This window comes from Rhodobacter ferrooxidans, from assembly GCF_000176015.1.
GTDB lineage: Bacteria > Pseudomonadota > Alphaproteobacteria > Rhodobacterales > Rhodobacteraceae > Pseudorhodobacter_B > Pseudorhodobacter_B ferrooxidans.
In genome coordinates this window covers 1-54,819 of record NZ_ACYY01000015.1, presented here as the reverse complement: position 1 = coordinate 54,819, position 54,819 = coordinate 1, and the positions used below count along the sequence as shown (strand labels likewise).

Below are 54,819 nucleotides of genomic sequence, written 5' to 3'. Positions count from 1 at the left end.
GGCTGGAGGGTGCGCCGGGCGAAACCCCGGGCCTTGGCTTGCTGGAGGTGGAGACGCTGATGACGCCCGACAAGCGGCTGACCCGCACGCAAGCGGTGCATGCGGCCACGGGCACGGCGATGGAGGGTTATGAGATCCATATCGGTCGCACCGAAGGCCCGGCCCGTGCGCGGCCCTTTGCCCATGTCGCAGGTGCCCCTGAGGGGGCTTGCAGCCTTGATGGCCGGATCATCGGCAGCTATCTGCACGGCATGTTCGCGCAGGACGGCTTTCGCAGCGCCTTTCTGCGGCAGTTGGGGGCGCAGCCGTCTGGCCTGGCCTACAGTGCCGGGGTCGAGGCGACGCTGGACGCGCTGGCCGCCCATCTGGAGGCGCATCTGGACGTGCCGGGCCTGCTGGCCCTGGCGCGCTGAAACAAGGAAAACCGCGATGACCCGCATCCCCGTGACCATCCTCACCGGCTTTCTGGGCGCCGGGAAAACCACGCTGCTGAACAGGCTGATGGCGCAGCCCGGTTTTGGCGACACCGCGGTGATCGTCAACGAATTCGGCAGCGTTGATATCGACGGCGGGCTGGTGCAGGGCGGCGACGAGCGGGCCTTTGCGACCTCTACCGGCTGTCTGTGCTGCACGGTTTCGGGTGATGTGCGCCTGACCCTGCTGCGGCTGAAAGACGAGTCGGATCAGGGTGTTGGACCGCGCTTCTCACGCGTGGTGATCGAGACCACCGGGCTGGCAGACCCGGCGCCGGTGATGCAGGCCTTCATGGCCAACGACATCATGCTCGGGGCCTTCACGCTGAACGGCGTGGTGACGGTGGTCGATGCGGCCTCGGTTGCCGAGACGCTGGACCGCTTTCCCGAGGCGCTGCGGCAAGTCGGGGTGGCGGACCTGCTGGTGATCTCGAAAACCGATCTGGCAGAGCCTGCCGATCTGGCCGAGCGGCTGGCAGCACTGGCGCCGAATGCGCGGGTGATGCTGGCGGATGCCGTTGCGGTGGAGGATGTGTTCTCGCTGGCGGCCTTCGACCCTGCGGGCAAGCCGCCTGCGGTGCAGGATTGGCTGCGGTTCGTGCCGCATCACCATCACCATCCTCACAACGTCAATCGCCACGGCGATTCGATCTCGGCCTTCGGCTTCACCACCGACAAGCCGCTGGAGTCGCGGGTGATCGAAATGGCCATTGGTGCGATGCAGCACAGCTTCGGGCCGGACCTGTTGCGGCTGAAGGCCATCGTGCGGCTGACCGGGCAGGCTTCGCCCAGCGTCTATCACGTGGTGCAGCACCTGATGAGCCCGCCACGGTCGCTGGAGGCATGGCCCGAAGGGGTTTCCGACACCCGCGTGGTGGTGATCGCATCTGGGCCGGGGCGGGATCAACTGCCGGTCATGCTGATGGCGTTCCTGCCGGAGCTTCGGCAGATAGACGCCTGAAAACAATATCCTGAAGGCCGAAGCTAACCTTTCGCATCAAGCGCCAGCAGCGCCTTTGCCAGCCCTTCATCGCAGATCAGCCGGTTGACAAAGCCCGCCCGTAGCACCGCCCGTGTGGCGCGGGCTTTCTCGGCCCCCGCTGCCAGCAGGGTGACATCGGCGCGTTGCAGGTCGTCCAGCCCGATCGAGGGTGCCCGCAGGTTCAGGTCGGTATCGGCAAGCGAGCCATCGTCGCGGAAGAACTTGCCGGTGCTGTCGGCCACCGCCCCCGCCGCGCGCAGGGCCTGCACCTCGGCGGGGCTGAGGATGCCGCTGGTTTGCAGCAAGGCCTCGGGCGAACATTCACCGACGCTGATGATGGCGTATTGCGCGGCACGGGCCACCGCCAAAGCCTCGCGCACCAGCCGCTGACGCAGCACCACGGCACAATCGGCCTCGCTGTCGGTCAGGAAAGGTGCTGGCAGGAACATCGCGGTGCCGCCGGTCAGCGCGGCAAGGCGGGCGCAAACGTCGAACGGGCCGGTATCCGAGGTGCGGGTCATCGACCCCATCAGCGACACGAAACACAGGTTCGGGTTGTGCAGCCCGGTCAGCGCCTGCGCCATCGCGGCGACCGAACGTCCCCAGCCAAGGCCGATGGTCAGCGCCGCATCACCCCGGCCGATCCGCGCCAGGTAGGCCGCGGCCACGATGCCCACGGCGCGGCGGGCGTAACCGGCGTCAAGACCGCCACCCGGCATCGGTGCCACCTGCGCCTCGGTCAGCGCAAAGCGGTTGGTCAGGGTATCGGCCAGCGCCAGGGTGCCGGTGGTCTCATGCTCCAGACTGACCCGGATCAGGCCGCGTTCGCGCGCCTCGGCCAGCAGCCGCAGCACCTTGAACCGCGAGATGCCCAAGCGGCGGCTGACCTCTTCCTGGCTCATCTGGCCGACATGATACAGCCAGGCGGCCTGCACCAGATCGTCGGTTTCATCGCTGGGTTGCGGCATCGGGCGGGGGTTTTCCTGCAGGGGTCTTGGACGCGACTAAACGCTTGACGCGGCCTTGCGTCAACGGCCATAACAAATGTGCAGGCGTTGCACAGATATTGCGGCGCGGCATTGCAGGCGCAGCAATGTGCACCTTGGGGAGGGGCAATGGCCTATGTGATCGGCATCGACGGCGGCACCGAAAGCCTGCGGGCGCATGTGTTCGACCTTTCGGGGCGGTCGCGTGGCGTTGGCAAGGGGGCTTACCAGACCACTTTCCCGGAACCGGGCCGGGCCGAGCAGAACCCCGCCGACTGGTGGCATGCCGCAGGCGTTGCGGTGCGCGAGGCGATGGCGGCGGCGGGGGTCGGGCCGGATCAGATCAGTGCGATTGCTGCCGATACCACCTCTTGCACCGTGGTGGCGCTGGACGATGCGGGGCAACCGCTGCGCCCGGCGCTGCTGTGGATGGACGTGCGGGCGCATCACGAGGCGGCCGAGGTGGCGGGTTGCGGCGATCCGGCCTTGCGGCTGAACGGCAATGGCGCGGGGCCGGTGTCGCCGGAATGGATGCTGCCCAAGGCCTTGTGGCTGGCGCGGCACCAGTCGGATACATTCGCTGCGGCCCGCAAGATCGGGGAATATCAGGATTATCTGAACCTGCGCCTGACCGGGCGCTGGGTGGCCTCGCTGAACAATGTCACCATGCGCTGGCATTATCAGACCGATCACGGCGGCTGGCCGGACAGCATGCTGGCAAAGCTGGGGCTGACCGCGTTGCGGCAGAAATGGCCGACCGAGATCGTCGAGCCCGGCAAGGTCATCGGGCCTTTGACCGACCGCGCCGCCGCCCATCTGGGCCTGCTGCCCGGCACGCCGGTGGTGCAGGGCGGGGCGGATGCCTTCATCGGCATGATCGGGCTGGGGGTGACGCAGCCCGGGGAATTGGCGATGATCACCGGCTCGTCGCATCTGCATCTGGGGGTGGCGAGCCACGCGGTGCATGCCAAGGGGGTCTGGGGCACCTATATGGATTGCGTCTATCCGGGGCGGCCGATCATCGAGGGCGGGCAGACCTCCACCGGTTCGGTGATCGCCTGGTTCAAGCGCAACTTTGCGGACGCGACGCCGTTCGAGACCCTGAACGCGCAGGCCGAGGCGCTGCCGCCGGGGGCGGAAGGGCTGCTGGCGCTGGATCATTTTCAGGGCAACCGCACGCCTTATACCGACGCGCTTTCGCGGGGCGCCATCACCGGGCTGACGCTGAAACACACCCCGGCGCATGTCTATCGCGCGCTGGTGGAAAGCATCTGTTTCGGCACGCGGTTGATCGTCGAAAGCTTTGGTTCGGCTTTTCAGGCCAAACGCATCGTCGTGGCCGGGGGCGCCACGCGCTCGCCGTTCTGGTTGCAGGTGCATGCCGACACCCTGGGCCTGCCCTTGCAGCTGACCGAGGAGCACGAGGCCTGCGCCCTGGGCTCCGCCATCCTTGCCGCGACGGGGGCGGGGCATTTCCCCAGCATTGATGCGGGTTGCGCCGCCATGGTGCGCGTCACCAGCACCATCCAGCCCGACATGGCCCGCCATGCCGCCTACGCGCCGATCTACGCGCGCTACCTTGCCGCTTATGGCGCCCTTCAACCCTTGCGGGAAGCCGAATGACCCAGACCAACACTGCGCCGCTGGCCCGTTACCGCACCATGCGCCGCATCCGCAGCTTTGAAGAACGGGTGGGCGAGTTGTTCCTGCGCGGCGCCTCGGCAGGCTCGATGCTGCATCTCTCCATCGGCGAGGAGGCGGTGGTGGGTGTGACTGCGGCGATGACCGAAGGCGACAGTTTCACCACGCATCACCGCGGCCATGGCGTGTTCATCGGCCGCGGCGCCGATCCCGCGCGGATGATGGCCGAGATTGCCGGGAAGGAAGCCGGATATTGCCGCGGCAAGGGCGGCTCGATGCACATCGCTGACCGCGCCTTGGGGCATCTGGGGGCCAATGCCATCGTCGGCGGCGGCATCCCGCATATCGTGGGCGCCGGGCTGACCTACCGCAATCTCCGATCCGGGCAGGTGTCGGTGGCGTTCTTTGGCGACGGGGCGATGCAGCAGGGCATCCTCTATGAATCGATGAACATGGCCGCCCTCTGGCATCTGCCGGTGCTGTTTTGCTGCATCAACAATCAGTATGGCATGGGCACGCGGGTGGACCGCTCGGCCGGCAAGCTGGCGTTCTCGGAGCGGGCCGAGGCCTTCGGGCTGACCGGCGCGCGGGTCGATGGCACCAATGTGGAAGCCGTGCATCAGGTGGCCACTGCGCTGGTGGCGGGGGCGCGGGCCGGGCAACCGGGCTATATCGAGATCGACGCCTATCGGTTCTACGGCCATGCCCGCATGGACAAAAGCCCCTACCGCGACCCGGAAGAAGAAGCCGAAGGCCGGTTGCGCGACCCGGTGGTGACGGCGCGGGCGCGGCTGGCTGTCGCGGGGCTGGCCGACGAGGCCGACCTTGCCCGCATCGACGCCGAGGCCGCCACCGAAATGGATGCCGCCCTTGAATATGCGGTGGAAGCCGTGGCCCCGCCGCTGGCGTCGATGTTCGAGGATGTCTATGCCCCCGGCACCGCCCAGCCCCGGCCGCAGCGCGACCGGCTGGCGGCGATCCTGTCGGAAGGATCCCGCGCATGAGTGCCTTCGAGACCACCTACCGCGAGGCGATCCGTCAGGCCTTGCTGGACGCCATGCAGGCCGACCCCGACATCATCCTGATCGGTGAGGAGGTCGGGCTTTACGGCGGTGCCTACGGCGTGACCAAGGGGCTGATCGAGCTTTACGGCGCCGAACGGGTGATCGACGCGCCGATCTCGGAACCCGGCATTGTCGGCGTGGCGGTGGGGGCGGCGATGACCGGCCTGCGACCCGTGGCAGAGCTGATGTATGTCGATTTCGTCGGCCTGGTGATGGATCAGTTGGCCAATCAGGCCGCCAAAAGCCGCTACATGTTCGGCGGCCAGATCGGTGTGCCGATGGTCTTGCGCACCCAGGGCGGCACGGGTCGGTCGGCGGCGGCGCAGCACAGCCAAAGCCTGGAGGCCTGGATGCTGCATGTGCCCGGCCTGCGGCTGGTGATGCCCGCCACGGTGAACGACGCCTACCACCTGTTGCGTGAAGCCTTGCGCCAGCCCGACCCCGTGGTGGTGATCGAGCACAAGGGGCTTTACACCATGAAGGGGGTTCTTGATGTCGATACCCCCGATGGCGAATGGGGCCAGCCGGTGATCCGCCGCGCGGGGACCGATGTCACCATCCTCAGCTACTCGCGGATGCTGCACGAAAGCCTTGCCGCCGCCGAGGTGCTGGCGGGGCAGGGGGTGCAGGCGGATGTCATCGACCTGCGCTGCCTGAACCCCTTGGATGATACCATGATCTTCGAGTCCGTCCGCCGCACCGGTCGGGCGATGGTGGTGACAGAGGCGGCGCTGACCGGCTCGGTGGCGTCCGAAATCGCCGCGCGGATCGGTGAGGCCTGTTTTGACTGGCTGGAGGAACCGGTGCTGCGGATCGGCGGCGAGGATATCCCGATTCCGGTCTCGCCCGCCTTGGAACGCGGGGCCATCCCCTCGGCGGCGCTGATCGCCGAGGCCGGGTTGTGGCTGGTGAAACGCGAGGCTCCGGCATGGGCGCCGTGACCATCCTGACCCTGCCACGCCTGGGCGAAACCATGGAGGAGGCCCGCGTCACCGACTGGCTGAAGGCGCCGGGTCAGGCGTTCAAGCGCGGCGAGGTGCTGCTGGAGGTCGAGACCGACAAGACCGTGGTCGAGGTGCCCGCGCTGCAGGACGGCGTGTTGGTCGAGCAACTGGTGAAACCGGGCGAGATGGTGGCGCTGGACCAGCCGATTGCCGAGGTGCAGCTGCAGGGCAAGGCGGCGGCGGTGGTGACTGCGGCGCCGGTGGCGGTGGTGGTGGCGAAACCGGCGGCGGTAGCGGCGATGCCCAAGGGCGACCGGGTGGCCGCCAGTCCCAAGGCACGGGCGGCGGCGCGGCGGGCCGGGGTTGATCTGGCAGGTGTCGTGGGCAGCGGGCGGCGGGGAAGCATCCGCGCCGCAGATGTGACGGGTTCTGTGCCCGACGGTGTCGAGCGCGCCGGGCCTTTGGCGCTGCGGCGGTTTGCCGGGGCTTCGGTCCATCCGACCATCGTGCTGCTGCACGGGCTTTACGACGACGGCATGGGCTGGCGCGATCTGCCGCAGCGGCTGTCGCGCGCCGGGCATCCGGTGCTGGTGCCCGATCTGCCGGGGCATGGGGCGAGTGCTGCGGCCAGGGATCTGGAGCAGGCGACGGAAGCGTTGCTTGCGGGGTTGGCGCAGGCGCTGCCGGAAGGGCCGATGATTTTGGTTGGTCATTCGCTGGGGGCGGTGCTGGCGACCAAGCTGGCGCAGAAGCTGGGGCCAAGGGTGATTAGGCTGGTGCTGCTGTCGCCCGCGGGTCTTGGCGCGCGGATAAATGGCGATTTCCTTGACCTGATGGCGGCGGCGGAAACCCCTGCGGCTTTGGCGCGCGCTCTGGCCCTGCTGGGGGCGGGGCCGGTGTCGGACACCGCCTGGCAGGCCGAACTGGCGCGGCTGAAAGCTTCGCGCGCGGCCACGGCACCGCTGGCAAGGGCGCTGGCGGCGGGGGGGTGCAGCAGACCGATATCGCTCCGGCGCTGGCGCAGATCGCCGCCCCCATCGTGGCAGTGTTCGGGCTGGCCGACCGCATCCTCGACTGGCGCGATTGTGCCGCCCTGCCGGGGCGGGCGTCGATCCACCTGCTGCGCGACGCGGGCCACCTGCCGCAGGCGGCACAGCCGGGACTGGTGGCGCAACTGATCCTGAACGGGGGGGCTGGATGAAGTGAAAACCGGGGCGGCACCCGTATCGCGGCCCTTGCAAATGCAACGATCTCGCGTCAGCCTTCTGCTGTGCAGCCTGCGGCTTGTCCCCGATGCGGGCGGCGATGGCCCGTTAATGCATTGCATGAAGTATGGGCTCTACGGCGCTGTAATAAAAGACAATAATAACTGACAAATGAAAAGAAGTCTGGCAAAGACCATCCGAACCTGTAGTGTTGATGACAGAAATTCGACCCCAGAACCGGGGCACTTAGGGAGAGAGACCATGAAAACCAAACTGAAACTGACCGCCGCCCTGCTGGCCACCGGCTCGATGCTGGCCATGGCCGGGCCCAGCCTGGCCGCCGATGTCACCATCGCCACCGTGGTGAAGATCGCCGGTATCCAGTGGTTCAACCGGATGGAGGAAGGCGTCAAGAAATACGCCGCCGACACCGGCACCAAGGCCTTCCAGGTCGGCCCGGCGCAGGCCGATCCGCAGCAGCAGGCCGCGCTGATCGAGGACATGATCGCCCAGGGCGTCAATGCCCTCGCCGTTGTGCCGATGTCGCCCGAGGCGCTGGAGCCGGTGCTGAAACGCGCGATGGATGCGGGCATCACCGTGGTGACGCACGAGGCCGCAGCGCAGCAGAACACCACCTATGACCTCGAAGCCTTCGTCAACGAAGATTTCGGCGCCAACCTGATGGAGCAGATGGCGACCTGCATGGGTGGCGAGGGCGAATATGCGGTGTTCGTGGGCAGCCTGACCAGCCAGACCCACAACCAGTGGGTTGATGGCGCGATTGCCTATCAGAAGGCCAATTATCCGAAAATGACCTTGGTCGGTGACAAGAACGAAACCTTCGATGACCAGCAGAAAGCCTATGAAAAGGCTCAGGAAGTTCTGCGCGCCTTCCCGAATGTGAAGGGGTTGCAGGGCTCTGCCTCGACCGACGTGGCTGGCATCGGCCTTGCGGTCGAGGAACGCGGCATCGGCGACAAGACCTGCGTTTTCGGCACCTCGCTGCCGTCGATTGCCGGGCAGTATCTGGAAACCGGTGCGGTTGACGGCATCGGCTTCTGGGATCCGTCGGTGGCGGGCTATGCGATGAACAAGCTGGCGCAGATGGTGATGAACGGCGAGGCGGTGACCGATGGCATGGACCTCGGCCTGCCGGGCTATGAGAAGGTCAAGCTGGACGGCAAGGTGATCTATGGCCAGGCCTGGGTGAACGTGAACAAGGCCAACATGGCCGAATACCCGTTCTGAGATGCGACGCCGGGGGGCGGTCTTGCCCCCCGGTTTCTTTCCATGCCTCTGACCGAAGTGTGCCATGCCCGCAGCCGCTGACGCCCCCCTGATCGCCATGCGTGGCGTCACGAAAACCTATTCCGGCATCACCGCTTTGGAGGATGTCGGATTCAGCATCGCCGCCGGCGAGGCGGTCAGCCTTGCGGGTGAAAACGGTTCAGGCAAATCGACGTTGATCAAGATTCTGGCAGGGGTGGAACAGCGCGATTCGGGCGAGATCAGCTTTGGCGGCCAACCGCAGAACGGTCTGACGCCGCGCACGGCAGCCGCCGCAGGGGTCAAGGTGATCTTTCAGGATTTCTCTTTGTTTCCAAACCTTACGGTGGCGGAGAACATCGGCTTCAGCGCCGAATTGGGTGCCGGGCACCGGCTGGTGAACCGCGGCCGGGTGCGGGCCTTGGCCGAGGCGACCTTGCAGCGGCTGGGGGTGCAGATCGACCTTGACGCCCGCGTCGAAAGCCTGCCGGTGGCGCACAAGCAACTGGTGGCGATCTGCCGGGCCCTTGCCACCGAGGCCAGGCTGATCATCATGGACGAGCCGACCACGGCGCTGACCGGGCGTGAGGTGGCGACCCTTCTGGGCATCATCCGCCGCCTGAAGGCCGATGGCGTGGCGGTGCTGTTTGTCAGCCACAAGCTGGCCGAGGTGCTGGAGGTTTGCGAGCATGTGGTGGTGCTGCGCAATGGCCGCAAGGTGGCCGAGGGGCCCGCGGCCGAGTTCGATCAGGCCAAGCTGACCCGCCACATGACCGGCCGCGATGTGGCCGACGCGCCGCCCGAGGCCTTGCCGCCGGATGCGCCGCTGCTGATGGCGGTGCGCGGGCTTGCCAAGGCCGGGGCCTTTGCCGCGGTGGATTTCGACCTGCATGGCGGCGAGGTGCTGGGCATTTCGGGCCTGCTTGGAAGTGGTAGAACTTCGCTGGCCAAGGCGTTGTTCGGGCTGGTTATTCCAGATACTGGATCAGTGCGGGTCGATGGCCGCGACGTGGCTTTGGGCGACCCCTTGGCTGCCGCCCATGCCGGGATCGGCTATGTGCCCGAGGACCGGCTGACCGAAGGCCTGTTCCTGACCCAATCCATCCTGCGCAATGTCGGCATTGGTCGATTGGAGGCGCATGGCCGGGCGGCAGGCGTTCTGGACCTGGCTGGTCTGTGGGCCGATGCCACCGACTGGCTGAAGCGGCTGGCGGTCAAGGCGCCGCGGGTGACTGCCGAGGTGCGCAGCCTGTCCGGCGGCAACCAGCAGCGGGTGGTGCTGGCGCGCTGGCTTTCGCGCAGCCCGCGGGTGCTGGTGCTGAACGGCCCCAGCGTCGGCGTCGATGTGGGCTCAAAAGCGGAAATTCACGGCATCATCCGCGAGCTTTCGGCGCAGGGGCTGGGGGTGATCGTGATCTCGGACGACCTGCCGGAGCTTTTGACCACCTGCCACCGGATTCTGGTGATGAAAGACGGGCGGATCACCGACGAACTGGCGGGCGGCACCGCCGAAGCCGATCTGGCGCGCAGGCTGGCATCATGAAGCGCCTCGATTTCTCGCGCAACGAAACGCTGGTGGCGTTGGTGATCCTGGGCTTCTGCGCGCTGGCCACCATCTCTGACCCCAGTTTCCTGTCGATGCCGACGCTGACCGATCTTTTGCGCGGCGGCATCGTGCTGGGGATATTCGCCGTTGCCGCCATGGTGGTGCTGGTGTCGGGCGGCATCGACGTCAGCTTTACCGCCATCGCCGCCTTTGCGATGTATTCCACCACGCTGATCCTTGTGAGCCTGGCGCCCGGCCTGCCCTGGCCGCTGGCCTTTGCCCTGTCGGTGGGCATCGGGGCGGCTTTGGGGGCGATCAACGGCATCTTCATCGCATTTTTCGGCCTGCCGACGCTGATCGTCACCCTTGGCACACTGTCGATCTTCCGCGGCTTCCTGCTGACCTTCGTTGGCAGCAAGCTGATCTCGAACCTGCCGCAGTCGATGCGCGATTTCTCGAAACAGATGCTGTTTCGCGGCACCAATGCCGATGGCAGTTTCTTCTCCTTGCCGCTGGCGTTCCTGGCGCTGGTGGGGGTGGTGGTGCTGACATGGTTCATCCTGAACCGCACCCTGCTGGGCCGGTCGATCTTTGCCATCGGCGGCTCGGTCGAGTCGGCGCGGCGGATAGGGGTGAACGTGCGGGCGGTGCAGTTCTTCATCTATGTCTATGTCGGAGCACTTGCGGGGCTGGCGGGGATCATCCACGCCTCGATGGCGCGGGTGGCCAATCCGTTCGATCTGGTCGGGCTGGAGCTTTCGGTGATCGCCGCCGTGGTGCTGGGTGGGGCGCGGCTGACCGGCGGGGTCGGCACGCTGACCGGCACGCTGTTGGGGGTGACGCTGATCGTGCTGGTGCGCAACAGTCTGATCGTGATCGGGATTCCCTCGACCTGGCAATCGGTGGCGATCGGCGTGCTGATCCTGGTCGGCACCGGCTTGCCAGCCTGGCAGGCCAAGCGAGCGGCGGCGCGGGCTGGATGAGGGGTGAAGCATGAGCATTGCGGCAAGATTTGCAGGCACCGAGGCGCGGCTGGCGGTGATCGCGGTGGTGGTCTTCGTCGCCATGGCGCTGCTGTCGCCGGACCGGTTCCTGTCGGTGCAGAACCTGACCTCGATGGCGTTCCAGTTCCCCGAGTTCGCGATTCTGGCGCTGGCGACCACGGTGGCGATGCTGACCGGCGGGATTGATTTGTCGGTGGTGGGGATTGCCAACCTTTCCGCCATCATTGCCGCCACCATCCTGATCCAGATCGCCGGGCCTGCGGCTGTGGGGCCGGATGCGGTGCTGTGGCTGGCGGCCTCGATGGCGGCGGCTTTGGTGGTGGGGGCGGTGGCGGGGCTGTTCAACGGCATATTGATTGCGGTGCTGGGGCTGCCTGCGATTCTGGCCACGCTGGGGTCGGGGCTGATCTTCACCGGCATTGCGGTGGCGCTGACCGGTGGGTCGGCGATGATGGGCTTTCCGGCGGCGACGGCCTGGCTGGGGAATGGCTTGCTGTTCGGCGTGCCGGTGCCGTTGGTGCTGTTTGCCGTGCTGGCGCTGGGGATCGGGTTCCTGTTGACCCGCACCGGGTTCGGGCTGAAAATCCAGATGTTTGGCACCAACCCACTCGCGGCACGGTTCGCTGCGGTGAACGTGACCAGCGTCTTGATCCGGGTCTATGTGCTGTCGGGGATGCTGGCGGCGATTGCCGGCATGGTGATCATGAGCCGCGCCAACTCGGCCAAGGCGGATTATGGTTCCAGCTACATCCTGCTGGCGGTGCTGATCGCGGTTTTGGGCGGGGTGAACCCCTATGGCGGCTATGGCAAGATCATCGGCGTGGTGCTGGCGGTGCTGTCGATGCAGTTCCTGTCCAGCGGGTTGAACATGTTGCAGGTTTCCAACTTTGCCCGCGAATTGATCTGGGGCAGCCTGCTGATCTTCGTTATGATCGTCAACAGCAAGACCGGCTTCGGGATGCGGCGCGGCAAGCCCGCACCCGCGAGGCCAAGACCAGAGCAAAGCAGCGGGAGCGGCAGATGAAGAAGATCCTGAACAACCCGGTCGATTATGTGGACGAGATGCTGGAGGGGCTGATCGCGGCGCATCCGCATTTCTACCGGCTGCACGGCGATAGCGGCCGGGTGGTGGTGCGGGCGATGCCGGGGCATCGTGGCAAGGTCGGTCTGGTCACCGGCGGCGGTTCGGGGCATCTTCCGGTGTTCACCGGCTATGTCGGCGCCGGGCTGCTGGATGCCTGCGCCATTGGCGACGTCTTCGCCTCGCCCTCGGCCGAGCAGATGGCCGATGCCATCCGCTTTGCCGATCAGGGCGCCGGGGTGCTGCGGCTTTACGGCAATTATGGCGGCGACATCATGAATTTCGACATGGCCGGCGAGCTGGTCGAGTTCGAGGATATCACCTGCACCACGGTGGTGCTGGCCGATGATGTGGCCTCGGCCCCGTTGGCGGAACGGGAAAAGCGCCGGGGCGTGGCGGGGATGGTCTATGCCTTCAAGATCGCCGGGGCCGCGGCGGAATCGGGCCGCGATCTGGCGGCGGTGACCAAGGTGGCGCAGAAGGCGGCGGATGCTTGTCGCTCGATCGGTGCAGCGCTGTCGCCCTGCACGGTGCCGCAGGTCGGCAAGCCCACTTTCCACATCGCGGAAGACGAGATGGAGATGGGCATGGGCATCCACGGCGAGCCGGGCGTCTGGGTGGACAAGCTGCGCCCCGCCGATGCGATTGCCGGCGAGATGATGGACCGGCTGCTGGCCGACATGCCTTTGGCAAAGGGTGATCGGGTGTCGGTGATGGTGAACAGCCTTGGCGCCACGCCGCCCGAGGAGTTGTATATCCTGTATCGCATCGTCAAGGCGCGGCTGGAGGCTGCGGGGGCGACCATCGTGATGCCGCTGGTCGGGCGCTATGCCACCTCGATGGAGATGGCGGGGGTGTCGTTCACCCTGCTGAAGCTGGACCCGGAGTTGGAGGGCCTGCTGAAAGCCCCCTGCGAATGTGCGTTCTGGAGGGTGTGATGAGCATCGACCGTGCCGCTGTGGTGGCGGGCATCACCCGGCTGGCCGCCGCGATGGAGCGGGATTTCGATCTGTTGAACACCGCCGATGGGGCCTTGGGCGATGGTGACCTTGGGGTGACGATGACCCGCGGCATGCGGATGGTGGCCGAAGGGGCCGAAGCCTTGCCCGACGATCTGGGCAAGGCGCTGCTGGCCTGCGCGCAGGCGTTCACCAAGTCGTCGGGGTCGTCTTACGGCACCTTGATGGCGACCGGGCTGATGGCGATGGCCAAGGCGCTGAAGGGGCGGGAAAGCTGCGAGGCGGCGGAGTTTTCCGGGCTGGTGGCTTTGGCGCGCGATGCGATGCAGGCGCGCGGCAAGGCGGAACTGGGCGGCAAGACCGTGCTGGACAGTCTGAACGCGGTGGCCTTGGCAACGGCGGGGGTCAGCGACCCCGCAGCGGTGGCAACGGCGGCGGTGCAGGGCGCGCGGGCGGCGATGGAGGCGTTCCGCGACAAGCCTGCCACCGTGGGCCGGGCGCGGATCTTTGCCGAGAAAAGCCGCGGGCTGGACGATCCCGGCATGCTGGCGATGACCGAAGTGGTGGTGGCGCTGGCGGGGTAAGACCCGGCGCGTCCACTTGCCCGGCAACGGCGTGCTCAAGATCAGCCGTCGCCGCAGCGGGGGGCGATCAACCCGTTGCCGGCGCGGACTTCGCGGTTTTCCGACGGGCTTTCAGACCATCAGCGCCGAAACCTGCTGGCCAAGCGGGCTTTGCAGCACCCCCAGCACCGCCCCGGTCAGCGCCACCGCCCGCGCGCTCAGCCGCATGTCCTCGCCGCGCAGCAGGCTGTAGGTCAGCAGCGCTGCCCCCACCGGCAAGGCCACGATGATCAGCGTCGAGTTGACGGCATGGGTCGCCAGACGCATCTGGGTCGAGGGGCGGGCAACGGCCACTGGTTCGGGCAGCATTGGATACAGCGCCTCACGCACCCGCTGCAATTCGGCACTCTGCCGGCGGGGCAGGTCGGGCAGGTCATTGGCCACCACCATCGGCAAGGCCAACACGGCGGCCGTCCGTAATGCGGCCTTGCCACCAAGGTGGCGGCGGCTGGGCACCGCTTGCAGCAGCGCATCCAGCGCGTCGGGCGTCACCACGCCGGGCTTGTCGTGCCACAGCACCATTTCGGCCGGATAGCGGGTCACGATCCGCTCGACCAGCAGGCGGCACAGCCCGTCAAGTCGCTGCGCCAGCGCCGGGGCATCGGCCTCGGGCCGCGCCGGGCCGACCGACAGGGTCAGGCAGCACAGATAGCCGCACCCCGGGTTGTCGGCATGCGCCAGCACGATGCGCATGGCGTCAAGTTCAAAGACCGCCGTATCCTCGCAATCCCAGACCAGGCTGCGCGCCTGCGCCGGGCAGCGTTCCAGCGCGCTGTCCAACTCGCCGACGATTCGGGCGAAGTTCGGGATGGGGTGCTCTGCATACAAGAGCTGGGCAATCGTACTCTTCGGCATCGCACACATGGCATATCCTCCGACAAGAGCGCCCTTGAGCAATGCCCCCTGATTGTGCCGGGACTGCGAACAATTTGTGCAAAATTAACGGTAAATTATTCCGGTTGTGTCCGGTTTCCGCCGCAATGACAAAGGCCGCCCGAAGGCGGCCTTTGTTTCCGATCTGGTGTTTCCGAACCGGGCCGATGGCTCAGCAGGAATAATACATCTGGTATTCCACCGGGTGCGGCGTGTGTTCGAAGGCGTAAACCTCTTCCCACTTCAGCGCCACATAGCCGTCAAGCTGGTCCTTGGTGAACACGTCGCCGGCCAGCAGGTAATCCATGTCCTTCTCCAGCTCTTCCAGCGCCTCGCGCAGGGAACCGCAGACGGTCGGGATTTCGGCCAGTTCTTCCGGCGGCAGATCATAGAGATCCTTGTCCGAAGCCGGGCCCGGGTCGATCCTGTTCTTGATGCCGTCCAGACCGGCCATCATGAGTGCTGCAAACGCCAGATAGGGGTTGGCGGCCGGATCGGGGAAGCGGGCCTCGACGCGCTTGGCTTTCGGGCTTTCGGTCCACGGAATCCGCACGCAGCCAGAGCGGTTGCGCGCCGAATAGGCCCGCAACACCGGTGCTTCGAAGCCCGGGATCAGCCGCTTGTAGCTGTTGGTCGAGGGGTTGGTCAGCGCGTTCAGCGACTTTGCGTGCTTCAGGATGCCGCCGATGAAATACAGCGCCTCCTGGCTGAGGTCGGCGTATTTGTCGCCGGCAAACAACGGCTTGCCGTCTTTCCAGATCGACATGTTCACATGCATGCCCGAACCGTTGTCACCCTTCATGGGCTTGGGCATGAAGGTGACGGTCTTGCCATAGGCATGCGCCACGTTGTGGATCACATACTTGTATTTCTGGATGTTGTCGGCCTGCTCGGTCAGCCCGCCGAAGATCATGCCCAGTTCGTGCTGGCAGGTCGCCACTTCGTGGTGGTGCTTGTCAACCTTGATGCCCATGCGCTTCATGGTGGACAGCATCTCGCTGCGGATGTCCTGGGCTTCGTCCACCGGGTTGACCGGGAAATAGCCGCCCTTGTGACCGGCGCGGTGGCCGTAGTTGCCGCCCTCGGTGGCGGAATCGGTGTTCCAGGCGGCGGCTTCGGCGTCGATCTGGTAGGACACCTTGGCCGGCGTCACCGAATAGCGCACGTCATCGAACAGGAAGAACTCGGCTTCCGGGCCAAAGTAGGCCGCGTCACCGATGCCGGTCGATTTCAGATAGGCCTCGGCCTTCTGCGCGGTCTGGCGCGGGCAGCGCGAATAGGCCTCGCCGGTGTCGGGCTCGACCACGTTGCAATGCACGCACATGGTCTTTTCGGCATAGAACGGGTCGATATAGACCGAGCCTGCATCGGGCATCAGCTTCATGTCGGACTGGTCGATGGATTTCCAGCCGGCGATCGACGAGCCGTCGAACATGAAGCCTTCCTCGAAGAAGTCTTCATCCACCAGATCGGCCACCAGCGTCACATGCTGCATCTTGCCGCGCGGATCGGTGAACCGGATATCGACGTATTCGACATCCTCTTCCTTCATCAGTTTCAGAGCATGTGAAACCTTGCTCATCGGGACATTCCTTTTGCTTGAGGATTGCGGTTGCGGGCAGCTTGCCAGAGTGGGGCGGCCCGGATGTTTCAGATGGCGTCGTCGCCGGATTCGCCGGTGCGGATGCGGATGGCCTGTTCGACCGAGCTGACAAAGATCTTGCCGTCGCCGATCTTGTCGGTGCGCGCGGCAGAAACAATGGCTGCAATTGCCGCATCAACCATGTCGTCGGCCAGCACCACCTCGATCTTCACCTTGGGCAGGAAATCGACCACATATTCGGCGCCGCGGTAAAGTTCCGTGTGGCCCTTCTGGCGGCCAAAACCCTTGACCTCGGTCACCGACAGGCCCTGAATTCCGACTTCCTGCAGCGCCTCCTTGACCTCATCAAGCTTGAACGGCTTGATGATCGCCTCGATCTTTTTCATGGCAGCACCCCCGGAAATCGTGTTCCTTGGTGTCTGATCACTTCTGCCCGGCGGCGTCCATCGGTGCGCCGACAACTTGCCGCAGACGGGGCGGGAATCCGTGCGGTGTGATGAATTTTTGTGCAATACGCCGTTTCGGCGGGCGATTTGTGAAAAGGTGCTGCGGAAATGACCGAGTTGCTGACGGCAGCACAGATGCGGGCGCTGGAACGGGCGGCGATCGACTCTGGCCGGGTGACCGGGCTGGAGCTGATGGAGCGGGCAGGGCGTGGCGTGGTCGAGGCGATCTTCCACGAATGGCCAGAGTTGCGCGCCACCTCGCAGCGGGCGGTGGTGCTGTGCGGGCCGGGCAACAACGGCGGCGACGGTTTCGTGGTGGCGCGGTTGCTGAAAGACTGGGGCTGGCAGGTGGAGGTCTTGCTTTTCGGCGACCCGTCAAAGCTGCCACCGGATGCGCGGGCGAACCACGAGCGGTGGTGCGGCATGGGGCAGGTGACGGCGTTTCATGCCCGTGACTCATGGCAGGAGGTTCTGGACCGCTTCCCGCAAGCGCGGGACCAGATCCTGATCGACGCGCTGTTCGGCACGGGTCTTGCGCGACGGCTTGAAGATCCCGTTCGCAACCTGCTGCGCCATCTGGACGATACGCTGGACCTGTGCGTCGGCAGGTATGTCGCCGTGGATGTGCCGTCAGGGGTTTGTGCAGATTCGGGCAAGGGCCTGTCGGACTGGCTGCGCAAGGCCGATCTGACAGTGACATTCCACCGCGCCAAGGTCGGTCATTTCCTCGACTGGGCGCCCTATTACGCCGGTCGGTTGGTTGTCGTGGATATCGGATTGACCGGCGCAAAGGCTGGGCGTGGCAAGACGGTGCACCTTGTGCAAGACGGGCACCCGCTGCTGAACAAGAAGCATGGCTTTCACAAATACCACTACGGCCATGCGCTGCTGCTGGCGGGCGGGCCGGGGCGAGGTGGTGCCGCCCGGCTGGCCGCCCGCGGCGCGCTGCGCATCGGCGCCGGGCTGGTGACGCTGGGCTGTTTGCCCGAGGCGATGGCCGAGAATGCGGCAAGGCTGGATGCTGTGATGCTGCGGACGGTGGCCGATGCGGCGGCGTTGGAGGGCGTGCTGGAAGACAAGCGGATCAACGCGCTGTGTCTTGGCCCCGGTCTGGGGGTCAGCGATGAAACCCGGGCGCTGGCAGCGCAGGGGTTGAAGAGCGGCCGGGCGCTGGTGCTGGATGCCGACGCCCTGACGCTCATCGCGCGCGATGCGTCGCTCTTCGCTGGATTGCACGCGGGCTGCGTCCTGACCCCGCATGGCGGCGAATTTGCCCGGCTGTTCCCGGACATTGCCGCCCGGCTGGACGCCGTTGCCGAGACCGGCCCGGCCTATTCCAAGGTCGATGCCACCCGTGAGGCCGCGGCGCGGGCGGGTTGCGTGGTGCTGTTCAAAGGCCCCGACACGGTGATTGCCGCACCGGACGGGCGTTGTTCCATTCACTCTGCCGCCTATGACCGCGCCGCCCCCTGGCTGGCCACCGCAGGGGCGGGCGACGTGCTGGCGGGCTTCATCACCGGCCTTCTGGCCCGCGGCTTTGCACCGTTCGACGCCGCCTGCACCGCGGCCTTCCTGCATGTCGAATGTGCCCGCAGCTTCGGCCCCGGGCTGATCGCCGAAGACCTGCCGGACGAACTGCCGAAGGTGCTGCGCGGCCTTGGTCTGCTTGAGCCGGCAAAAACCGCCACGGCCTCGTTGTAGCGCGGGCGCTATTCCTGTATGCCGCCCGGCAACATCGAAATTGCCGGGGGCGGGAATGACCACCACACAGAACGGGCTGACCTATGCCGATGCGGGCGTCGATATCGACGCGGGCAATGCGCTGGTGGAGCGGATCAAACCGGCGGCCAAGCGCACGCAGCGGCCCGGCACCATGTCGGGTCTGGGCGGCTTTGGTGCGCTGTTCGATCTGAAGGCGGCGGGGTTCACCGACCCGGTGCTGGTGGCCGCCACCGACGGCGTCGGCACCAAGCTGCGCATCGCCATCGACACCGGCAATGTCGATAGCATCGGCATCGACCTGGTGGCTATGTGCGTCAACGATCTGGTCTGCCAGGGTGCCGAGCCGCTGTTTTTCCTGGATTATTTCGCCACCGGCAAGCTGGAGCTTGATCAGGCCACCCGCATCATCAACGGCATTGCCGCGGGCTGCGAGGCCTCGGGCTGCGCGCTGATCGGCGGCGAGACCGCGGAGATGCCGGGGATGTATCACCGCGGCGATTTCGATCTGGCGGGCTTTGCCGTGGGCGCGATGGAGCGCGGCGCCGATCTGCCTGCGGGCGTGGTGGCGGGCGATGTGCTGCTGGGCCTCGCGTCAAACGGCGTTCATTCCAACGGCTATTCCTTCGTGCGCAAGGTGGTGGAATTGTCGGGGCTGGGCTGGGACGCGGCCTCGCCGTTTGGCGACGGCACGCTGGGGGCGGCGCTGCTGGCCCCGACCCGGCTTTATGTGAAATCCGCACTGGCGGCGGTGCAAGCGGGCGGCGTGCATGCGCTGGCCCATATCACCGGCGGCGGGCTGACCGAAAACCCGCCGCGAGTGATTCCCGAAGGGCTGGCCTGCGAGATCGACCTGTCGGCCTGGACCCTGCCGCCGGTGTTCCGCTGGCTGGCCGAGACCGCCAGGATGACCGAAGCCGAGTTGCTGAAAACCTTCAACTGCGGCATCGGCATGATCGCCGTGGTGGCCGCCGACCGGGCCGAGGCGCTGACCGCGCTGCTGGCCGCGCAAGGCGAGACTGTGACCCGCATCGGTCAGGTGGTGCCGGGCGCAGGGGTGATCTACCGCGGAAAGCTGCTGTGAAACGCGTGGCCCTCCTGATCTCGGGGGGCGGGTCGAACATGCTGGCGCTGTGCCGCGACATGGTGGGCGACCACCCGGCGCGGCCGGTGCTGGTGGCCTCCAACGACCCCACGGCCGCCGGTCTGGCGCGGGCGGCGGCGTTGGGTATCGCCACCGCGGCGGTCGATCACCGCAGCTTCAACGGCGACCGCGCGGCGTTCGAGGCGGCGCTGCTGCAACCGATTCTGGCGGCGGAGCCCGACATCCTGTGCCTCGCCGGTTTCATGCGGGTGCTGACCCCGGCTTTCGTCGCGCGGTTCGAAGGAAGGATGCTGAACATCCACCCCTCGCTGCTGCCGAAATACCCCGGCCTGCATACCCATCAGCGGGCGCTGGACGCGGGCGATACGCAAGCGGGTTGTACCGTTCACGAGGTGACGCCCGTGCTCGACGCTGGCCCGATCCTCGGTCAGGCGCGCGTGCCGATCCTTCCCGGCGATACCGCAGACAGCCTTTCCGCCCGGGTGCTGGTGCAGGAACATCGGCTTTACCCCGCCGTGCTGCGCCGCTTTGCCGCAGGCGACCGCAGCCCGCTGTTCCTGACCTGATTTCACCTTTGCCCAAATATCCCCGCCGGAGGCTCTGACGGAGGGGCCGGGAGCCTCCGGCGGGGATATTTGAGAACAGATGAATGACAAGCGACGTTGGTTCTGCTGCAGGAATCCGGCGCGGGGCTTTCAATTCGCACCATGACTGCCTATAGCGGATGTGCGGGATGCCCCCGCGGCACATTGCAGCGCAGGACCGGCATGCAGACCATCACCACGACGACCGACCTTGCCGACTTCTGTGAAGCTGCAAAGCGCGAACCTTACGTCACCATCGACACCGAGTTTCTGCGCGAGCGGACCTATTGGTCCAAGCTTTGCCTGATCCAGATGGCCTTGCCGGGCAAGACCGGGCGGGCGGTGCTGGTCGATCCGATCGAAGGCCCCGAGATGTCGCTGGAGCCGCTTTATGATCTGTTCCGGCATCAGGCCACCGTCAAGGTGTTCCACGCCGCCCGGCAGGATCTGGAGATCTTTTTCGTCGAGGGCAACTCTTTCCCCGAGCCTTTGTTTGACACGCAAGTCGCGGCGATGGTCTGCGGCTATGGCGAACAGGTCGGCTACGAGACGCTGGTGAAGAAGATCGCCAAGGAAAACCTCGACAAGACCTCGCGCTTCACCGACTGGTCGCGCCGGCCGCTGTCCGAGGCGCAAAGCGATTATGCGCTGGCCGATGTGACGCATCTGCGGGTGGTTTACGAATCGCTGGCGGCGCAGATCGCCAAAAGCGGGCGGCAGAAATGGGTCGAGGAAGAGCTTTCGATCCTGACCGACCCCGCCACCTACACCACCCATCCCGAAGAGGCGTGGCAACGGGTGAAGACCCGCACCACATCCGGGCGGTTTCTGGCGGTGGTCAAGGAACTGGCGCGGTTTCGCGAGGACTATGCGCAGCGCAACAACGTGCCGCGCAGCCGGGTGCTGAAGGACGATGCACTGCTGGAACTGGCCTCGACCCGGCCGACCAACGCCGAGGAGCTGGGCCGCTCGCGCCTGTTGATGCGCGAGGGACGGCGCGGCGATATTGCCGACGGGATTCTGGCGGCGGTGAAGGCGGGGCTGGAGACGCGGCCCGAGGATTGCCCGAAACCCGACCTCAGCCGCGATCAATTGCAGGTCAATCCGGCACTGGCCGATCTGTTGCGGGTGCTTCTGAAGGCCAAGTCCGAAAGCCTTGGGGTGGCGGCGCGGCTGATCGCCAGTGCTGCCGATCTGGACGCCATCGCCGCGGGGGTGCGCGACCTGCCGACGCTGCATGGCTGGCGGCTGGAGGCTTTTGGCAATGATGCGCTGCGGCTGTGCCGGGGCGAGATTGCGCTGTCGGCCAAGGGCAACGAGGTGCGGGTGGTCACGCTGTGACGCCACCGCTGCGGCTGGTGGTCATGGGGGTTTCCGGCTGTGGCAAATCCAGCGTCGGGGCGGCGCTGGGGCAGCGGCTGGGGCTGGACTATCTGGATGGCGACGACCTGCATCCGGCGGCAAATATCGACAAGATGCGCCGAGGTGTTGCGCTGGACGATGCCGACCGTTGGCCCTGGTTGCAGGCGGTGGGGCAGGCGCTGGCCGCAGGGCCGCGGATTGTCGGCTGTTCGGCGCTGAAACGCCGTTACCGCGATCTGATCCGGTCCGAGGTGGGCGCACCGGTGATCTTCGTGCATCTGGCGGGCAGCAAGGCGCTGATTGCGGCGCGGATGGCGGCGCGGATGGCGGCACAGCCTGGACATTTCATGCCGTCAAGCCTGCTGGACAGCCAGTTCGCGGCGCTGGAGCCGCCGGGGGCCGACGAGGCGGCGGTGCAGATCAGCATTGATCAGCCGCTGGACCGGCTGGTGGCCGACATTGCAGCGCAGCTTAGCGGCGGCTGGCGCGGGCGTTCGACGCCCCCTGCACCGTGATCGTGCGGATCTTGGCCAGCTTGAAATCGGACAACTGATAAGCCGCCGTCACTTCGCGCGAGCGTTGGGTCGAGACGTCGGCCCGCGCAATCGGCGGCAACATGCGGAAGTCGAAAATCTGATTGCCATCTTCGCCCAGCGGCAGCGCCACCAGTTCGGCCTCCCACCAGCCTTGCGTCGGCGGCAGACCGGTGGCGCGCACGATCGCCCCGCCCTTCATCGGCTCGACCGTCATGCTCAGCACTTGCGCCACCAAGGGCCGCGCGTCCTGTTCCGGCCCCGGCAGCACCAGTGCCGTGGTCTCGGCCGGGGCCGATTTGCGGAACCAGTTGAACGGGTTCAGCTTGGTGCTGCAGGCCGAAACCAGCAGAAGCGCCATCAGGGCAGCCAAAAGCGGACGTCTCATGCGCAATTCCCTTGTTCTCTGCTGCTTGGGTAGCCGATGCCGCGGGCTTTGAAAAGCCGCCACCGCGCCCGGGCTGGACGTTTTGCCGCCAAACCCCTAGGTCAAAGGCATCAGATGGAGATTGCCATGGCCAGCGCCGCCTTCGAGGACATTGCCGAGACCTTCGAGTTTCTCGACGACTGGGAGGATCGCTATCGGCATGTGATCGAACTGGGCAAGGCAATGCCGCCATTGGACCCGGCGTTCAAGGTGCCGGCGACCAAGGTCGATGGCTGCGCCAGTCAGGTCTGGCTGCGGCCGGTGGTCAGCGGTCAGGGGCCGGCGGCGGTGTTCGATTTTCAGGGCGATTCGGATGCGATGATCGTGCGCGGGCTGATTGCCATTCTGCATGCGCTGTATGCCGGGTTGACGCTGGCGCAGGTGGGGCAGGTGGATGCCGGGTTCGAGCTGGGTCGGCTGGGGTTGAACGAGCATCTGTCGGCGCAACGCTCGAACGGGGTGCGGGCGATGGTCGAGCGGATACGGTCGGTGGCGGCGGTCTGAGGTGTTGGCGCCGGAGCCTCCGGCGGGGATATTTGCGCAAAGGTGAATGGTCAGAGCGGGGCGGTCGCTTGGGTCAGCCAGCGTTGTGCTGCGGCGGACAGGCGGGGGGCGAGTTTCGCGGCTGTCTCGGCGTGGTAGGCGTTCAGCCAGGTGCGTTCTCCCGGCGACAGCAGGTCGGGCAGGATCAGGCGGCGGTCGAGGGGGACGAAGGTCAGGGTCTCGAAGCTGAACTGGGCGCGGTCGTCGCCGCCGGGCAGGGGGGGCGCGTCCTGCACCACGATCAGGTTTTCCAGCCGGATGCCGAAGGCGCCCTCGCGGTAGTAGCCGGGTTCGTTGGACAGGATCATGCCGGGTTCGAACGGCACTTCCGACAGGCGGCTAAGGCGTTGCGGGCCTTCGTGCACCGACAGGAAGGCGCCGACGCCGTGGCCGGTGCCGTGGTCGAAATCCATGCCTTTCAGCCACAGGTTGTAGCGGGCGAAACCGTCCAGATCGCGCCCCGCCAGACCGCGCGGAAAGCGCAGGCGGCTGATGGCGATCATGCCTTGCAGCACGGCGGTGTAGGCCTCGCGCGCCTCCGGCCCCGGATCACCGATGGCGATGGTGCGGGTGATGTCGGTGGTGCCATCGACATATTGCGCGCCGGAATCCACCAGCAGCAGTTCGTTGTCGCCAATCGGGCGGTTGGAGCCATCGGTGACGCGGTAATGCATGATGGCACCATTGGGGCCAGAGCCGCAGATTGTGTCAAAGCTGATGTCGTGCAGCGCGTTGGTGGCGCGGCGGAAGCCCTCCAGCGCGCGCACCACGTCGATCTCGGTCAGGCTGCCTTTCGGGGTGGCATCGAGCCAGCACAGGAATTCCACCATCGCCGCACCGTCGCGCAGGTGGGCCGTGCGGGTGGCGGCAATCTCGGTCGGGTTCTTGCGGGCTTTCGGCAGACGGCAGGGGTCGTCGCCCCATTGGCTTTCCACCCCGGCCTCGTCCAGTTCCAGTTTCACCGCCAGCGGGGCGGTGCTGCGGTCCACCCGCACCGGACCTTGCAGGGTGCGCAGGGCGGGCACGAAGGCCGAAGGCGGGCGCAGGGTGATCTGCGGGCCAAGGTGGGCGCGGGTGGTGGCGTCGAACTTGGCGGGGTCCGCGAACAGGGTGACGCGGGCATCGTCATGCAGGATGGCAAAGCCGTGCAGCACCGGGTTGCGCGGCACATCGGCACCGCGGATGTTCAGCAGCCAGCACAGGCTGTCGGGCAGGGTGAGGACGGCGGCGCGCTGACCGGCCTCGCGCAGGGTTTCGGCAAGGCGGGCGCGTTTGGCGGTGCTGGCCTCGCCCGCCAGCTCAACCGGCTGCGGGAAGGCCAGACCCAGCGGCGGGCCGGGTTGATCCGGCCAGATTCGGTCGATGAAATTGCTGCAATCCTGGAGGGTTACGGCGCTGCCTTCAAGTGATGCCTCAAGTTTGGCGATCTCGTCGGCGGTGTGCAGCCAGGGGTCGTAGCCCAGCACGCCCGTGGCCAGATGCGCGCGCACCCAAGGGCCGGGTTGGGTTTCCGGCCAGGGCACCGGGGTGAAATGCGCAAGGTCGACCTGGCCCTTCACCTGCACCCGGTAGCGGCCGTCGATGAACACCCCCGCCACGTCCGGCAGCACGATGGCGAACCCCGCCGAGCCGGTGAAGCCGGTCAGCCACTGCAGGCGTTCATCGCGCGCCGCGACGTATTCGCCCTGATGCGCATCGGCGCGCGGCACCAGAAAGCCTGCCAGCCCTTCCAGCGCCAGCACCCGGCGCAAGCTGGCCAGCCGCGCGGGGCCTTGGGCGGGATTGGCGGTGGCGCTGAAGCTTTGGAACATCATCCGGCCTTTCGCAGGTTTTGGCTGCGGGCGCGTTTGCGCGGGTCGGATTCGAACAGGCCCGCCAGTTGCTCGGTCATCGCACCCGCCAGTTGCTCGACATCGGTGATGGTGACGGCGCGGTTGTAATAGCGGGTCACGTCATGGCCGATGCCGATGGCGATCAGCTCGACCTGACGGCGCTTTTCCACCATGGAAATCACGTCGCGCAGGTGTTTTTCCAGGCAGGAGGCGGGGTTGACCGACAGCGTGCTGTCATCGACCGGCGCGCCATCGGAAATCACCATCAGGATCTTGCGCGCCTCGCGCCGCCCGGTCAGGCGGCGATGCGCCCATTCCAGCGCCTCGCCGTCGATGTTTTCCTTCAGAAGCCCCTCTTTCATCATCAGCCCGAGGTTGTTGCGCGCCCGCCGCCACGGCGAATCGGCGCCCTTGTAGATGATGTGACGCAGATCATTCAGCCGGCCGGGCTGCTGCGGGCGGCCATTGGCCAGCCATTTCTCGCGGCTTTGCCCACCCTTCCAGGCGCGGGTGGTAAAGCCCAGAATTTCCACCTTGACCTGGCAGCGTTCCAGCGTGCGCGCCAGCACATCGGCGCAGATCGCGGCGATGGAAATCGGGCGGCCGCGCATGGAACCGGAGTTGTCCAGCAAGAGCGTCACGCAGGTGTCGCGGAATTCGGTATCCTTTTCGCGCTTGAACGACAAGGGCGTGGTGGGGTTGGCGACGACGCGGGCAAGGCGACCGGCGTCGAGGGTGCCTTCTTCCAGATCGAACTCCCAGCTGCGGTTCTGCTGCGCCTGCAGGCGGCGTTGCAGCTTGTTGGCAAGGCGGGAGACGGCGCCTTTCAGGGGTTCAAGCTGCTGGTCCAGATAGGCGCGCAGGCGTTCCAGTTCGGCGGGTTCGGCAAGGTCTTCGGCCTTGATTTCCTCATCGAATTCCGTGGCATAGACGGTGTAGTTCGGGTCGGCCTCGGAATAGGGCGCGGGCGGCGGCGGCTCCAGCGGCGCCTCGCCCTCGGGCAGTTCAGCCTCGTCGCCCTGCTCCATGTCGGCCTGTTCGTCGGTGCTGACCTGGGCCTGAGACGCGTCCTGGCTGTCTTCCTGGCTTTGCTCGGGGGCGGCGTCGGACTCGTCGCTGTCCTGTTCGTCGCCTGCAGAATCTGGCTGATCGGGATCGTCCTCGGCCTCGCTGTCGCTGTCCTCGGGGTCGTTCTGGTCGGGGTCGTCGCCCAACTGGTCGCCATAGCCGAGGTCGGAAATCACCTTGCGGGTCAGCCGGGCGAAGGCCGCCTGATCGGCCAGCACATGGTCAAGGTTTTCAAGGGCTTGCCCGGCCTGGCCTTCGATGAAATCGCGCCAGAGGTTCATCACGTTGGCGGCGGATTTCGGCATGTCGCGGCCGGTCGCCAGGTGCCGCACCAGGTAGCCCGCCGCCACCGACAGCGGCGCATCGGCGGCCTGGGTGATCTGGCCGTAACCCTTGCGGTCGGCCTCGTGGGCGATCTTGGCGTCGATATTGCCCGCGGTGCCGGGCATCAGCCGCGCACCGACCGCTTCGCAACGGGCGACCTCCATCGCGTCGTAAATCTCGCGCGCCATCGGGCCGGTGGGGGCATAGCGGGTGGCCACCGCGTCGTCGTGGTGGCGCAGGCGCAGGGCGAAGGCGTCGGCGGTGCCACGGGCCAGCAGCACCTCGTCGCGGGTCATGCGGCGGCTGACCTGCGGCAGGCGCATGCCCTCCTTGGTCAGGCCGGGCGGATCGACCGAATAGGCCACCGCCAGTTCGCTATCCCCCGCCATGGTACGGGTGGCCTCTGCGAGGGCCTTCTTGAACGGATCGGCGGGGTTGTCGGTGGGTTTGGTCATGGCATGGCCTGCTCACACCGCTCATCCGCCCGCACGGGCGTCTTCGCTGCATGTTGTCCAGCGAAGACCGACCGCAAGGAAGGGATGAGCGCGCCCGTCACTTCAACGCCATGCTGACCGCCGACTCCGGCAGTTCCTCGCCAAAGCAGCGCTGGTAGAACTCGGCCACGGTCTGGCGCTCCAGCTCGTCGCATTTGTTCAGGAAGGTGAGGCGGAAGGCATAGCCGACATTGCGGAAAATCTCGGCGTTCTGCGCCCAGGTGATCACGGTGCGGGGCGACATCACAGTGGACAGATCCCCGGCCATGAAGGCGGTGCGGGTCAGGTCGGCCACCGTCACCATCTGGCTGATGATCTTGCGGCCCTTGTCGGTGTTGTAATGCGCGGCCTTCGACAGAACGATGGCGGATTCCGCATCGTGGCTCAGGTAGTTCAGCGTGGCCACCAGGCTCCAGCGGTCCATCTGCGCCTGGTTGATCTGCTGCACGCCGTGGTAAAGCCCGGTGGTATCGCCCAGACCCACGGTGTTCGAGGTGGCGAACAGCCGGAAATACGGGTTCGGCGTGATGATCTCGTTCTGGTCCAGCAGCGTCAGCTTGCCGTCATGCTCCAGCACCCGCTGGATCACGAACATCACGTCGGGGCGACCGGCGTCGTATTCGTCGAACACAATGGCGACCGGGTTGCGCAAGGCCCAGGGCAGGATGCCCTCGTGGAATTCGGTCACCTGCTTGCCGTCGCGCAGCTTGATCGCGTCCTTGCCGATCAGGTCGATCCGGCTGATGTGGCTGTCAAGGTTCACCCGCACGCAGGGCCAGTTCAGCCGGGCCGCCACCTGTTCGATATGGGTGGATTTGCCGGTGCCGTGATAGCCCTGGATCATCACCCGGCGGTTATAGGCAAAGCCCGCAAGGATCGCTAGTGTGGTATCGGGGTCGAACTTGTAGGTCGGATCGACCAGCGGCACCCGGTCAGAGCGTTCGGCAAAGCCTTTCACCTTCATGTCGCTGTCGATGCCGAAGACCTCGCGCAGGTCGATCTCTTCGGTGGGTTTCGCGTTCTGGTCCAGCATTCGATCCGCCATGTTGTTCGGCACCCCTTGGGCGCGGCCTGCGGGTTTTGTGGAACATATCGCGGGGGGCTGCAAGGGAAAGGCTGTGGCTCACGAAACCGGGGGCGATATTCCCGTTTGCGTGAGGCGGGCAGGTAGGGGGCGGCAGCGGCCCCATGTTGTGCCATAACCGATAAGGATCAACCGGGAGGAACCCATGCACCGCCGCACCCTGCTTGCCTCTGCCGCAGCCCTGCTGGGGTTGGGGCTTTCAACCCGCGCCCCGCAGGCCGAGGGCACGTTCGAGATCACCCTGACCGAGGCCGAATGGCGGGCCCGGCTTTCGCCCGAGGCCTATGCCGTGCTGCGCGAGGAAGACACCGAGCGCGCCTTCACCAGCCCGCTGAATGACGAGCATCGCGCCGGCACCTTCCACTGCGCCGGTTGTGACCTGCCGCTCTATGCCTCGGACACCAAGTTCGACAGTGGCACCGGCTGGCCCAGCTTTTTCCAGCCGTTGGACAATGCCGTCGCCACCAAGGAGGACAACACGCTGTTCTCCACCCGCACCGAGGTGCATTGCCGCCGCTGTGGCGGCCACCTTGGCCATGTGTTCAACGATGGCCCGCAGCCCACCGGCCTGCGCTATTGCATGAACGGCGTGGCGCTGAGCTTCAAACCGGCCTGAGGGTCGCCCGCCGGATCAGTCGGCCGCCGCAGGGACAATGCAGGTCAGCTTCAGCCGCTTGCCGACCGTGGCAGTGGCGCAGAAAATACCTCCGGCGCAATTCCCGGACCCCTCGGCGGCGACAATGGGTCGGCCACCGTTGCCCAGGCACTGTTGGGCCGAATGTGGTGTGGCTGAGGCATTGGTCTGGGTAAGATCGCCGCCTTCCGGCATGGTTTGCTCAAGGGCAAGACCGTCCGCGCCGTCCGTGTCGGCCAATATCGGGGCAGCGCCGCACAGCGCCAGTGCCACCGCAAGAAATACGATGCGCAACATTGGAACCTCCCAAGGTCTTTACACAGCTTTCATCGTGATAAAACGGAGTATCCAGAATGTATCTTAAAATGACCGGAAAGTCACCGGGGCAATCGCTGCACCGTTGTCTGGATGCGCTGAAACAGGCTCATGCAAGGCCCGCTGCCGGTTTCGACAAGGTGAACGCGCGCGTCAGTCGCGGAAGAACCGGCTGTCCTTGATCTGGTCCCAGGCCCAGACCACCTCTTGCAGCCGCTCTTCATCGTCGCGGTTCCCGCCGTTCATGTCCGGATGAAGATCCTTGACCAGGCTCTTGTATTGCTTGCGAATTTCCGGCTTGGTCCAGGTATCGCGCGCATCCAGAATCTCCAAAGCCTTGCGCTCGGTCGAGGGCAGCTTGCGGGTGGCCTGGTTGATGGTCTTGCCGGGATTCTGCGTGGCGTTGCTGCCGAGGATTTCGATCGGATCATCCACCCCCAGCCGCGACCAGGCCCGGCCCTCGTCGGGGCGCTTGCCGAAGGGCTGGGTTTCGCGGCCCCAGACCCGGTCCTTGTCGAGGAATTTCTGGAAATCGTCGTCGCTGGTGCCCTGAAAGAAATTCCACTTCAGGTTGTATTCGCGGATGTGTTCCTTGCAGAACCAGAAGAACTCGTCCAGCAGGTCGGGCGATTTCGGGGCGCGGTAAACCCCCGCCTCCTTGCAGCCGGGAAACTCGCAGCCCCGGGTCGAGGTTTCGAACGCCCCGGACATGCCGCGACGCCCGGTCTTGCGGCGTTTCTTGTCGGACGACACGCGGATGTCGAATTCGAACGGGGGTTTGGTCATCTGGCTTGCCTTTCCGACTCGGAGGCGGGAGTTTACGGCATTGCGCGGGGGATTGAAGGGGGAAAGGGCGAAAATGACGATTGCCGAGGAAATACATCAGCGGCTGCAGGCGGCCTTTGCACCGGAAACCCTGCAAGTTCAAGATGATAGCGAAAAACACCGCGGCCATGGCGGCTGGAGCGAGGGCGGCGAAAGCCATTTCAGCGTGCTGATCCGCGCCCCGACGCTGGCGGCGATGCCGCGTCTGGCGCGCCACCGGGCGGTGAATGCGGCGCTGGGGGCCGACCTGATCGGCCGCATCCACGCGCTGGCGCTGGACGCGGGCTGAGGCGCGGGCTTGCCCTGGCCGCAGATCAGCGGGGTGTCACGGCCAATGAAAAATGCATTCCCTGCATAGGTTTTGTTTGCCGCCCCGCAGGCGCCGTGGCATCCTGAGGCGGTAATCCGCCCAGCCCCCGGAGCCGCGCCATGACGCCGTTCAACCCCGAGCTTGATCTGGAACTCGACCGCCTGCTGGAAGCGCCGCCCGGCAAGGTCTGGCGCTGCTGGACGGAACCGGCGCTGCTGGTGCAATGGTTCACGCCCCGGCCAGTGGTCACCCGCACCGCCATCATCGAAGTCACCCCCGGTGGGCGGTTTCACACCGTGATGGTGATGCCGGACGGCACCGAGGACGCCTCGGAAGGCTGCATCCTGCAAGCCATCCCGCAGCGCCGCCTGATCTTTACCGACACGCTGGAGGCCGGATACCGCCCGGCCCGCGGCCCGCATCTGGGCTTTACCGGCATCATCACCCTGAACGCCGAAGGCAACGGCACCCGCTACCATGCCCGCGTGCTGCACCGCGACGCCGCCACCTGCAAAACCCATGCCGACATGGGCTTTCACGACGGCTGGGGCGCCGCCACCACGCAACTGGACGACCTCGCCACCTTGCTTTAAGCCATTTCTCCTTTGGTCAAATATCCTCGGGGTGAGCCGCGCAGCGGCGAGGGGCAGACAGCCCCTTCTTTCTCTTGCAGCGGCCCGTCCCGGCACTAGGGTAGCCCGCAACAGGAGAACACCATGACCGAAACCGCCATCCGGCTTGCCGACTACCAGCCCTTCAGCCACCTGCTGCCCGAGGTCGATCTGACCTTCCGGCTTTCCCCCGATGCCACCCGTGTCAGTGCGCGCCTGCATTTCGCCCCCAACCCGGGCCGCGCAGGCCACCCCGACCTGCGGCTGGACGGCGAGGGGTTGCGGCTGCTGTCGATCAGCCTCGACGGCAAACAGCTTGACCTCACCCCCGACGCCCAGGGCCTGACCATCCCCGCCGCCCTGCTGCCAAACCGCCCTTTCACCCTGCAAACCGAAGTCGAGATCGCCCCCGCCGCCAACACGGCACTGGAGGGCCTTTACATCTCGAACGGCATGTATTGCACGCAATGCGAGGCCGAGGGCTTTCGCAAGATCACCTTCTACCCCGACCGCCCCGACGTGATGGCGCGCTTCAGCGTGCGGATCGAGGCCGACCTGCCGGTGAAGCTGTCGAACGGCAACCCGACGGCGCAGGGGCCGGGATGGGCCGAATGGCACGACCCCTGGCCGAAGCCTGCCTACCTGTTCGCGCTGGTGGCGGGCGATCTGCGGGCACATTCCGACAGCTTCACCACCATGTCGGGCCGCGAAGTGGCGCTGAACATCTGGGTGCGCCCCGGCGACGAGACCCGCTGCGGCTATGCCATGGGCGCGCTGCAACGCGCGATGCGCTGGGACGAAACCGCCTACGGGCGCGAATACGATCTCGATCTCTTCAACATCGTCGCGGTCGATGATTTCAACATGGGCGCGATGGAGAACAAGGGGCTGAACATTTTCAACAGCCGCTATGTGCTGGCCCTGCCCGAAACCGCCACCGACGACGACTTCGCCCGCATCGAGGCGATCATCGCGCATGAGTATTTCCACAACTGGACCGGCAACCGCATCACCTGCCGCGACTGGTTCCAGCTTTGCCTGAAGGAAGGCCTGACGGTGTTCCGCGACCAGCAGTTTTCCGGCGACATGCGCAGTCAGGCGGTCAAGCGCATCGAGGATGTCGCCCTGCTGCGCGCCCGGCAGTTCCGCGAGGACGGCGGGCCGCTGGCGCATCCGGTGCGCCCCGATACCTACGTCGAGATCAACAATTTCTACACCGCCACGGTCTATGAAAAGGGCGCCGAGGTGATCGGCATGCTGAAGCTGCTGGTGGGGGATGCCGATTATGCCCGGGCGCTGGACCTCTACTTCGCCCGCCACGACGGTCAGGCCGCCACCATCGAAGACTGGCTGAAGGTGTTCGAAGACACCACCGGCCGCGATCTGGCGCAATTCAAACGCTGGTATACCGAGGCCGGAACCCCGCGGCTGAAGGTGACGGACGACTGGCAAGAAGGCACCTATACCCTGCATCTGCAACAGGACCTGCCGCCCACCCCCGGCCAGCCCACCAAGGCGCCGAAGCTGATCCCGGTGGCGCTGGGTCTTTTGAACCCCAATGGCGACGAGGTGCTGCCAACAGTCGTGCTGGAACTGTCGCAAACCCGGCAAAGCTTCAGCTTCCCCGGCCTCGCCAGCCGCCCGGTGCCATCCTTGCTGCGCGGCTTTTCGGCGCCGGTTATTCTGGAACGCGAAACCCCCGCCGCCGAGCGTGCCCTGCTGCTGGCGCATGACACCGACCCGTTCAACAAATGGGAGGCGGGGCGGGCGCTGGCCAAGGACGCGCTGGCGCGGATGATCCTCGACGGCGCCGAGGCCAGCCGCGATTGGCTGGACGCGATGGCGCGGGTGGCGCAGGACGACAGCCTCGATCCGGCCTTCCGCGCCCTTGCCCTGCGGCTGCCGGGCGAGGATGACATGGCGCAGACCCTGCACGCCGCAGGCCATGTGCCCGACCCCGCAGCGATCCACGCCGCCCGCACCCGGATGACGCAGGCCCTGGCGCAAACCCTCGCCCCGAACCTGCACGCCCTGATCGCCCGCCACAGCACCCCCGGCCCCTACAGCAGCGACGCCGCCGCCGCCGGGCCGCGCGCCCTGCGGCTGGCCGCACTGGCGCTGCAAAGCCGCCTCGATGCCGGGGCGGCGGCCGCGGCGCTGGCAGCAGCGGCTGACAACATGACCGACCAGATCGGCGCGCTGTCCTGCCTGCTGGAGATCGGCAAGGGCCAGCCCGAACTGGACCGCTTTGCCGCCCGCTGGTCTGGCGACCGGCTGGTGATGGACAAGTGGTTCGGCCTGCAGATCGGCCTTGCCGCCCCGGATCAGGCGGCGGCAGTGACCGAGCGGCTGACCCGTCACCCGCTGTTCGACTGGAAGAACCCCAACCGCTTCCGCGCGGTGTTCGGGGCGCTGGCCGCCAATCACGCGGGCTTCCACCAAGCCTCGGGGGCGGCCTACCGGCTGACCGCCGACTGGCTGCTGAAGCTGGATGCGCTGAACCCGCAAAGTGCCGCGCGGATGTCCACCGCCTTCGAAACCTGGGCGCGCTATGACGCCGACCGCCAGGGCATGATCCGCGCCGAACTTTCGCGGATGCTCGCCACCCAAGGCCTCAGCCGCGATCTGGCGGAAATGGCGGGGCGGATGCTGGGGGCGGACTGATCCCATTCACCTTTGCTCAAATATCCCCGCCGGAGGCTCTGACGGTAAGACCGGGAGCCTCCGGCGGGGATATTTGCGCAGAGAAGAAATGCTCAGTTGCAGTAGCTTTGGCGGCCAACCCAGGCGGCCATGGCGGCGCGTTTGTCGGCCTTGCGGAACGGCATCCAGTCGCGGCCCAGCCCCTGACGGCCATTGCCGACCACCGCTTGATCGTTGCCCACCTGATCGGCCATGATCTTGACCGCACATTCCAGATTGGCCGCGCCGTCCTTCAGTGCCGCGGACGACTGTGCTTCGCAGCCGAAATGCCGGGCGGTGGCGGGCGATATCTGCATGACGCCGATATAGGCGCCGCCGCCGCCCGCCGCCTTCGGGTTCCACGAGCTTTCGTATTTCGCCACCGCCGAAAGCATCGCCACCCAGAAGGCGCGGCGTTCGGTCAGGTTGGCCTCGGGGTAGCCAGGGCACCATTGCCGAATGTCGGAGGGCTGGCTGGCGGCCAGCACGGTGTCGTGGGCGGCCACGGCCTGCATGGTGCTGACGGTCCATTCCGCGGCTTCGGGGCGGTGATCCCAGCCCATCACCGGCTGCGCCATCTCGGGTTTCACCGGCACGCAGGCCGCCAGGGCCAGCACCAAACCGCTTGTCAGCACCGCAATCCGCATCCAACCGCCATCCACAACGCCGCATCCTTGTGCGACCGACGGGTTTTGCCCGGCAAAACCGCATCCGGCAAGCCGTTGCACCGCCGATGGGCGAGATTCCGCGCGTGCGACCCTTGCCCCGCGCGGCCTAGCTGCCTAGAAACGGCGCATATCGCGAAGGATGCCGCCATGCTCGATCTGACCCATACCGCCCCGAAACCCAAGGTGATTGCCGGGGCCAAGCACGATTGGGAACTGGTGATCGGCATGGAGATTCATGCGCAGGTCTCGTCCAACGCCAAGCTGTTTTCCGGCGCCTCGACCGCCGTGGGGGCCGAGCCGAACTCCAACGTCGCCTTCGTCGATGCGGCGATGCCGGGGATGCTGCCGGTGATCAACGACTATTGCGTCGAACAGGCGGTGCGCACCGGGCTGGGGCTGAAGGCGCAGATCAACCTGGTCTCGGCCTTTGACCGCAAGAATTACTTCTACCCCGACCTGCCGCAGGGCTATCAGATTTCCCAGCTTTACCATCCCATCGTCGGCGCGGGTGAAGTGCTGGTGGAAATGGCCCCCGGCATCGCCCGTCTGGTGCGGATCGAGCGCATCCATCTGGAACAGGACGCCGGCAAAAGCATCCACGACATGGACCCCGCGATGTCCTTCGTCGATTTCAACCGCACCGGCGTGGCGCTGATGGAGATCGTCAGCCGCCCCGACATTCGTGGCCCCGAGGAAGCCGCGGCCTATGTGGTCAAGCTGCGGCAGATCTTGCGCTACCTTGGCACCTGCGACGGCGACATGCAGCACGGCAACCTGCGGGCCGATGTCAACGTCTCGGTCTGCCGCCCCGGCCAGTATGAGAAATATCAGGCGAGCCAGGATTTCAGCCATTTGGGCACCCGCTGCGAGATCAAGAACATGAACTCGATGCGCTTCATCCAGTTGGCGATTGATTACGAGGCCCGGCGCCAGATTGCCATTCTGGAGGATGGCGGGGTGATCAAGCAGGAGACCCGGCTTTACGACCCCGACCGCAACGAGACCCGCTCGATGCGCTCGAAGGAAGAGGCGCATGATTACCGCTATTTCCCCGACCCCGACCTGCTGCCCTTGCAGATCGAGCAGGCCTGGGTCGATGCGATTGCGGCCAGCATGCCGGAACTGCCGGACGCCAAGAAGGCGCGCTTCATCAATGACTTCGGGCTGACCGACTATGACGCCTCGGTGCTGACCGCCGATCTGGAATCGGCAGGGTATTTCGAGGCGGTGGCGCAGGGGCGCGACGGCAAGCAGGCGGCGAACTGGGTGATCAACGAGCTGTTCGGGCGGCTGAACAAGCAGGGTCTGGGCATTGCCGACAGCCCGGTTTCCTCGGCGCAACTGGGCGGGATTCTGGACCTGATTGCTGCTGGGGACATCTCGGGCAAGATGGCCAAGGATCTGTTCGAACTCGTGTGGACTGACGGTGGTGACCCTGCGGAAGTGGCCGCCGCACATGGCATGAAGCAGGTCACCGACACTGGCGCCATCGAGGCGGCGGTGGACGAGATCATCGCGGCCAACCCGGCGCAGGTGGAAAAGGCCCGGGCCAATCCGAAGCTGGCGGGCTGGTTCGTCGGGCAGGTGATCAAGGCCAGCGGTGGCAAGGCCAACCCGGTCGTGGTCAACGACCTGGTGATGCGCAAGCTGGGGCTTTAGATCAGCTTCGGGCGGCAAGCCGTTGGGATTGCAGGGGTTCTGCTGCCCCATCGGCCAAGCCTCGCCTGCCGCGAAATGACAGCTTTCCCGGCCCGTTCGGCCGGTCTATCCTGCCCCGGTTGCAAGCACAGGACCGCCATGAGCCTTTTCGAATACAAGATCCTTCCCGCCCCCCGCCGCGGCGAGAAATCGCGCGAGGCCAAGACCACGGTTGACCGCTTTGCCCTGACGCTCAGCCAGCAGATCAACGCGCTGGCCCGCGACGGCTGGGAATATCTGCGCGCCGACACGCTGCCGTGTGACGAGCGGTCCGGGCTGACCGGCACCGCCACGCATTTCCATGCGATGCTGGTGTTTCGGCGTAAGTTGCTGGACCTGCCTGCAGTGGTGGTGACGCCCATGGCGGTCGCGCCGTTGCCAACGGTGACGGTGGACGCGCCCAGCGGTGCCGCCCCCAGCCTTGGCCCGGCGCCGATCCGCTGATCAGCGGGCGGCTTTCAGTGCTTCGGGCAGGGCCTTGGCGAAGGCTTGCAGCGCCGCTTCGTCACCGGCGCTGACCCTTATGCAGCGATCCTGCGGGGCGGCAAACGGCATCCGCACGAAGATGTCGCGGGCGATCAGCTCGCGCAGCACCGCACGGGCGAAATCGCCGTCGCGGCCGCAGTCGATGGTGACGAAATTGGCGGCGGAGGGCAGGGGGTGCAGGCCGTTTTCGCGGGCGATGCGGCCAATCTCGGCCCTTGCCGCGATCACCTTGGCCCGGACCTGCGCCAGCCAGTCCTGATCGGCCAGTGCCGCCAAGGCGCCCGCCTGCACGATCCGCCCGACGCCGAAATGGTTGCGCACCTTGTCGAAGGCGGCGATCAGCCCCGCTGCCGCCACCGCATAGCCCACCCGCACCCCGGCCATGCCATAGCCTTTGGAGAAGGTGCGTAGCCGGATCACCCTTGGGTCATCGGCGGCGATGGCAGGCGAGGTTCCATCGGGCGCAAGGTCGATATAGGCCTCGTCCAGCAGCATCAGCGTGCCTGCGGGCAGGGCGTCGATCATCGCAAGGATGGTTTCGGCGGCGTGGTGGCTGCCCATCGGATTGTCGGGGTTGGCGAGGTAGATCAGCCTGGCGCCGGTGGCGCGGGCGGCATCGAGCAGCGCCTGCGGGTCGGTGCGGTCGTCGCGGTAGGGCAGTTTCTGCACCGTGCCGCCAAAGCCCGCGACGTGGAAATTGAAGGTGGGGTAGCTGCCGTTGGTGCTGACCACGGTATCACCCGGCGCGATGGTCAGGCGCGTGAGGTACCCCAGCAGCCCGTCAATGCCTTCGCCCACCACGATATTTTCCGCGCCCACGCCGTGATGTGCCGCCAGTGCCGCGCGCAGGTCGTGGTTTTCCGGGTCGCCATACATCCAGCTCTCGCTGGCCGCCTGCGCCATCGCCGCAATCGCGCGGGGCGAGGGGCCGAACAGGCTTTCATTGGCGCCCAGCCTTGCGGCAAAGCGTCGGCCGCGGGCGCGTTCCTGGGTTTCCGGGCCGACGAAGGGCACCGAGGCGGGCAGGCTGGCGACCAGCGGGGTATAGCGGGGGGTCTGGCTCATGCCCGCATCCAAGCGCGAAACCGGGCGGCGGGGCAAGGGGGCATTTCAGCCCTTCAGAAAGCGTTTGCGGGCTTCCTCGGCGATGGCCTGACGCATTTCCAGCTGGGCGAGTTCGGCCATGGCGGCCTTGCGCTCGGCAGGGTCGGTCAGGGTGGCGAGGTGTTGACGCTGTGCAAGCGCCTGTTTTTTCAGCACGATTTCCTCGGGCAGCACGCCAGCCTCGGCCATGATGCGAAAACCCACGGCATCGCCTGCGGAAACGAAGGGGGCCTCGGGATGCTCGGGCAGCGGCTTGCCTTCGCCGGCGAGGCCCTGCAACTGGCCACGCGCGCGGGCGGCCAGCATTTGCCGTTCGGCGAGTCGTTCAAGCCAGCCCATTTCGGCCTCCTGCGCGCAATCTATCACAGGGCGGGATGGCGGCAAAGAGTGGGGGGCTGTCTGCCCCCCACACCCCCCGAGGATATTTGCACAAAGGTGAAAGCCGATTGTGGTCTGGATGGACTCAGCCGATTTCAGCCAGCCGTTTCAGCGCGGCTTGCAGCTTGGCCGACTCCTCCTGCCCCTGTTCCAGCTTCTCGCGGGTTTCCTCGACCACCTCTTCCTTGGCCGAGGCGACGAAGGCCGGGTTGTTCAGCCGCCCGCGCAGGCCATTCAGGTCTTTCTCCAGCTTTTCCAAGGTCTTGGACAGCCGCGCCTTTTCCTCGGCAATGTCGATGATGCCGGCCAGCGGGATGGCAAAGGTGCCGCCCTCGACCGGGACCAGGATCGAGCCTTTGGGCGCGGCGGCGGCGGGGGTCAGGCTTTCCAGCCGCGCCAGCCGCTTGATCAGCGCCTCGTTGTTGGCCCAGGCCAGGCTGCCCGCGGCATCCAGATCAAGTTGCAGCATGTCCAGTTTCAGCCCGGCGGGGACGTGCATCTGGGCGCGGGCCGAGCGGACCTCTTCGATCAGGCTGATCACCCAGGACATCTCGCGCGTGGCCTCCGGCGTTACCAGATCGCTGCCGTAGGTCGGCCAGTCGGTATGCACCAGCATTTTCGGGCGGCTGCCGGTGGTTTGCCACAACTCCTCGGTCACGAAGGGCATGATCGGGTGCAGCAGGATCATGCATTGATCCAGCACCCAGCCCATGGTGGCGCGGGTCTCGGCTGCCTGATCGCCGTCGAACAGCGGCTTGGCAAATTCGACATACCAGTCGCAGACCTTGCCCCAGACGAAGGCATAAAGCGCCGCCGCCGCCTGGTCGAAGCGATAATCGGCCAGGGCTGCATCGACCTCGGCCCGCACCTTGGCGGTTTCGCCGATGATCCACTGGTTCACCGTCGCCTTGGCCTGCGGCGGCAGGGCGCGGGTCTGGTGGCCCTCCCACACGCCGTTCATTTCGGCAAAGCGGCAGGCATTCCAAAGCTTTGTGCCGAAGTTGCGGTAACCGGCGATGCGTTGGGTATCGAGCTTCAGCACGCCGCCAAGCGAGGCCATCGCGGCATTGGCAAAGCGCAGCGCGTCGGCGCCGTAGTCGTCGATGATCTCCAACGGGTCGATGACGTTGCCGAGGGATTTCGACATCTTCTTGCCCTTGGCGTCGCGCACCAGGCCATGCAGATAGACGGTGTGGAACGGGATCTGACCCACCACCGCAAGCTGCATCATCATCATCCGGGCGACCCAGAAGAACAGGATGTCCTGGCCGGTGACGAGGACCGAGGTGGGGAAGTATTTCTGCAGCTCGGGCGTGGGTTCGGGCCAGCCGAGGGTGCCGATGGGCCAGAGGCCGGAGGAGAACCAGGTGTCGAGGACGTCGGGGTCGCGGTAGAGGCCTACTCTTAGCGTAGTTCTTGGATCACCTTCCCATCCACTACCAACCATGCGCGGATGCTTGAGCCCTCTGCCCGAAGAATCCTTGATCGACGTGAAGGTCCGCTCGTCGATGAAAACAGAGACGTCAGCATTGGGATTGAGTGCTTCGTGGTGTTTCTGCGCCATTTCAATGGCCTGAGTCTCAGTCTCGGCGCAGAATTGGTTTTCATAAAGGTCAAACCACACCGGAATCTGATGCCCCCACCAAAGCTGGCGGCTGATGCACCACGGCTCGATATTCTCCAGCCAGTGATAATAGGTCTTCTCGCCGCTGGCCGGGATGATCTTCGTCGCCCCCGAGCGCACCGCCTCCAGCGCCGGTTCGACGATCCTGGCGGTATCGACGAACCACTGGTCGGTCAGCATCGGCTCGATCACCACTTTCGAGCGGTCGCCGAACGGCTGCATGATCGGTTTCGCCTCGACCACCGGTTCAAGGGTCAGGTGTTCGCTGCCGGTCTCCGGGTCGATGCTGCGCACCAGAACGCTGACGGCAAGACCGGCGGCGTTGATATCGGCCACCACCGCCTTGCGCGCCTCGAACCGGTCAAGGCCGCGGTATTTCTCGGGCACCAGGTTCAGGCTGTCGACCTCGGCTTCGGTAGTGGGCGAGCCTGCGGCAATCTCGCGGGCGCGCAGCACGGCCTCGGCATAAGGCGCGCCGTCGCTGCGCATCGCGGCCCTGGTGTCCATCAGCCGGTAGCAGGGGATGCCCGCGCGCCGCGCCACCGCGTAGTCGTTGAAATCATGCGCGCCGGTGATCTTCACCGCGCCCGAGCCGAAATTCGGGTCGGGGTATTCGTCGGTGATGATCGGGATCAGCCGGTCGCACAGCGGCAGATGCACCATCTTGCCGACGATCCCGGCATAGCGCGCGTCCGAGGGGTGCACCGCCACCGCGCCATCGCCCAGCATGGTTTCGGGCCGGGTGGTGGCAATGGCGATATAGTCGCGGGTCTCGCGCAGGGTCACGGTGCCGTCGGCGTCTTTTTCAACATATTCATAGGTTTCGCCCCCGGAAAGGCGGTATTTGAAATGCCACATGTGGCCCGCAACTTCGAGGTTCTCCACCTCCAGATCGGAGATTGCGGTCTCGAAATGCGGATCCCAGTTCACCAGCCGCTTGCCGCGGTAGATCAGGCCCTTGGCATACATATCGACGAACACCTTGATCACCGCATCGGGGAAATTGCCCGACATGGTGAAGGCGTTGCGCGACCAGTCGCAACTGGCGCCCAGCCGCTTGAGCTGGTTGATGATGGTGTCGCCGGATTGCTCCTTCCATTCCCAGACCTTGTCCAGAAACGCCTCGCGGCCCATCTCGCGGCGCGAGGGCTGCTGGCTGCGGGCCAGTTCCCGCTCCACCACCATCTGCGTAGCGATGCCGGCATGGTCCTGACCAGGCTGCCACAGGGTATCAAAGCCGCGCATCCGGTGCCAGCGCACCAGGATGTCCTGCAGGGTGTTGTTGAAGGCGTGGCCCATGTGCAGGCTGCCGGTGACGTTGGGCGGCGGGATCATGATGCAGAACGGCGCCGCCCCCGGCCTGGCGTTGGCCCCGGCCTTGAAGGCCCCGGCGCTTTCCCAGGCGGCATAAAGCCGAGCCTCGGCCTCGGCGGCGTTGAAGGTCTTTTCCATCGGCATGTGCGGCCCCTGCATCGGTTCTGGCGTTGCGTCTGCTCTATCGAAACACGCCGCAAAGGCCAAGCCTGACTCTACCCATTCTCCTTTGTCCAAATATCCCCGGGGGTCCGGGGGCAGGCAGCCCCCGGCCTTGGCACCTATACCGCCCGGTCAATCCTTGTGCTCAGATGCACCAGACTTTCCGACCCCTGCACCCCGGTCATGGCGCTGATCTGGTCCAGCGCCTGATCCAGCGCCTGCGTATTCGGCGCGGCGATCTGCAACAACAGATCGAACCTTCCTGCACAAGTGAAAACCCGCTCGACCTCGGGGATCGCCTTCAGCCGGGTCAGGATACCGGCCTGTGCCCGCGGCTCGATCGACAGCATCACCGTCGCCCGCAGCCGCCCCTGCCGCGCCGCCTCGCCCAGCTTGAGCGTGTAACCGGCGATCACCCCGGTGGTCTCCAGCCGCTCCAGCCGCGCCTGAATGGTCGATCGCGCAACCTTTAGTCGCCGCGCCAGCGTCGCCAACGACATACGGGCATCGGCCCCCAGAAGTGCAAGAATACCACGATCGGTATCGTCCATCAATTTCGCCCATCTTTTTCGTCATTATGCCGACGCCACACTACATTTCAACTGTTTTCATCGGTAAAAATGTGCCCCATATGCAGCTTCCACGTTTTCAGGAAAAGGGCGGCTCATACGCACCTGGCCTGGTTGAAAAACCGCGCAGGTGCCGCACTCCCGCTTTGCGGGACGCGTCTGCGTCTTGTTGGCTAAAGAAGGAATGCGCCGATGGGACTGTCGAAAACTATCTGGACCAATCCGTCCGAATACCTGCGTGTCGTCACTCCGGAAAACCCGGTGATGTTCTTCTCTCCGGCGGTGCTGCAGGCATCGGCCCGGCGATTCCTTGATGGATTCCCGGGGCTTGTGACCTATGCGGTCAAGTCGAACCCCGAAGAGGTGGTGATCGAGAACCTGTCGGCGGCGGGCATCCGCGGCTTTGACGTGGCCTCGCCCGCCGAGATGCGGATGATCCGCCGCCTGTGCCCGGATGCCGCGATGCATTACAACAACCCGGTGCGGGCGCGGTCGGAAATTGCCGTCGCCGTGGGTTTGGGCGTGAAATCCTATTCGGTGGACTCGGCCTCGGAACTGGCCAAGCTGATCGAGCTGGTTCCGGCGGAAAACTGCGAGATCACCGTGCGCTTCAAGCTGCCGGTGTCGGGGGCCGCCTACAACTTCGGTGCCAAGTTCGGCGCCACGGTGGAACTGGCGACCAGCCTGCTGAAGACCGTGGCGGCGGCGGGGTTCATTCCGTCGATCACCTTCCACCCCGGCACCCAATGCACCGACCCGCATGCCTGGGAGGCCTATATCCGCGCGGCAGCCCAGATCGCCGCCGATGCCGGTGTCACCATCGCCCGGCTGAACGTCGGCGGCGGCTTCCCCAACCACCGGCTGCACGGCGTGGTGCCGCAGCTTGACGCCACCTTCGAGCTGATCGACCGGGTGACCGGCGAGGCGTTCGGCGACGACCGTCCGCTGCTGGTCTGCGAGCCGGGCCGTGGCCTGTGTGGCGATGCCTTCACGCTGGCGACCCGGGTCAAGGCGCTGCGCGACGACGCGCATGTGTTCCTGAACGATGGCGTCTATGGCGCGCTGGCCGAACTGCCGTTGGTCGGCGTGATCGACCGTATCGCGGTGATTTCGCCCGAGGGCGCTCGGCGCGAGGGCACCGAAGTGCCGCGCATCGTTTTCGGCCCCACCTGCGATTCGGTGGACCGGCTGCCGGGCGACGTGCTGCTGGCCGACGATCTGGCCGAGGGCGACTATGTGGTGTTCCAGGGCATGGGCGCCTATTCCTGCGCCACCAACACCCGCTTCAACGGCTTTGGCGAGCTGACCATCGCCACGGTGCTGTCGCTGAAGCTGTGATCTGACCGAAGGCCCCCGGCGGGAAATCCCTGCCGGGGGCTTTTCTATGTTCCGTTGCTGGGGCAAGGTCGGGCAAAACGGAGTGCCCCATGCCGATCATCACCGTCGCCGCCCCGCAATTCGCCTGTAGCTGGGATCTGCCCGCCAACGCTGATCGTGCCGAGGCGATGGTGCGCCGCGCCGCCGGGCAGGGCGCGCAGGTGATCCTGCTGCAGGAGTTGTTCGCCACCCCGTATTTCTGCATCACCCAGCGCCCCGAATATTTCGCGCTGGCCCAGCCGTTCGAGGGCCACCCGCTGATTGCGCGGTTCGCCGCCCTGGCGAAGGAACTGGCTGTGGTGCTGCCGCTGTCGTTCTTCGAACGCGCAGGCCAGGTGCATTTCAACTCGGTGGCGATGATCGACGCTGATGGCCGCGTGCTGGGGCGCTATCGCAAAAGCCATATCCCGCAGGGGCCGGGCTATGAGGAGAAATACTATTTCTCGCCCGGCGATTCTGGTTACAAGGTCTGGACCACGGCTTACGGGCGCATCGGTGTGGGCATCTGCTGGGATCAGTGGTTCCCGGAATGTGCCCGCGCCATGGCGCTGCAGGGCGCCGAGATGCTGCTTTACCCCACCGCCATCGGCTCGGAACCGCCCAGCCCCGGCTATGACAGCCAGCCGCATTGGGAAATGGTGATGCGCGGCCATGCGGCGGCCAACATCCTGCCGGTGATCGCCGCCAACCGCATCGGCTCCGAGGTCGCACCCGAGGGCACCGCCGTCACGTTCTACGGCTCCAGCTTCATCGCTGACCCTGCCGGGCAGCTTCTGGCCAAGGCCAGCCGCGATGCCGAGGAGATTGTGCTGGCAAAGCTGGACCTTGACGCCATCGCCCGGCTGCGGGCGACCTGGGGGATTTTCCGCGACCGCCGCCCCGAGACTTATGCGGCGGTGGCAACGCTGGACGGCACCGCCTAGCGCAATTGGACATAACTCCAGACCAGCCCGATCAGCACCGGTTGATGGATCAGATAGACCGCAAGGCTGTGCTTGCCCGGCCAGGCCAGGGCGTTCAGCAGCGGCGAAGGCGTGGCGGGAAACTGTGCCAGCCAGGACCAGACGCCCCAGCGGGTGAACAGTTTGGCGGTGGCCAAACCCAGCAGAAACGGCCCGAACCACGGCACCAGCGGCTCAAGGTCCACGGTGTTGATGCCCATGGTCCGCATCCCCAGCCACCACAGCCAGGGCTGATCAAACAGCGGATTGCTGATGTAAAGATTGGCGGCGATCAGCGCCGCACCCGCCACCGCCGTGACCAGCGCGGGCAGCCGCAGGAAGGCCAGCCCCAGCAGGCTGGAGACCGTGATGCAATGCAGGATGCCGAAGAAGATGAAGCTGTCGCGCATGGCAAACCAGGTGCCCACAGTGATCAGCGCCGCCGCCCCGCCGACCCGCAAAAGCCGCTGCCAGAACTTGCCCCAGCGGATGCCCTGACCATGCGCCAGCCACAGGCTGACCCCGGCCAGAAACAGGAAACTGCCGGCCACGGTGCGGGCGTGATAGAAGAAAAAGCCGCTGACGGCAGTGCCGGGCGGCACCAGCCCGAACATCTGCAGATCCCAGGTGAAATGATAGGCCGCCATGCCCAGCAGCGCCAGCGTGCGCGCAAGGTCCAGCACCACCAGCCGCCCCATGCCTTGCCGCTGCATCCGCGCCTCCGTTCTGCCCTTGCCCCAACAACCCCGAATGAAGCCCGGGCGCAAGCCAAAGAAAAAGGGCAGCCGCGCGGGCTGCCCTGTTCTGCCGTGCGGGACGCCTTAGCGGTGGCGCACGTCCTGATAGTCGCGGCGCGGCGCGCCGATGTAAAGCTGCCGCGGGCGGCCGATCTTCTGGGTCGGGTCTGCGATCATTTCCTTCCACTGCGCGATCCAGCCCACAGTGCGCGACAGCGCGAAGATCGGCGTGAACATCGAGGTCGGGAAGCCCATCGCATCCAGAATAATGCCCGAATAGAAATCGACGTTCGGATAAAGCTTCCGCGACACGAAGAATTCGTCCTCCAGCGCGATCCGCTCCAGTTCCTTGGCGACCTGCAGCGTCGGGTTGTTCTCGATCCCCAGCAGCCCCAGCACCTCGTCGGCGCTTTCCTTCATCACCTTGGCGCGCGGGTCGAAGTTCTTGTAAACCCGGTGGCCAAAGCCCATCAGCCGGAAGCCCGAGTTCTTGTCCTTGGCCCTGGCGATGTATTCGGGGATGCGATCGACGGTGCCGATCTCGCGCAGCATTTCCAGACAGGCCTGGTTGGCACCGCCATGCGCCGGGCCCCACAGGCAAGCGATGCCCGCGGCGATGCAGGCAAACGGGTTGGCGCCCGACGAGCCCGCCAGACGCACCGTCGAGGTCGAGGCGTTCTGTTCGTGGTCGGCGTGCAGCATCATGATCCGGTCCAGCGCCTTGGACAGGATCGGGTTCACCACATACTCCTCGCAGGGCACGGCAAAGCACATGTGCAGGAAGTTCGAGGCGTAATCGAGGTTGTTGCGCGGATACTGGAACGGCTGGCCCACCGAATACTTGAAGGCCATCGCGGCGATGGTCGGCAGCTTGGCGATCAGCCGGATCGCCGCCACTTCGCGCTGCCAGGGGTCGTTGACGTCGGTTGAGTCGTGGTAGAACGCCGACATTGCACCGACCACGCCGACCATGGTGGCCATCGGGTGGCTGTCACGCCGGAAGCCGCGGAAGAAATAGTGCATCTGTTCATGCACCATGGTGTGCTTGGTGACGCGGGCCTCGAAATCGGCCATCTGCGCGGCGGTCGGCAGTTCGCCGTAAAGCAGCAGGAAGCAGACTTCCAGGTGATGCGAGTTTTCCGCAAGCTGGTCGATCGGGTAGCCGCGATACAGCAACTCGCCCTTGTCGCCGTCGATATAGGTGATGTCGCTTTCGCAGGCGGCGGTCGAGGTGAAACCGGGGTCGAAGGTGAACACGTCGCCTTCGGCATAAAGCTTGCGGATGTCCAGAACGTCCGGACCCAGCACCGGGTGCAGGATCGGCAGGTCGATCACCTTGTCATCGAAGGTCAGCCGCGCGGATTTTTTCGTCTCAGCCATCTGTCATCCCTCTGCATGTGGCGCGCGCTGCCCCATGCGGGCGGGCGGCGAGTGGTGGCGGCGGGCGGCTTGCGGCCTAGGCCGCAGCATCCGTCAGCCGCGCAATCGTCTCGTCCCGACCGATGACCAGCATCATGTCGTAGACGCTGGGTGTCACCGTGCGCCCGGCAAGGCCGGCGCGCAGCGGGGCGGCCATCTTGCCAAAGCCGATACCATGGCTGGCTGCGACCTCGGTCAGGATGGTCTCGAGTTCCTGTTTTTCCCAGATAGCAGTGTGCAATCGCGGCGTCAAATCTTTCAGTATACCACGGGATACCGTATCCAGCGCCTTTGCGGCGGCCTCATCGGCCACAATCGGCCGCGTGCTCAGGGCAAAGTGAGCCTTTTCAATCAGTTCCGGGAAGGTCTTCGCGCGGTCCTTCAGGCAATACAGCGCCCGGCCCAACCGGTCATTTTGTGCCACGGTCAGCGCCGGATGCCCGGCAGCCGCCAGATATGCCTGAATTTCATGCAGCAGCGCAGCATCATCGGCAGCGGCGATGTGCTGGCCGCACAGATTCTCCAGCTTCTTGAAATCCAGCCGGGCGGGCGCGCGACCGATTCCCTCCAGGTTGAACCATGCTTTCGCCTGCGCGTCGGTGAAGAACTCGTCGTCGCCATGTGCCCAGCCCAGCCGCGTGAGATAGTTGCGCATCCCCGCGGCGGGGTAGCCCATCGCCTGATATTCCTCGACCCCCACGGCGCCATGGCGTTTCGACAGCTTCTTGCCGTCCGGGCCGTGGATCAGCGGAATATGCGCCCAGACCGGGATATCCCAGCCCATCGCCTGATAGACCATGGTCTGCCGCGCGGCATTGTTCAGATGGTCGTCGCCGCGGATCACATGCGTGACACCCATGTCGTGATCGTCCACCACCACCGCCAGCATATAGGTCGGCGTGCCATCGGAGCGCAGGCAAACCATGTCGTCCAACTGGTCATTGCCGAAGGTGACGCTGCCCTGCACCGCATCGGTGATCACCGTCTCGCCACCGCGGGGCGCCTTCATGCGGATCACATAGGGCGCATCGGGATGGCTGGCCGGGTCGGCATCGCGCCAGGGGCTGTGGAACAGCGTGCTATGGCCCGCCGCCTTGGCCGAGGCGCGGAAGGTTTCGATTTCTTCCTGCGTGCAGAAGCACTTGTAGGCCGAACCTCGCGCCAGCATCTCGCGCGCCACCTCGGCATGGCGGTCGCGGCGGTCGAACTGGCTGACCACCTTGCCATCCCAGTCCAGCCCCAGCCAGGTCAGCCCGCGCAGGATGGCTTCGGTGGCTTCGGGGGTGGAGCGTTCGCGGTCGGTATCCTCGATCCTGAGCAGGAAAGTGCCGCCATGGCCACGGGCGAACAGCCAGTTGAACAGCGCCGTGCGCCCGCCGCCGATGTGCAGATAGCCGGTGGGCGAGGGGGCAAAGCGGGTGACAACCGGTTTGGAGTGCGGCGCGGACATGCGTCTTAACCTTTCGATAACCATGAGGCGGATAGGGTTGGCGCATCTGATAGGCGTTTGCAGGGTGGGAAACAAGGTGGGCAGGCTGGTGCCATGGGGGCTGCAGGCGGCAACGGCCGTGTTGCAGGCACTGGCCGAGGCGCGCGGCATCCTGTTCCCCTGGGTGGCGGTGTTTCTGGCCTTCGGCATCGGGCTGTGGTTCTCGCTGGGGTGGGAACCGGGGTTGCTGGTCTATGCTGGTGCCGCTGCCGTGGCGCTGCTGATGGCCGGTTTCTGGCGCTGGGGGCCGGAGCATGGCCACCCCTTCGCGGTGGCTGCGGGCTGCATCGCCCTTGGGTTTCTGGCCGCAGGCGCGCGGGCGCATCTGGTGGCCGCACCCGTGCTGGAGTTCCGCTACTATGGCCCGGTGCAGGGCCGCATCATCGAGATCGACCGCAGCCAAAGCGATTTCCTGCGGCTGACGCTGGATCAGGTGGTGCTGGACCGGGTGGCACCGGCCCGCACGCCGCAGAAGGTGCGGGTGTCGCTGCATGGCGCGCAGGGGTTCTTCGCCCCCGACCCCGGGCAGGTGGTGATGCTGACCGGCATGCTCGGCCCCCCCGAAGGCCCGGTGGAACCCGGCGGCTTTGATTTTCAGCGCATGGCCTGGTTTGATCGGCTGGGCGCCATCGGCTACACCGCCAGCCCGGTGTTGCTGCTGGAACGCCCCGCCGACGGCGAGCAGCGCATCAACCGCTGGCGCACAAGGCTTTCCAACGCCATCATGGCGGAAGTGCCGGGCGATGCCGGGGCGTTTTCCTCGGGGGTGATGACCGGCGACCGGTCCGGCCTGAGCCTGGAAGCGGTGGTCGATCTGCGCAAATCTAGCCTCGCGCATCTGCTGGCCATTTCCGGCATGAACATGGCGTTCCTGACGGCCTTCGTCTTTGCGCTGGTGCGTTATGGGCTGGCGCTGCTGCCGGTGCTGGCGCTGCGGCTGAACTCGAAAAAGCTGGCGGCGGTGGTGGCACTGGGTGTCGCCTGGGTCTACCTGCAACTGTCGGGGGCCAATGTCGCCACGGAACGGGCCTTCGTGACGGTGGTGGTGATGCTGGGGGCGGTGCTGTTCGACAGGCGGGCGCTTTCCCTGCGGTCAGTGGCGATCTCGGCGGTGGTGCTGCTGCTGTTGCAGCCGGAAAGCCTGCTGGAGCCGGGGTTCCAGATGTCGTTTGCCGCCACCACGGCGCTGGTGGCGGGCTTTGGCGCATTGGAGGGCGGGGTGCTGCATGGCCGGGTGCCGCGCTGGTTTTTGCCGGTGTTCACGCTGGTGCTGTCGTCCTTGCTGGCCGGGCTGGCGACGGCGCCTTACGGGGCGGCCACCTTCAACCGCATCGCCGATTACGGGTTCTTCGCCAACCTGCTGACCGTGCCGGTGATGGGGGCGGTGGTGATGCCCGCAGGAGCAATTGCGGCGCTGCTGGCGCCGATCGGGTTGCAGGATCTGCCGTTGTGGGTAATGGGGCGCGGGTCTGCGTGGATATTGTGGGTGTCGTTCTGGATCGCCGGGATGGAAGGCTCGGTGACGGCGGTACCGGTGCCGGGGCCTTGGGTCATCCCGCTGATCACGCTGGGCGGGTTGTGGCTGATCTTGTGGCGCGGCTGGCTGCGCGGGGCAGGGCTGGTGCCGATGGCGCTGGCGCTGGTGCTCTGGGCCGGGGTGCAACGGCCCGATGCCTTGATCAGCGCCGATGGCGGACTGGTCGGGCTGATGGGGCCGGAGGGGCGGGCGGTGTCCTCGCCGCGCGGCGCCGGTTTTGCCGCGAAAAGCTGGCTGGAGGATGATGGCGATCTGGCCGAACAGGTGGATGCCGCCGAACGGGCGGGGTTTTCTGGCGACAAGGGCGCGCGCAGCTTTGTGCTGGGGCCTTGGCGCGCCGTGGTGCTGAAGGGCAAAGCGGCCGCCGGAGCGGTGCCAGCGGCTTGTGCGGGTGCCGATCTGGTGGTGGTGGCAGCGGAAGTGGCGGCACCGGAGGGCTGTGAAGTCATTGATCAGACGCTGCTTTCCGCCTCGGGCGGGCTGGCGCTGTGGTTGACTGATGAAGGCAGCATCACGCTGCAACCGGCGTTCTCGGCCAAGCGGCTTTGGTCGCCGCAGGGCGGGCAGGTCGCCGCCCGCAGCCTGCCGCCACCCGGTCAGTAGCTGCGGATCAGCCCGACCAGACGGCCCTGCACCTTCACCAGATGGTCGGCATAGACCCGGGTTTCATAGGCCGGGTTGGCGGCTTCGAGTGCGATCATCGCGCCACGACGGCGGAACCGCTTCAGCGTCGCCTCGCTGTCCTCGACCAGCGCCACCACGATATCGCCGTTTTCGGCGGTGTTCTGCTCGCGGATCACCACGATGTCACCATCGTTGATCCCGGCCTCGATCATCGAATCGCCTTTGACTTCAAGCGCATAGTGGTTGCCCTTGCCCGACAGCATCGACCCCGGCACCGCCACATGATGCGAGACTTCGGAGATTGCCTCGATCGGCACCCCCGCCGCGATCCGCCCCATCACCGGCAGTTCAAAGGCATAGACCGCATCGACCGGCATCGCCCCGCGCGGCGGATCGACCTTGTCGCCCTGGATCACCTTGGGCGAAAAACCGGGCCGTTCCATCGCCTCGGGCAGCTTGATGATCTCCAGCGCCCGCGCCCGATGCGCCAGACGGCGGATGAAGCCGCGCTCCTCCAGCGCCGTGATCAGCCGGTGGATGCCGGATTTCGACCGCAGGTCCAGCGCATCCTTCATCTCGTCGAACGAGGGCGGCACGCCGTCGCGCTCGGTGCGGGTCTTGATGAAATCCAGAAGTTCCAGTTGCTTGCGCGTCAGCATCGGTTTCCTCGCCGGTTGGAGGGCCACATGTGTTAACACAATGTTCTGCCCGTGTTCCCGGTTTGTGTCAAGCCCGTTGCTAAACGGGAAGGTAATCGACCGCTGCTCCGGGCTGTTGCGCAACATCCCCCGCGGGCCGGATCAAAAGTGCGTCCGCTTCGGCCAGCACGCCCAGCAGCGCCGAGTCCTGCCGCGCGAAGGGGGTGATGCCGGGCAGGCCGGGGCCGGGGACCAACTTGGCCCGCATGTAGTGGGCGCGGGGGCCGGCCTCTGCCACCGCTTGTGTCAGGGTGGCGCGCAGCGGCTTCGGCTCGGGTGCCGGATCGCCCAGCAGCGCCCGGATCAGCGGCAGCAGAAAGAGATGCGCCCCCACCACCGCCGAGACCGGATTACCCGGCAAGCCCAGCATCGGCACGCCGCGCAACCGCCCTGCCATCAGCGGTTTTCCGGGCCGCATCGCGACCTTGTAGAACGCCCGTTCCAGCCCCAGATCGCCCGCCACCCGCGCCACCAGATCATGGTCCCCGACCGAGGCGCCACCGATGGTGACGATCAGATCGGCGCCCTGCGCCAGATCGAACACCGCCCGCAGGCTGGCCTCGGTGTCGCGGGCAATAGGCAAAAGCCGCACTTCGGCCCCGGCAGCCTCGGCCAGCGCCTTCAAGGCAAAGTTGTTGGAGGCGATGATCTGGTCCGGTCCCGGGTCTTCGCCGGGCATCACCAACTCGTCGCCAGTGGCGATCAGCGCCAGCACCGGGCGGCGGGTGGCCAGCACCGCGGGAATGTTCATCGCCGCCAGCAGCGCCAGATCATTGGGCCGCAGCAGGCGCGGGCCAAGGCTGTCGCCGCTGCGGAAATCCTGACCCTGCGGGCGGATATGCGGCCCGGTATCAAGGCTGTCGGCAAGGGTGATGCGGGAGCCTTCGCGCTGCACATCCTCTTGCAAGACGATCCGGGTTGCGCCTTCCGGCACCGGCGCGCCGGTGAAGATGCGCAAGGCCTGACCCGCAGCAATCGTGCCGGAAAACCCATGCCCGGCACCTGCTTCACCTATCACGGTAAAGCTGTCACCGGGTTTGGGCGTGCCACAAACCGCATAGCCATCCATCGCCGAGGCGGCAAACGGCGGCTGGTCGCGCCGCGCCACCGCTGGGGCACACATCCAGCGCCCGGCGGCCTGCAGCAGCGGCACGGATTCGGCGTCAAGCGGCGTGGCAAGGGCCAGAACCCGCGCCAGCGCCTCTTGAACCGAAATCACAGCTTCGCCTCGTAAAGCCCTGATTTGCCGCCATCTTTCAGGATCAGGCGGATGCCGTCGATCGCCATGGATTTCTCCACCGCCTTCAGCATGTCATAGACCGTCAGCGCCGCCACTGAAACAGCGGTCAGCGCCTCCATCTCGACCCCGGTCTGCCCGCCGGTCTTCACCGTGGCCTCGATCACCACCCCGGGCAAGGCCGGATCGGCGGTCAATTCCAGCGCCACCTTGGTCAGCGGCAGGGGGTGGCACAGCGGGATCAGATCGGCGGTTTTCTTGGCGGCCATGATGCCCGCCAGCCGCGCCACGCCCAGCACATCGCCCTTTTTCGCCCGGCCTTCGGTGATCAGCGCCAGCGTCTCGGCACTCATCCGCACCACGCCGCGCGCCACTGCCACCCGGTCGGTTACCGGCTTGCCCGAGACATCGACCATGTGCGCATGGCCTTCGGCGTCGAAATGGCTAAGGCCACTCATGCGCCGCCCTGTGCGGTCAGCGGGCGCGACAGGATGGCGCGGGTGGCCGCCGTCACATCGGCCTGCCGCATCAGGCTTTCGCCGATCAGGAAACAGCGCGCGCCGTAGCGGGCGAGGTCGGCCAGATCTTCCGGCGCATAAAGCCCGCTTTCCGACACGATCAGCCGGTCCTCCGGCACCTGCCGGGCCAGCACGCGGGTGGTGTCCAGCGTCACCTCGAAGGTGTGCAGATTGCGGTTGTTGATGCCGATCATGCCGGATTTCAGCGGCACGCAGCGTTCCAGTTCGGCCTGGTCATGCACCTCCAGCAGCACATCCATGCCCCAGGTGCGGGCGGCGTCTTCCAGTTCGGCGGCCTGCGCATCCGACACCGAGGCCAGGATGATCAGGATACAATCGGCGCCCAAGGCCCGCGATTCCGTGACCTGCCAGGGGTCGTAAAGGAAATCCTTGCGCAGGCAGGGCAGGCGGGTCGCGGCGCGGGCGGCCACCAGAAAGCTGTCATCGCCCTGAAACGACGGGGCGTCGGTCAGCACCGAAAGGCAGGTGGCGCCCCCGGCCTCGTAAGCCTTGGCCAGCGCCGGCGGATCGAAATCGGCGCGGATCAAGCCCTTGGACGGGCTGGCTTTCTTGATCTCGGCAATCAGGCCGTAACCGGTCGCCGATGCCTCGTGCAGGGCACGGGCGAAGCCACGCGGCGGCGTGGCGGCGCGGGCGGCGTCTTCGAGATCGGCCAGCGGGCGGGCGGCCTTGCGGCGGGCCACGTCTTCCAGCTTGTAGGCCTTGATGCGGTCAAGAATGGTGCTCATGGACCAGACCTAGCCAATCGCTGCGGTGAAGGGAAGGGTTTGCGGCGCGCTCATCCGCCGTTTCCGGCGTCTTCGCGGAACAGCGAGGCGCGACCGGCAGGGAGCAAGGAGCGCGCGGTCAAGGCGCGTTGGTCAGCGCCACCAGCCATTCGACCTTTTCCAGCGCCGCCCCGCTGTCGATCGATTCCCGCGCCATTTCCACGCCTTCCGGCAGGCTGGCGGCCCGGTCCGCCACCACCAGCGCCGCCGCGGCGTTCAGCAGCACCGCATCGCGGTAAGCCCCCGGCTCGCCCTCCAGCAGCCGCCGGAACGCCGCCCCGTTTTCGGCAGGCGAGCCACCCAAAATCGCCTCGAAGGCATGCACCGGCAGCCCGGCATCTTCGGGATGCACCACGAATTCGCGGATCATCCCACCCTCCAGCGCCGCCACCTGACTGGTGGTGGCAATGGAAAGCTCGTCGGTGCCGTCGCCGCCATGCACCAGCCAGGCCTTGTCCGACCCCAGCGCCCGCAAGACCTCGGCCATCGGACGGATCAGGCTGGCCGAAAACGCCCCCGTCAACTGCCGCTTCACCCCGGCGGGGTTGGTCAGCGGCCCCAGGATATTAAAAATCGTGCGGGTGCCCAATTCGGCCCGCACCGGCCCGACATGCCGCATCGCCGGATGGTGCATCGGTGCCATCATGAAGCCGATACCGGCCTGATCCAGACAGCTTTCCACCACCTCGGGCCCGATCATCACGTTCAGCCCCATCTCGGTCAGCGCATCCGCCGCACCCGATTTCGACGAAAGGTTGCGGTTGCCGTGCTTGGCCACCACCACGCCCGCGCCAGCCACCACAAAGGCCGTCGCGGTCGAGATGTTCAGCGTGCCCTTGCCGTCGCCGCCGGTGCCGACGATGTCCATCGCCCCCTCGGGCGCCCGCACCGGGTTGCAGCGCGCCCGCATCACCGAGGCTGCGGCGGCATATTCGTCCACCGTCTCGCCCCGCGTGCGCAAGGCCATCAAGAGGCCCCCCATCTGCGCCGGGGTCGCCTCGCCGGCAAACAGCGCATCGAACGCCACTTCGGCTTCGGCGCGGGTCAGGGCGCGGGTGGCGGCAATGCCGATCAGCGGTTTAAGCCGGTCGCTCATGCGGACACCGCGGCCTTCGCCCCGTCCAGAAAGTTGCGCAGCATCTGGTGACCGTGTTCCGAGGCGATGCTTTCGGGGTGGAACTGCACGCCTTCGATCGGCAGGTGTCGGTGGCGCAGGCCCATGATGGTGCCATCCTCCAGCCAGGCCGTCACCTCCAGACAGGCGGGCAGGCTGGCGCGTTCCACCACCAGGCTGTGATAGCGGGTGGCCAGGAACGGCGAGGGCAGGCCGCGGAACAGGCCCTGGCCTGCGTGGTGCATCACCCCCATCTTGCCATGCACGATCTCGTGGCAGCGCACCACCTTGCCGCCGAAGGCCTGCCCGATGGTCTGATGGCCAAGGCAGACCCCGAGCAGCGGTATCCCCGCCTCGGCCGCGGCCAGTGTCAGCGGCAGGCAGATGCCCGCCTGTTCCGGGTCGCAGGGGCCGGGCGACAGCACGATGGCTTCGGGCCGCAACGCCATCGCCGCCTGCACATCCAGCGCGTCGTTGCGCCGCACCTGCACGTCGGCCCCCAACTCGCCCAGGTAATGCACCAGATTATAGGTGAAACTGTCGTAGTTATCTATCAGAAGCAGCATATTGCCGGATCCCAGCACAAGGATGATCATAGGGGGTGAACCCTGCGATGCGTCGCGCTATACATGGGCAAAGCGGCAAGGGGCGTCAAGGAAAACCGCCGGAGGTCCGGCGCGGAAAACCGCCCGGAAGCGGCTGCGACCGGATGCAGGATAGGGGCGAGGGGCATGGCAGTGCGTGGGTTTTTGTCAGGGGTGATCTGGGGCAGCATCGTCGCCGCCGTGGGTTTGGGCGTGGTGTCGCAGATGGTGCCGATGCCGCAGGGCGGCGGCATCGCCGCAGCACCGGAACCGGTGGCAGCACCTGCGGCAGACCCTGCCATCGCCCCCGAAGCGATGCTCAAAGCCCCCACCGCCAACGCGCCGGATGCCATCGTCACGGCCCCCGCAGCCGAGCCTGCTGCCGAACCCGCAGCCGAGCCTGTTGCCGAACCCGCACTTGAACCTGCCACCGAACCCGCCGCCGAACCCCAAGCGCCCGCCGCTGCGGAACCCCCGGCCACCGCCCCGACGCCCGACGCCCCCGAAGGCGCCCTGACGCCACAGGCTACGCCGGAAACCACCGCTCCCGAAGCATCCGCTCCTGAGGCCACCGAACCCGCCCCGGCGCCCGCAGCCGAAGCGCC

The 54,819-nt window shown here is 66.2% G+C and carries 51 protein-coding genes and 1 pseudogene (1 of these 52 only partly in view); 28 read left to right on the top strand and 24 right to left on the bottom strand.

Annotated features, from left to right (window positions below):
- On the top strand, positions 1–413 hold the final stretch of the coding sequence (locus RSW2DRAFT_RS11695) for a cobyric acid synthase (protein WP_008031198.1). It extends 1,042 nt beyond the left edge of the window; 413 of the gene's 1,455 nt are visible here — the last part of the coding sequence; the start codon falls outside the window, past its left edge; its stop codon occupies positions 411–413.
- A gap of 16 nt (positions 414–429) precedes the next feature.
- Positions 430–1,434: a CobW family GTP-binding protein gene (locus tag RSW2DRAFT_RS11690; protein WP_008031196.1), complete on the top strand. Its 1,005-nt coding sequence runs from the start codon at positions 430–432 to the stop codon at positions 1,432–1,434.
- A gap of 23 nt (positions 1,435–1,457) precedes the next feature.
- Here the strand turns inward: RSW2DRAFT_RS11690 and RSW2DRAFT_RS11685 are convergent, their stop codons facing one another.
- Complete coding sequence (locus tag RSW2DRAFT_RS11685; protein ID WP_008031194.1) at positions 1,458–2,423, bottom strand: sugar-binding transcriptional regulator; 966 nt, start codon at positions 2,421–2,423, stop codon at positions 1,458–1,460.
- 147 nt (positions 2,424–2,570) lie between these two features.
- On the opposite strand from RSW2DRAFT_RS11685, the gene RSW2DRAFT_RS11680 reads away from it, so the two are divergent.
- The 10 genes from RSW2DRAFT_RS11680 to RSW2DRAFT_RS11635 all read left to right on the top strand — a co-directional run bounded on the left by RSW2DRAFT_RS11680 (position 2,571) and on the right by RSW2DRAFT_RS11635 (position 13,735).
- Positions 2,571–4,064 carry an FGGY-family carbohydrate kinase gene (locus tag RSW2DRAFT_RS11680; RefSeq protein WP_008031193.1) on the top strand — a complete coding sequence of 498 codons (1,494 nt, stop codon included), beginning with the start codon at positions 2,571–2,573 and terminating at the stop codon, positions 4,062–4,064.
- The gene (locus RSW2DRAFT_RS11675) at positions 4,061–5,086 is read left to right on the top strand and encodes a thiamine pyrophosphate-dependent dehydrogenase E1 component subunit alpha (RefSeq protein WP_008031191.1); all 1,026 of its coding nucleotides are present in this window, start codon (positions 4,061–4,063) and stop codon (positions 5,084–5,086) included. The genes RSW2DRAFT_RS11680 and RSW2DRAFT_RS11675 overlap by 4 nt, the downstream gene beginning before the upstream one ends.
- The gene (locus tag RSW2DRAFT_RS11670) at positions 5,083–6,087 is read left to right on the top strand and encodes an alpha-ketoacid dehydrogenase subunit beta (protein ID WP_008031189.1); all 1,005 of its coding nucleotides are present in this window, start codon (positions 5,083–5,085) and stop codon (positions 6,085–6,087) included. Before RSW2DRAFT_RS11675 ends, RSW2DRAFT_RS11670 begins: the two co-directional genes overlap by 4 nt.
- Entirely contained in the window at positions 6,075–7,268 is a 1,194-nt protein-coding gene (locus tag RSW2DRAFT_RS11665) for an alpha/beta fold hydrolase (protein WP_008031187.1), read from the top strand. Before RSW2DRAFT_RS11670 ends, RSW2DRAFT_RS11665 begins: the two co-directional genes overlap by 13 nt.
- A gap of 288 nt (positions 7,269–7,556) precedes the next feature.
- The gene (locus RSW2DRAFT_RS11660; RefSeq protein WP_008031185.1) at positions 7,557–8,543 is read left to right on the top strand and encodes an autoinducer 2 ABC transporter substrate-binding protein; all 987 of its coding nucleotides are present in this window, start codon (positions 7,557–7,559) and stop codon (positions 8,541–8,543) included.
- A 64-nt stretch (positions 8,544–8,607) separates the two neighbouring features.
- Entirely contained in the window at positions 8,608–10,104 is a 1,497-nt protein-coding gene (locus tag RSW2DRAFT_RS11655; RefSeq protein ID WP_008031183.1) for a sugar ABC transporter ATP-binding protein, read from the top strand.
- Positions 10,101–11,090 carry an ABC transporter permease gene (locus tag RSW2DRAFT_RS11650; RefSeq protein WP_008031180.1) on the top strand — a complete coding sequence of 330 codons (990 nt, stop codon included), beginning with the start codon at positions 10,101–10,103 and terminating at the stop codon, positions 11,088–11,090. Before RSW2DRAFT_RS11655 ends, RSW2DRAFT_RS11650 begins: the two co-directional genes overlap by 4 nt.
- A gap of 10 nt (positions 11,091–11,100) precedes the next feature.
- Entirely contained in the window at positions 11,101–12,135 is a 1,035-nt protein-coding gene (locus RSW2DRAFT_RS11645) for an ABC transporter permease (protein ID WP_008031178.1), read from the top strand.
- A complete protein-coding gene (locus RSW2DRAFT_RS11640; protein WP_008031176.1) occupies positions 12,132–13,130 on the top strand; it encodes a dihydroxyacetone kinase subunit DhaK in 999 nt (332 codons plus the stop codon). The genes RSW2DRAFT_RS11645 and RSW2DRAFT_RS11640 overlap by 4 nt, the downstream gene beginning before the upstream one ends.
- Positions 13,130–13,735, top strand: coding sequence for a dihydroxyacetone kinase subunit L (locus RSW2DRAFT_RS11635; RefSeq protein WP_008031175.1), 606 nt, complete (start codon positions 13,130–13,132; stop codon positions 13,733–13,735). The genes RSW2DRAFT_RS11640 and RSW2DRAFT_RS11635 overlap by 1 nt, the downstream gene beginning before the upstream one ends.
- Positions 13,736–13,846: 111 nt before the next feature.
- On the opposite strand, the gene RSW2DRAFT_RS11630 is transcribed toward RSW2DRAFT_RS11635, so the two are convergent.
- The 3 genes from RSW2DRAFT_RS11630 to RSW2DRAFT_RS11620 form a co-directional block, all read right to left on the bottom strand.
- A complete protein-coding gene (locus RSW2DRAFT_RS11630; protein ID WP_156790703.1) occupies positions 13,847–14,629 on the bottom strand; it encodes a hypothetical protein in 783 nt (260 codons plus the stop codon).
- Between the two features lie 190 nt (positions 14,630–14,819).
- Positions 14,820–16,229, bottom strand: coding sequence for a type I glutamate--ammonia ligase (gene glnA / locus RSW2DRAFT_RS11625; protein WP_008031170.1), 1,410 nt, complete (start codon positions 16,227–16,229; stop codon positions 14,820–14,822).
- A 68-nt stretch (positions 16,230–16,297) separates the two neighbouring features.
- On the bottom strand, positions 16,298–16,636 hold the full coding sequence (locus RSW2DRAFT_RS11620; protein WP_008031169.1) for a P-II family nitrogen regulator: 339 nt from the start codon (positions 16,634–16,636) through the stop codon (positions 16,298–16,300).
- A gap of 168 nt (positions 16,637–16,804) precedes the next feature.
- Between RSW2DRAFT_RS11620 and RSW2DRAFT_RS11615 the strand changes: the two genes are divergently transcribed.
- The 5 genes from RSW2DRAFT_RS11615 (at position 16,805) to RSW2DRAFT_RS11595 (ending at position 21,981) form a co-directional block, all read left to right on the top strand.
- A complete protein-coding gene (locus tag RSW2DRAFT_RS11615) occupies positions 16,805–18,397 on the top strand; it encodes a bifunctional ADP-dependent NAD(P)H-hydrate dehydratase/NAD(P)H-hydrate epimerase (RefSeq protein ID WP_008031166.1) in 1,593 nt (530 codons plus the stop codon).
- 55 nt (positions 18,398–18,452) lie between these two features.
- Positions 18,453–19,499, top strand: a complete 1,047-nt coding sequence (purM, locus tag RSW2DRAFT_RS11610; RefSeq protein WP_008031164.1) for a phosphoribosylformylglycinamidine cyclo-ligase — start codon at positions 18,453–18,455, stop codon at positions 19,497–19,499.
- Positions 19,496–20,086, top strand: coding sequence for a phosphoribosylglycinamide formyltransferase (purN, locus tag RSW2DRAFT_RS11605; RefSeq protein ID WP_008031163.1), 591 nt, complete (start codon positions 19,496–19,498; stop codon positions 20,084–20,086). The genes purM and purN overlap by 4 nt, the downstream gene beginning before the upstream one ends.
- A 201-nt stretch (positions 20,087–20,287) precedes the next feature.
- Positions 20,288–21,445, top strand: coding sequence for a ribonuclease D (gene rnd / locus RSW2DRAFT_RS11600; RefSeq protein ID WP_008031161.1), 1,158 nt, complete (start codon positions 20,288–20,290; stop codon positions 21,443–21,445).
- On the top strand, positions 21,442–21,981 hold the full coding sequence (locus RSW2DRAFT_RS11595; protein ID WP_008031159.1) for a gluconokinase: 540 nt from the start codon (positions 21,442–21,444) through the stop codon (positions 21,979–21,981). Before rnd ends, RSW2DRAFT_RS11595 begins: the two co-directional genes overlap by 4 nt.
- Here RSW2DRAFT_RS11595 and RSW2DRAFT_RS11590 read toward each other — a convergent pair.
- Positions 21,938–22,387 carry a hypothetical protein gene (locus tag RSW2DRAFT_RS11590; protein WP_008031158.1) on the bottom strand — a complete coding sequence of 150 codons (450 nt, stop codon included), beginning with the start codon at positions 22,385–22,387 and terminating at the stop codon, positions 21,938–21,940. The genes RSW2DRAFT_RS11595 and RSW2DRAFT_RS11590 overlap by 44 nt on opposite strands.
- Before the next feature lie 126 nt (positions 22,388–22,513).
- On the opposite strand from RSW2DRAFT_RS11590, the gene RSW2DRAFT_RS11585 reads away from it, so the two are divergent.
- A complete protein-coding gene (locus RSW2DRAFT_RS11585; protein ID WP_008031156.1) occupies positions 22,514–22,930 on the top strand; it encodes a SufE family protein in 417 nt (138 codons plus the stop codon).
- Between the two features lie 50 nt (positions 22,931–22,980).
- On the opposite strand, the gene RSW2DRAFT_RS11580 is transcribed toward RSW2DRAFT_RS11585, so the two are convergent.
- From RSW2DRAFT_RS11580 to cobS, 3 genes are all read right to left on the bottom strand, one after another.
- Positions 22,981–24,780: an aminopeptidase P family protein gene (locus tag RSW2DRAFT_RS11580; RefSeq protein WP_008031155.1), complete on the bottom strand. Its 1,800-nt coding sequence runs from the start codon at positions 24,778–24,780 to the stop codon at positions 22,981–22,983.
- Positions 24,780–26,648 carry a cobaltochelatase subunit CobT gene (gene cobT, locus RSW2DRAFT_RS11575; protein ID WP_008031154.1) on the bottom strand — a complete coding sequence of 623 codons (1,869 nt, stop codon included), beginning with the start codon at positions 26,646–26,648 and terminating at the stop codon, positions 24,780–24,782. Before cobT ends, RSW2DRAFT_RS11580 begins: the two co-directional genes overlap by 1 nt.
- A gap of 97 nt (positions 26,649–26,745) precedes the next feature.
- Positions 26,746–27,732 (bottom strand): cobaltochelatase subunit CobS, encoded by a 987-nt coding sequence (gene cobS, locus RSW2DRAFT_RS11570; protein WP_040672103.1) that lies wholly within the window; start codon positions 27,730–27,732, stop codon positions 26,746–26,748.
- A 184-nt stretch (positions 27,733–27,916) separates the two neighbouring features.
- Here cobS and msrB point away from each other — a divergent pair, with 184 nt between their 5' ends.
- Complete coding sequence (msrB, locus tag RSW2DRAFT_RS11565; protein ID WP_008031152.1) at positions 27,917–28,387, top strand: peptide-methionine (R)-S-oxide reductase MsrB; 471 nt, start codon at positions 27,917–27,919, stop codon at positions 28,385–28,387.
- Positions 28,388–28,402: 15 nt separating this feature from the next.
- Here the strand turns inward: msrB and RSW2DRAFT_RS11560 are convergent, their stop codons facing one another.
- Together RSW2DRAFT_RS11560 and RSW2DRAFT_RS11555 are read right to left on the bottom strand one after the other, a co-directional pair.
- Entirely contained in the window at positions 28,403–28,702 is a 300-nt protein-coding gene (locus tag RSW2DRAFT_RS11560) for a hypothetical protein (RefSeq protein WP_008031151.1), read from the bottom strand.
- Between the two features lie 171 nt (positions 28,703–28,873).
- A complete protein-coding gene (locus RSW2DRAFT_RS11555; RefSeq protein ID WP_008031150.1) occupies positions 28,874–29,506 on the bottom strand; it encodes a J domain-containing protein in 633 nt (210 codons plus the stop codon).
- Positions 29,507–29,579: 73 nt separating this feature from the next.
- Between RSW2DRAFT_RS11555 and RSW2DRAFT_RS11550 the strand changes: the two genes are divergently transcribed.
- From RSW2DRAFT_RS11550 to pepN, 3 genes are all read left to right on the top strand, one after another.
- Positions 29,580–29,834 carry a BolA family protein gene (locus RSW2DRAFT_RS11550; RefSeq protein WP_008031149.1) on the top strand — a complete coding sequence of 85 codons (255 nt, stop codon included), beginning with the start codon at positions 29,580–29,582 and terminating at the stop codon, positions 29,832–29,834.
- A 140-nt stretch (positions 29,835–29,974) separates the two neighbouring features.
- Entirely contained in the window at positions 29,975–30,448 is a 474-nt protein-coding gene (locus tag RSW2DRAFT_RS11545; RefSeq protein ID WP_008031148.1) for an SRPBCC family protein, read from the top strand.
- Between the two features lie 123 nt (positions 30,449–30,571).
- Positions 30,572–33,130 (top strand): aminopeptidase N, encoded by a 2,559-nt coding sequence (gene pepN / locus RSW2DRAFT_RS11540; RefSeq protein WP_008031147.1) that lies wholly within the window; start codon positions 30,572–30,574, stop codon positions 33,128–33,130.
- Positions 33,131–33,222: 92 nt separating this feature from the next.
- Here the strand turns inward: pepN and RSW2DRAFT_RS11535 are convergent, their stop codons facing one another.
- Entirely contained in the window at positions 33,223–33,810 is a 588-nt protein-coding gene (locus RSW2DRAFT_RS11535) for a transglycosylase SLT domain-containing protein (RefSeq protein ID WP_332250765.1), read from the bottom strand.
- 153 nt (positions 33,811–33,963) lie between these two features.
- On the opposite strand from RSW2DRAFT_RS11535, the gene gatB reads away from it, so the two are divergent.
- Entirely contained in the window at positions 33,964–35,475 is a 1,512-nt protein-coding gene (gene gatB, locus RSW2DRAFT_RS11530) for an Asp-tRNA(Asn)/Glu-tRNA(Gln) amidotransferase subunit GatB (protein ID WP_008031145.1), read from the top strand.
- Positions 35,476–35,613: 138 nt separating this feature from the next.
- The gene (locus tag RSW2DRAFT_RS11525; RefSeq protein ID WP_008031143.1) at positions 35,614–35,958 is read left to right on the top strand and encodes a DUF4177 domain-containing protein; all 345 of its coding nucleotides are present in this window, start codon (positions 35,614–35,616) and stop codon (positions 35,956–35,958) included.
- On the opposite strand, the gene RSW2DRAFT_RS11520 is transcribed toward RSW2DRAFT_RS11525, so the two are convergent.
- The 4 genes from RSW2DRAFT_RS11520 to RSW2DRAFT_RS11505 form a co-directional block, all read right to left on the bottom strand.
- Positions 35,959–37,065 carry a pyridoxal phosphate-dependent aminotransferase gene (locus RSW2DRAFT_RS11520; protein WP_008031141.1) on the bottom strand — a complete coding sequence of 369 codons (1,107 nt, stop codon included), beginning with the start codon at positions 37,063–37,065 and terminating at the stop codon, positions 35,959–35,961. It abuts the gene before it with no gap.
- Positions 37,066–37,110: 45 nt separating this feature from the next.
- Entirely contained in the window at positions 37,111–37,443 is a 333-nt protein-coding gene (locus tag RSW2DRAFT_RS11515; RefSeq protein ID WP_008031138.1) for a DnaJ family domain-containing protein, read from the bottom strand.
- Between the two features lie 124 nt (positions 37,444–37,567).
- Entirely contained in the window at positions 37,568–40,564 is a 2,997-nt protein-coding gene (locus RSW2DRAFT_RS11510; RefSeq protein ID WP_008031134.1) for a valine--tRNA ligase, read from the bottom strand.
- Between the two features lie 137 nt (positions 40,565–40,701).
- Positions 40,702–41,133 carry an Lrp/AsnC family transcriptional regulator gene (locus RSW2DRAFT_RS11505; protein WP_008031132.1) on the bottom strand — a complete coding sequence of 144 codons (432 nt, stop codon included), beginning with the start codon at positions 41,131–41,133 and terminating at the stop codon, positions 40,702–40,704.
- 210 nt (positions 41,134–41,343) lie between these two features.
- On the opposite strand from RSW2DRAFT_RS11505, the gene RSW2DRAFT_RS11500 reads away from it, so the two are divergent.
- Together RSW2DRAFT_RS11500 and aguB are read left to right on the top strand one after the other, a co-directional pair.
- The gene (locus RSW2DRAFT_RS11500) at positions 41,344–42,489 is read left to right on the top strand and encodes a type III PLP-dependent enzyme (protein WP_008031129.1); all 1,146 of its coding nucleotides are present in this window, start codon (positions 41,344–41,346) and stop codon (positions 42,487–42,489) included.
- An 89-nt stretch (positions 42,490–42,578) separates the two neighbouring features.
- Positions 42,579–43,451: an N-carbamoylputrescine amidase gene (aguB, locus tag RSW2DRAFT_RS11495; RefSeq protein ID WP_008031127.1), complete on the top strand. Its 873-nt coding sequence runs from the start codon at positions 42,579–42,581 to the stop codon at positions 43,449–43,451.
- Here aguB and RSW2DRAFT_RS11490 read toward each other — a convergent pair.
- The 3 genes from RSW2DRAFT_RS11490 to gltX all read right to left on the bottom strand — a co-directional run bounded on the left by RSW2DRAFT_RS11490 (position 43,448) and on the right by gltX (position 47,075).
- Positions 43,448–44,182 (bottom strand): heparan-alpha-glucosaminide N-acetyltransferase, encoded by a 735-nt coding sequence (locus RSW2DRAFT_RS11490; protein WP_008031126.1) that lies wholly within the window; start codon positions 44,180–44,182, stop codon positions 43,448–43,450. The genes aguB and RSW2DRAFT_RS11490 overlap by 4 nt on opposite strands.
- A gap of 108 nt (positions 44,183–44,290) precedes the next feature.
- The gene (locus tag RSW2DRAFT_RS11485; RefSeq protein ID WP_008031123.1) at positions 44,291–45,586 is read right to left on the bottom strand and encodes a citrate synthase; all 1,296 of its coding nucleotides are present in this window, start codon (positions 45,584–45,586) and stop codon (positions 44,291–44,293) included.
- A gap of 76 nt (positions 45,587–45,662) precedes the next feature.
- Positions 45,663–47,075, bottom strand: coding sequence for a glutamate--tRNA ligase (gene gltX, locus RSW2DRAFT_RS11480; protein ID WP_008031121.1), 1,413 nt, complete (start codon positions 47,073–47,075; stop codon positions 45,663–45,665).
- A 64-nt stretch (positions 47,076–47,139) separates the two neighbouring features.
- Here gltX and RSW2DRAFT_RS11475 point away from each other — a divergent pair, with 64 nt between their 5' ends.
- Positions 47,140–49,254 (top strand): ComEC/Rec2 family competence protein, encoded by a 2,115-nt coding sequence (locus RSW2DRAFT_RS11475; RefSeq protein ID WP_008031119.1) that lies wholly within the window; start codon positions 47,140–47,142, stop codon positions 49,252–49,254.
- Here the strand turns inward: RSW2DRAFT_RS11475 and lexA are convergent.
- The 6 genes from lexA to RSW2DRAFT_RS11445 form a co-directional block, all read right to left on the bottom strand.
- Complete coding sequence (gene lexA / locus RSW2DRAFT_RS11470) at positions 49,248–49,934, bottom strand: transcriptional repressor LexA (protein ID WP_008031118.1); 687 nt, start codon at positions 49,932–49,934, stop codon at positions 49,248–49,250. The two genes, RSW2DRAFT_RS11475 and lexA, sit on opposite strands and share 7 nt — an antisense overlap.
- Before the next feature lie 79 nt (positions 49,935–50,013).
- Positions 50,014–51,192, bottom strand: coding sequence for a molybdopterin molybdotransferase MoeA (locus RSW2DRAFT_RS11465; RefSeq protein ID WP_008031116.1), 1,179 nt, complete (start codon positions 51,190–51,192; stop codon positions 50,014–50,016).
- Positions 51,189–51,668 carry a cyclic pyranopterin monophosphate synthase MoaC gene (gene moaC, locus RSW2DRAFT_RS11460; protein WP_008031115.1) on the bottom strand — a complete coding sequence of 160 codons (480 nt, stop codon included), beginning with the start codon at positions 51,666–51,668 and terminating at the stop codon, positions 51,189–51,191. Before moaC ends, RSW2DRAFT_RS11465 begins: the two co-directional genes overlap by 4 nt.
- On the bottom strand, positions 51,665–52,477 hold the full coding sequence (trpC, locus tag RSW2DRAFT_RS11455) for an indole-3-glycerol phosphate synthase TrpC (RefSeq protein WP_008031113.1): 813 nt from the start codon (positions 52,475–52,477) through the stop codon (positions 51,665–51,667). The genes moaC and trpC overlap by 4 nt, the downstream gene beginning before the upstream one ends.
- 118 nt (positions 52,478–52,595) lie before the next feature.
- A complete protein-coding gene (gene trpD / locus RSW2DRAFT_RS11450) occupies positions 52,596–53,612 on the bottom strand; it encodes an anthranilate phosphoribosyltransferase (RefSeq protein ID WP_008031111.1) in 1,017 nt (338 codons plus the stop codon).
- Positions 53,609–54,196, bottom strand: a complete 588-nt coding sequence (locus RSW2DRAFT_RS11445; RefSeq protein WP_040672099.1) for an anthranilate synthase component II — start codon at positions 54,194–54,196, stop codon at positions 53,609–53,611. Before RSW2DRAFT_RS11445 ends, trpD begins: the two co-directional genes overlap by 4 nt.
- A 165-nt stretch (positions 54,197–54,361) precedes the next feature.
- On the opposite strand from RSW2DRAFT_RS11445, the pseudogene RSW2DRAFT_RS11440 reads away from it, so the two are divergent.
- A pseudogene (locus RSW2DRAFT_RS11440) lies at positions 54,362–54,819 on the top strand (cytochrome c1); the annotation flags it as partial.

Excerpts from the sequence above, each read along its gene's own strand:
- RSW2DRAFT_RS11680 (WP_008031193.1), top strand. The coding sequence starts at position 2,571 with ATGGCCTATGTGATCGGCATCGACGGCGGCACCGAAAGCCTGCGGGCG.
- RSW2DRAFT_RS11515 (WP_008031138.1), bottom strand. The coding sequence starts at position 37,443 with ATGGGCTGGCTTGAACGACTCGCCGAACGGCAAATGCTGGCCGCCCGC.
- RSW2DRAFT_RS11590 (WP_008031158.1), bottom strand. The coding sequence starts at position 22,387 with ATGAGACGTCCGCTTTTGGCTGCCCTGATGGCGCTTCTGCTGGTTTCG.
- RSW2DRAFT_RS11685 (WP_008031194.1), bottom strand. The coding sequence starts at position 2,423 with ATGCCGCAACCCAGCGATGAAACCGACGATCTGGTGCAGGCCGCCTGG.
- RSW2DRAFT_RS11620 (WP_008031169.1), bottom strand. The coding sequence starts at position 16,636 with ATGAAAAAGATCGAGGCGATCATCAAGCCGTTCAAGCTTGATGAGGTC.
- RSW2DRAFT_RS11490 (WP_008031126.1), bottom strand. The coding sequence starts at position 44,182 with ATGCAGCGGCAAGGCATGGGGCGGCTGGTGGTGCTGGACCTTGCGCGC.
- RSW2DRAFT_RS11560 (WP_008031151.1), bottom strand. The coding sequence starts at position 28,702 with ATGTTGCGCATCGTATTTCTTGCGGTGGCACTGGCGCTGTGCGGCGCT.
- trpC (WP_008031113.1), bottom strand. The coding sequence starts at position 52,477 with ATGAGCACCATTCTTGACCGCATCAAGGCCTACAAGCTGGAAGACGTG.
- gatB (WP_008031145.1), top strand. The coding sequence starts at position 33,964 with ATGCTCGATCTGACCCATACCGCCCCGAAACCCAAGGTGATTGCCGGG.
- RSW2DRAFT_RS11500 (WP_008031129.1), top strand. The coding sequence starts at position 41,344 with ATGGGACTGTCGAAAACTATCTGGACCAATCCGTCCGAATACCTGCGT.
- RSW2DRAFT_RS11545 (WP_008031148.1), top strand. The coding sequence starts at position 29,975 with ATGACGCCGTTCAACCCCGAGCTTGATCTGGAACTCGACCGCCTGCTG.
- cobT (WP_008031154.1), bottom strand. The coding sequence starts at position 26,648 with ATGACCAAACCCACCGACAACCCCGCCGATCCGTTCAAGAAGGCCCTC.
- RSW2DRAFT_RS11555 (WP_008031150.1), bottom strand. The coding sequence starts at position 29,506 with ATGACCAAACCCCCGTTCGAATTCGACATCCGCGTGTCGTCCGACAAG.
- RSW2DRAFT_RS11615 (WP_008031166.1), top strand. The coding sequence starts at position 16,805 with ATGACCGAGTTGCTGACGGCAGCACAGATGCGGGCGCTGGAACGGGCG.
- trpD (WP_008031111.1), bottom strand. The coding sequence starts at position 53,612 with ATGAGCGACCGGCTTAAACCGCTGATCGGCATTGCCGCCACCCGCGCC.
- rnd (WP_008031161.1), top strand. The coding sequence starts at position 20,288 with ATGCAGACCATCACCACGACGACCGACCTTGCCGACTTCTGTGAAGCT.
- RSW2DRAFT_RS11665 (WP_008031187.1), top strand. The coding sequence starts at position 6,075 with ATGGGCGCCGTGACCATCCTGACCCTGCCACGCCTGGGCGAAACCATG.
- msrB (WP_008031152.1), top strand. The coding sequence starts at position 27,917 with ATGCACCGCCGCACCCTGCTTGCCTCTGCCGCAGCCCTGCTGGGGTTG.
- RSW2DRAFT_RS11650 (WP_008031180.1), top strand. The coding sequence starts at position 10,101 with ATGAAGCGCCTCGATTTCTCGCGCAACGAAACGCTGGTGGCGTTGGTG.
- cobS (WP_040672103.1), bottom strand. The coding sequence starts at position 27,732 with ATGGCGGATCGAATGCTGGACCAGAACGCGAAACCCACCGAAGAGATC.
- RSW2DRAFT_RS11635 (WP_008031175.1), top strand. The coding sequence starts at position 13,130 with ATGAGCATCGACCGTGCCGCTGTGGTGGCGGGCATCACCCGGCTGGCC.
- RSW2DRAFT_RS11690 (WP_008031196.1), top strand. The coding sequence starts at position 430 with ATGACCCGCATCCCCGTGACCATCCTCACCGGCTTTCTGGGCGCCGGG.
- RSW2DRAFT_RS11675 (WP_008031191.1), top strand. The coding sequence starts at position 4,061 with ATGACCCAGACCAACACTGCGCCGCTGGCCCGTTACCGCACCATGCGC.
- RSW2DRAFT_RS11525 (WP_008031143.1), top strand. The coding sequence starts at position 35,614 with ATGAGCCTTTTCGAATACAAGATCCTTCCCGCCCCCCGCCGCGGCGAG.
- RSW2DRAFT_RS11445 (WP_040672099.1), bottom strand. The coding sequence starts at position 54,196 with ATGCTGCTTCTGATAGATAACTACGACAGTTTCACCTATAATCTGGTG.
- RSW2DRAFT_RS11670 (WP_008031189.1), top strand. The coding sequence starts at position 5,083 with ATGAGTGCCTTCGAGACCACCTACCGCGAGGCGATCCGTCAGGCCTTG.
- RSW2DRAFT_RS11580 (WP_008031155.1), bottom strand. The coding sequence starts at position 24,780 with ATGTTCCAAAGCTTCAGCGCCACCGCCAATCCCGCCCAAGGCCCCGCG.
- RSW2DRAFT_RS11630 (WP_156790703.1), bottom strand. The coding sequence starts at position 14,629 with ATGCCGAAGAGTACGATTGCCCAGCTCTTGTATGCAGAGCACCCCATC.
- RSW2DRAFT_RS11585 (WP_008031156.1), top strand. The coding sequence starts at position 22,514 with ATGGCCAGCGCCGCCTTCGAGGACATTGCCGAGACCTTCGAGTTTCTC.
- RSW2DRAFT_RS11660 (WP_008031185.1), top strand. The coding sequence starts at position 7,557 with ATGAAAACCAAACTGAAACTGACCGCCGCCCTGCTGGCCACCGGCTCG.
- RSW2DRAFT_RS11505 (WP_008031132.1), bottom strand. The coding sequence starts at position 41,133 with ATGGACGATACCGATCGTGGTATTCTTGCACTTCTGGGGGCCGATGCC.
- gltX (WP_008031121.1), bottom strand. The coding sequence starts at position 47,075 with ATGTCCGCGCCGCACTCCAAACCGGTTGTCACCCGCTTTGCCCCCTCG.
- RSW2DRAFT_RS11485 (WP_008031123.1), bottom strand. The coding sequence starts at position 45,586 with ATGGCTGAGACGAAAAAATCCGCGCGGCTGACCTTCGATGACAAGGTG.
- moaC (WP_008031115.1), bottom strand. The coding sequence starts at position 51,668 with ATGAGTGGCCTTAGCCATTTCGACGCCGAAGGCCATGCGCACATGGTC.
- RSW2DRAFT_RS11645 (WP_008031178.1), top strand. The coding sequence starts at position 11,101 with ATGAGCATTGCGGCAAGATTTGCAGGCACCGAGGCGCGGCTGGCGGTG.
- lexA (WP_008031118.1), bottom strand. The coding sequence starts at position 49,934 with ATGCTGACGCGCAAGCAACTGGAACTTCTGGATTTCATCAAGACCCGC.
- purM (WP_008031164.1), top strand. The coding sequence starts at position 18,453 with ATGACCACCACACAGAACGGGCTGACCTATGCCGATGCGGGCGTCGAT.
- glnA (WP_008031170.1), bottom strand. The coding sequence starts at position 16,229 with ATGAGCAAGGTTTCACATGCTCTGAAACTGATGAAGGAAGAGGATGTC.
- RSW2DRAFT_RS11550 (WP_008031149.1), top strand. The coding sequence starts at position 29,580 with ATGACGATTGCCGAGGAAATACATCAGCGGCTGCAGGCGGCCTTTGCA.
- RSW2DRAFT_RS11510 (WP_008031134.1), bottom strand. The coding sequence starts at position 40,564 with ATGCCGATGGAAAAGACCTTCAACGCCGCCGAGGCCGAGGCTCGGCTT.
- pepN (WP_008031147.1), top strand. The coding sequence starts at position 30,572 with ATGACCGAAACCGCCATCCGGCTTGCCGACTACCAGCCCTTCAGCCAC.
- RSW2DRAFT_RS11640 (WP_008031176.1), top strand. The coding sequence starts at position 12,132 with ATGAAGAAGATCCTGAACAACCCGGTCGATTATGTGGACGAGATGCTG.
- aguB (WP_008031127.1), top strand. The coding sequence starts at position 42,579 with ATGCCGATCATCACCGTCGCCGCCCCGCAATTCGCCTGTAGCTGGGAT.
- RSW2DRAFT_RS11520 (WP_008031141.1), bottom strand. The coding sequence starts at position 37,065 with ATGAGCCAGACCCCCCGCTATACCCCGCTGGTCGCCAGCCTGCCCGCC.
- RSW2DRAFT_RS11655 (WP_008031183.1), top strand. The coding sequence starts at position 8,608 with ATGCCCGCAGCCGCTGACGCCCCCCTGATCGCCATGCGTGGCGTCACG.